At 35.3% G+C, this 56,258-nt stretch carries 68 protein-coding genes and 2 tRNA genes (1 of these 70 running past the window's edge); 47 read left to right on the top strand and 23 right to left on the bottom strand.

Features of this window, described 5'->3' with window-relative positions; translation table 11 throughout:
• Window positions 1-654, bottom strand: the 5' portion of a protein-coding gene (locus tag NMAR_RS07980; protein ID WP_012215873.1) for a tryptophan--tRNA ligase. Its footprint begins 459 nt before the window's first position; only the first 654 of its 1,113 coding nucleotides appear in the window; it begins with the start codon at window positions 652-654; its stop codon lies beyond the left edge, outside the window.
• A gap of 50 nt (window positions 655-704) precedes the next feature.
• On the opposite strand from NMAR_RS07980, the gene pheS reads away from it, so the two are divergent.
• Together pheS and pheT are read left to right on the top strand one after the other, a co-directional pair.
• A complete protein-coding gene (pheS, locus tag NMAR_RS07975; protein WP_148680221.1) occupies window positions 705-2,090 on the top strand; it encodes a phenylalanine--tRNA ligase subunit alpha in 1,386 nt (461 codons plus the stop codon).
• Window positions 2,081-3,724, top strand: coding sequence for a phenylalanine--tRNA ligase subunit beta (gene pheT / locus NMAR_RS07970; RefSeq protein WP_012215871.1), 1,644 nt, complete (start codon window positions 2,081-2,083; stop codon window positions 3,722-3,724). The genes pheS and pheT overlap by 10 nt, the downstream gene beginning before the upstream one ends.
• On the opposite strand, the gene NMAR_RS07965 is transcribed toward pheT, so the two are convergent.
• On the bottom strand, window positions 3,695-3,958 hold the full coding sequence (locus NMAR_RS07965) for a hypothetical protein (RefSeq protein WP_012215870.1): 264 nt from the start codon (window positions 3,956-3,958) through the stop codon (window positions 3,695-3,697). The two genes, pheT and NMAR_RS07965, sit on opposite strands and share 30 nt — an antisense overlap.
• A 245-nt stretch (window positions 3,959-4,203) precedes the next feature.
• Here NMAR_RS07965 and NMAR_RS07955 point away from each other — a divergent pair, with 245 nt between their 5' ends.
• The 3 genes from NMAR_RS07955 to NMAR_RS07945 are packed head-to-tail and all read left to right on the top strand — an operon-like array spanning window position 4,204 to window position 5,491.
• Window positions 4,204-4,623 (top strand): EVE domain-containing protein, encoded by a 420-nt coding sequence (locus NMAR_RS07955; RefSeq protein WP_012215869.1) that lies wholly within the window; start codon window positions 4,204-4,206, stop codon window positions 4,621-4,623.
• 43 nt (window positions 4,624-4,666) lie between these two features.
• Entirely contained in the window at window positions 4,667-4,906 is a 240-nt protein-coding gene (locus tag NMAR_RS07950) for an Lrp/AsnC ligand binding domain-containing protein (protein WP_012215868.1), read from the top strand.
• An 18-nt stretch (window positions 4,907-4,924) separates the two neighbouring features.
• Entirely contained in the window at window positions 4,925-5,491 is a 567-nt protein-coding gene (locus NMAR_RS07945) for a hypothetical protein (protein WP_012215867.1), read from the top strand.
• Between the two features lie 2 nt (window positions 5,492-5,493).
• Here NMAR_RS07945 and NMAR_RS07940 read toward each other — a convergent pair whose 3' ends face one another.
• The gene (locus NMAR_RS07940) at window positions 5,494-6,123 is read right to left on the bottom strand and encodes a hypothetical protein (protein ID WP_012215866.1); all 630 of its coding nucleotides are present in this window, start codon (window positions 6,121-6,123) and stop codon (window positions 5,494-5,496) included.
• Window positions 6,124-6,269: 146 nt separating this feature from the next.
• Here NMAR_RS07940 and NMAR_RS07935 point away from each other — a divergent pair, with 146 nt between their 5' ends.
• Both NMAR_RS07935 and NMAR_RS07930 read left to right on the top strand, forming a co-directional pair.
• Window positions 6,270-8,534: an aconitate hydratase gene (locus NMAR_RS07935; protein WP_012215865.1), complete on the top strand. Its 2,265-nt coding sequence runs from the start codon at window positions 6,270-6,272 to the stop codon at window positions 8,532-8,534.
• A 91-nt stretch (window positions 8,535-8,625) separates the two neighbouring features.
• The gene (locus tag NMAR_RS07930) at window positions 8,626-9,474 is read left to right on the top strand and encodes a CBS domain-containing protein (RefSeq protein ID WP_012215864.1); all 849 of its coding nucleotides are present in this window, start codon (window positions 8,626-8,628) and stop codon (window positions 9,472-9,474) included.
• A 24-nt stretch (window positions 9,475-9,498) separates the two neighbouring features.
• On the opposite strand, the gene NMAR_RS09850 is transcribed toward NMAR_RS07930, so the two are convergent.
• Window positions 9,499-9,652, bottom strand: a tRNA-Trp gene (locus NMAR_RS09850).
• 91 nt (window positions 9,653-9,743) lie between these two features.
• Here NMAR_RS09850 and NMAR_RS07920 point away from each other — a divergent pair.
• Genes NMAR_RS07920 through NMAR_RS07905 form a run of 4 tightly spaced genes read left to right on the top strand, consistent with a single transcriptional unit; the run spans window position 9,744 to window position 14,220 of the window.
• Window positions 9,744-10,277, top strand: coding sequence for a hypothetical protein (locus NMAR_RS07920; RefSeq protein ID WP_012215863.1), 534 nt, complete (start codon window positions 9,744-9,746; stop codon window positions 10,275-10,277).
• A 30-nt stretch (window positions 10,278-10,307) separates the two neighbouring features.
• Window positions 10,308-11,276, top strand: coding sequence for a pyridoxal 5'-phosphate synthase lyase subunit PdxS (pdxS, locus tag NMAR_RS07915; RefSeq protein WP_012215862.1), 969 nt, complete (start codon window positions 10,308-10,310; stop codon window positions 11,274-11,276).
• Window positions 11,273-11,890, top strand: a complete 618-nt coding sequence (gene pdxT, locus NMAR_RS07910) for a pyridoxal 5'-phosphate synthase glutaminase subunit PdxT (protein ID WP_012215861.1) — start codon at window positions 11,273-11,275, stop codon at window positions 11,888-11,890. Before pdxS ends, pdxT begins: the two co-directional genes overlap by 4 nt.
• 14 nt (window positions 11,891-11,904) lie before the next feature.
• Window positions 11,905-14,220 carry a valine--tRNA ligase gene (locus NMAR_RS07905; RefSeq protein WP_012215860.1) on the top strand — a complete coding sequence of 772 codons (2,316 nt, stop codon included), beginning with the start codon at window positions 11,905-11,907 and terminating at the stop codon, window positions 14,218-14,220.
• A gap of 50 nt (window positions 14,221-14,270) precedes the next feature.
• Here NMAR_RS07905 and NMAR_RS07900 read toward each other — a convergent pair whose 3' ends face one another.
• Genes NMAR_RS07900 through NMAR_RS07890 form a run of 3 tightly spaced genes read right to left on the bottom strand, consistent with a single transcriptional unit; the run spans window position 14,271 to window position 18,062 of the window.
• Window positions 14,271-15,200, bottom strand: a complete 930-nt coding sequence (locus tag NMAR_RS07900) for a hypothetical protein (protein WP_012215859.1) — start codon at window positions 15,198-15,200, stop codon at window positions 14,271-14,273.
• Window position 15,201: 1 nt separating this feature from the next.
• Window positions 15,202-17,184: an ORC-CDC6 family AAA ATPase gene (locus NMAR_RS07895; protein WP_012215858.1), complete on the bottom strand. Its 1,983-nt coding sequence runs from the start codon at window positions 17,182-17,184 to the stop codon at window positions 15,202-15,204.
• Window positions 17,185-17,189: 5 nt separating this feature from the next.
• Window positions 17,190-18,062, bottom strand: a complete 873-nt coding sequence (locus tag NMAR_RS07890) for a phosphoribosyltransferase-like protein (protein ID WP_012215857.1) — start codon at window positions 18,060-18,062, stop codon at window positions 17,190-17,192.
• Window positions 18,063-18,138: 76 nt separating this feature from the next.
• Between NMAR_RS07890 and NMAR_RS07885 the strand changes: the two genes are divergently transcribed.
• The 3 genes from NMAR_RS07885 to NMAR_RS07875 all read left to right on the top strand — a co-directional run bounded on the left by NMAR_RS07885 (window position 18,139) and on the right by NMAR_RS07875 (window position 22,207).
• Window positions 18,139-19,221, top strand: a complete 1,083-nt coding sequence (locus NMAR_RS07885) for a DNA cytosine methyltransferase (RefSeq protein WP_012215856.1) — start codon at window positions 18,139-18,141, stop codon at window positions 19,219-19,221.
• A gap of 140 nt (window positions 19,222-19,361) precedes the next feature.
• Window positions 19,362-21,812, top strand: a complete 2,451-nt coding sequence (locus NMAR_RS07880; protein WP_148680218.1) for a HEAT repeat domain-containing protein — start codon at window positions 19,362-19,364, stop codon at window positions 21,810-21,812.
• Complete coding sequence (locus NMAR_RS07875) at window positions 21,809-22,207, top strand: cytidine deaminase family protein (RefSeq protein ID WP_187146535.1); 399 nt, start codon at window positions 21,809-21,811, stop codon at window positions 22,205-22,207. The genes NMAR_RS07880 and NMAR_RS07875 overlap by 4 nt, the downstream gene beginning before the upstream one ends.
• A 28-nt stretch (window positions 22,208-22,235) precedes the next feature.
• On the opposite strand, the gene NMAR_RS07870 is transcribed toward NMAR_RS07875, so the two are convergent.
• The 4 genes from NMAR_RS07870 to NMAR_RS07855 all read right to left on the bottom strand — a co-directional run bounded on the left by NMAR_RS07870 (window position 22,236) and on the right by NMAR_RS07855 (window position 24,879).
• Window positions 22,236-22,781 (bottom strand): hypothetical protein, encoded by a 546-nt coding sequence (locus NMAR_RS07870; RefSeq protein WP_012215853.1) that lies wholly within the window; start codon window positions 22,779-22,781, stop codon window positions 22,236-22,238.
• A gap of 124 nt (window positions 22,782-22,905) precedes the next feature.
• Window positions 22,906-23,724, bottom strand: coding sequence for a 6-pyruvoyl trahydropterin synthase family protein (locus tag NMAR_RS07865; RefSeq protein WP_012215852.1), 819 nt, complete (start codon window positions 23,722-23,724; stop codon window positions 22,906-22,908).
• Window positions 23,725-23,786: 62 nt separating this feature from the next.
• Window positions 23,787-24,065, bottom strand: a complete 279-nt coding sequence (locus NMAR_RS07860; protein WP_148680216.1) for a 4a-hydroxytetrahydrobiopterin dehydratase — start codon at window positions 24,063-24,065, stop codon at window positions 23,787-23,789.
• Between the two features lie 34 nt (window positions 24,066-24,099).
• The gene (locus NMAR_RS07855; protein WP_012215850.1) at window positions 24,100-24,879 is read right to left on the bottom strand and encodes a thermonuclease family protein; all 780 of its coding nucleotides are present in this window, start codon (window positions 24,877-24,879) and stop codon (window positions 24,100-24,102) included.
• A 106-nt stretch (window positions 24,880-24,985) separates the two neighbouring features.
• Here NMAR_RS07855 and NMAR_RS07850 point away from each other — a divergent pair, with 106 nt between their 5' ends.
• Both NMAR_RS07850 and NMAR_RS07845 read left to right on the top strand, forming a co-directional pair.
• Window positions 24,986-25,741 carry an asparagine synthase C-terminal domain-containing protein gene (locus NMAR_RS07850; protein WP_012215849.1) on the top strand — a complete coding sequence of 252 codons (756 nt, stop codon included), beginning with the start codon at window positions 24,986-24,988 and terminating at the stop codon, window positions 25,739-25,741.
• A 103-nt stretch (window positions 25,742-25,844) separates the two neighbouring features.
• On the top strand, window positions 25,845-26,228 hold the full coding sequence (locus NMAR_RS07845) for a hypothetical protein (protein ID WP_148680215.1): 384 nt from the start codon (window positions 25,845-25,847) through the stop codon (window positions 26,226-26,228).
• Between the two features lie 44 nt (window positions 26,229-26,272).
• Here NMAR_RS07845 and NMAR_RS09845 read toward each other — a convergent pair whose 3' ends face one another.
• The gene (locus NMAR_RS09845) at window positions 26,273-26,443 is read right to left on the bottom strand and encodes a hypothetical protein (RefSeq protein WP_187146534.1); all 171 of its coding nucleotides are present in this window, start codon (window positions 26,441-26,443) and stop codon (window positions 26,273-26,275) included.
• A gap of 136 nt (window positions 26,444-26,579) precedes the next feature.
• Between NMAR_RS09845 and NMAR_RS07840 the strand changes: the two genes are divergently transcribed.
• The 10 genes from NMAR_RS07840 (at window position 26,580) to NMAR_RS09840 (ending at window position 34,453) form a co-directional block, all read left to right on the top strand.
• The gene (locus tag NMAR_RS07840; RefSeq protein ID WP_012215847.1) at window positions 26,580-26,972 is read left to right on the top strand and encodes a hypothetical protein; all 393 of its coding nucleotides are present in this window, start codon (window positions 26,580-26,582) and stop codon (window positions 26,970-26,972) included.
• Between the two features lie 128 nt (window positions 26,973-27,100).
• Window positions 27,101-27,484 carry a VOC family protein gene (locus NMAR_RS07835; RefSeq protein ID WP_012215846.1) on the top strand — a complete coding sequence of 128 codons (384 nt, stop codon included), beginning with the start codon at window positions 27,101-27,103 and terminating at the stop codon, window positions 27,482-27,484.
• 96 nt (window positions 27,485-27,580) lie between these two features.
• Window positions 27,581-29,446 (top strand): hypothetical protein, encoded by a 1,866-nt coding sequence (locus tag NMAR_RS07830; RefSeq protein ID WP_012215845.1) that lies wholly within the window; start codon window positions 27,581-27,583, stop codon window positions 29,444-29,446.
• The gene (locus NMAR_RS07825; protein ID WP_148680214.1) at window positions 29,443-30,198 is read left to right on the top strand and encodes a hypothetical protein; all 756 of its coding nucleotides are present in this window, start codon (window positions 29,443-29,445) and stop codon (window positions 30,196-30,198) included. The genes NMAR_RS07830 and NMAR_RS07825 overlap by 4 nt, the downstream gene beginning before the upstream one ends.
• Entirely contained in the window at window positions 30,199-31,197 is a 999-nt protein-coding gene (locus NMAR_RS07820) for a hypothetical protein (RefSeq protein ID WP_012215843.1), read from the top strand.
• Window positions 31,194-31,586: a hypothetical protein gene (locus tag NMAR_RS07815; RefSeq protein WP_012215842.1), complete on the top strand. Its 393-nt coding sequence runs from the start codon at window positions 31,194-31,196 to the stop codon at window positions 31,584-31,586. The genes NMAR_RS07820 and NMAR_RS07815 overlap by 4 nt, the downstream gene beginning before the upstream one ends.
• Before the next feature lie 98 nt (window positions 31,587-31,684).
• Entirely contained in the window at window positions 31,685-31,969 is a 285-nt protein-coding gene (locus NMAR_RS07810) for a hypothetical protein (protein ID WP_012215841.1), read from the top strand.
• Between the two features lie 172 nt (window positions 31,970-32,141).
• Window positions 32,142-33,176 (top strand): class I SAM-dependent methyltransferase, encoded by a 1,035-nt coding sequence (locus NMAR_RS07805; protein ID WP_012215840.1) that lies wholly within the window; start codon window positions 32,142-32,144, stop codon window positions 33,174-33,176.
• Window positions 33,177-33,218: 42 nt separating this feature from the next.
• Window positions 33,219-34,223, top strand: coding sequence for a DM13 domain-containing protein (locus NMAR_RS07800; protein ID WP_012215839.1), 1,005 nt, complete (start codon window positions 33,219-33,221; stop codon window positions 34,221-34,223).
• 86 nt (window positions 34,224-34,309) lie between these two features.
• A complete protein-coding gene (locus NMAR_RS09840) occupies window positions 34,310-34,453 on the top strand; it encodes a hypothetical protein (RefSeq protein WP_187146533.1) in 144 nt (47 codons plus the stop codon).
• A 29-nt stretch (window positions 34,454-34,482) separates the two neighbouring features.
• On the opposite strand, the gene purB is transcribed toward NMAR_RS09840, so the two are convergent.
• Both purB and NMAR_RS07790 read right to left on the bottom strand, forming a co-directional pair.
• Window positions 34,483-35,844, bottom strand: coding sequence for an adenylosuccinate lyase (gene purB / locus NMAR_RS07795; protein WP_012215838.1), 1,362 nt, complete (start codon window positions 35,842-35,844; stop codon window positions 34,483-34,485).
• Window positions 35,845-35,886: 42 nt separating this feature from the next.
• On the bottom strand, window positions 35,887-36,126 hold the full coding sequence (locus tag NMAR_RS07790; RefSeq protein WP_012215837.1) for a hypothetical protein: 240 nt from the start codon (window positions 36,124-36,126) through the stop codon (window positions 35,887-35,889).
• A gap of 73 nt (window positions 36,127-36,199) precedes the next feature.
• On the opposite strand from NMAR_RS07790, the gene NMAR_RS07785 reads away from it, so the two are divergent.
• The 3 genes from NMAR_RS07785 to NMAR_RS07775 are packed head-to-tail and all read left to right on the top strand — an operon-like array spanning window position 36,200 to window position 38,357.
• Window positions 36,200-37,648: an RtcB family protein gene (locus NMAR_RS07785; RefSeq protein ID WP_012215836.1), complete on the top strand. Its 1,449-nt coding sequence runs from the start codon at window positions 36,200-36,202 to the stop codon at window positions 37,646-37,648.
• Window positions 37,645-38,049, top strand: a complete 405-nt coding sequence (locus NMAR_RS07780; protein WP_012215835.1) for a DNA-binding protein — start codon at window positions 37,645-37,647, stop codon at window positions 38,047-38,049. The genes NMAR_RS07785 and NMAR_RS07780 overlap by 4 nt, the downstream gene beginning before the upstream one ends.
• Window positions 38,049-38,357, top strand: coding sequence for a hypothetical protein (locus tag NMAR_RS07775; RefSeq protein ID WP_012215834.1), 309 nt, complete (start codon window positions 38,049-38,051; stop codon window positions 38,355-38,357). Before NMAR_RS07780 ends, NMAR_RS07775 begins: the two co-directional genes overlap by 1 nt.
• Here NMAR_RS07775 and NMAR_RS07770 read toward each other — a convergent pair.
• Entirely contained in the window at window positions 38,354-38,872 is a 519-nt protein-coding gene (locus NMAR_RS07770; RefSeq protein WP_148680213.1) for a 30S ribosomal protein S11, read from the bottom strand. The two genes, NMAR_RS07775 and NMAR_RS07770, sit on opposite strands and share 4 nt — an antisense overlap.
• 116 nt (window positions 38,873-38,988) lie before the next feature.
• Between NMAR_RS07770 and NMAR_RS07765 the strand changes: the two genes are divergently transcribed.
• Window positions 38,989-39,309, top strand: coding sequence for a hypothetical protein (locus NMAR_RS07765; RefSeq protein ID WP_012215832.1), 321 nt, complete (start codon window positions 38,989-38,991; stop codon window positions 39,307-39,309).
• Here the strand turns inward: NMAR_RS07765 and thiL are convergent, their stop codons facing one another.
• Both thiL and NMAR_RS07755 read right to left on the bottom strand, forming a co-directional pair.
• Window positions 39,310-40,242 carry a thiamine-phosphate kinase gene (thiL, locus tag NMAR_RS07760; protein ID WP_012215831.1) on the bottom strand — a complete coding sequence of 311 codons (933 nt, stop codon included), beginning with the start codon at window positions 40,240-40,242 and terminating at the stop codon, window positions 39,310-39,312.
• On the bottom strand, window positions 40,226-41,524 hold the full coding sequence (locus NMAR_RS07755) for a phosphomannomutase (RefSeq protein ID WP_012215830.1): 1,299 nt from the start codon (window positions 41,522-41,524) through the stop codon (window positions 40,226-40,228). The genes thiL and NMAR_RS07755 overlap by 17 nt, the downstream gene beginning before the upstream one ends.
• A 53-nt stretch (window positions 41,525-41,577) precedes the next feature.
• Here NMAR_RS07755 and NMAR_RS07750 point away from each other — a divergent pair.
• Window positions 41,578-41,651, top strand: a tRNA-Thr gene (locus tag NMAR_RS07750).
• Window positions 41,652-41,842: 191 nt separating this feature from the next.
• On the opposite strand, the gene NMAR_RS07745 is transcribed toward NMAR_RS07750, so the two are convergent.
• Complete coding sequence (locus NMAR_RS07745; RefSeq protein WP_148680212.1) at window positions 41,843-42,028, bottom strand: hypothetical protein; 186 nt, start codon at window positions 42,026-42,028, stop codon at window positions 41,843-41,845.
• Window positions 42,029-42,090: 62 nt separating this feature from the next.
• Here NMAR_RS07745 and NMAR_RS07740 point away from each other — a divergent pair, with 62 nt between their 5' ends.
• Complete coding sequence (locus NMAR_RS07740) at window positions 42,091-42,300, top strand: hypothetical protein (RefSeq protein ID WP_148680211.1); 210 nt, start codon at window positions 42,091-42,093, stop codon at window positions 42,298-42,300.
• Between the two features lie 3 nt (window positions 42,301-42,303).
• On the opposite strand, the gene NMAR_RS07735 is transcribed toward NMAR_RS07740, so the two are convergent.
• Window positions 42,304-42,585: a transcriptional regulator gene (locus NMAR_RS07735; protein ID WP_012215829.1), complete on the bottom strand. Its 282-nt coding sequence runs from the start codon at window positions 42,583-42,585 to the stop codon at window positions 42,304-42,306.
• Between the two features lie 83 nt (window positions 42,586-42,668).
• On the opposite strand from NMAR_RS07735, the gene NMAR_RS07730 reads away from it, so the two are divergent.
• Window positions 42,669-43,247 (top strand): hypothetical protein, encoded by a 579-nt coding sequence (locus NMAR_RS07730; RefSeq protein WP_012215828.1) that lies wholly within the window; start codon window positions 42,669-42,671, stop codon window positions 43,245-43,247.
• On the opposite strand, the gene NMAR_RS09835 is transcribed toward NMAR_RS07730, so the two are convergent.
• Window positions 43,244-43,411, bottom strand: a complete 168-nt coding sequence (locus tag NMAR_RS09835) for a hypothetical protein (RefSeq protein ID WP_187146532.1) — start codon at window positions 43,409-43,411, stop codon at window positions 43,244-43,246. The two genes, NMAR_RS07730 and NMAR_RS09835, sit on opposite strands and share 4 nt — an antisense overlap.
• Window positions 43,412-43,568: 157 nt before the next feature.
• Window positions 43,569-45,320 (bottom strand): AIPR family protein, encoded by a 1,752-nt coding sequence (locus NMAR_RS07725; protein WP_012215827.1) that lies wholly within the window; start codon window positions 45,318-45,320, stop codon window positions 43,569-43,571.
• Window positions 45,321-45,395: 75 nt separating this feature from the next.
• Between NMAR_RS07725 and NMAR_RS07720 the strand changes: the two genes are divergently transcribed.
• The 5 genes from NMAR_RS07720 to NMAR_RS07700 all read left to right on the top strand — a co-directional run bounded on the left by NMAR_RS07720 (window position 45,396) and on the right by NMAR_RS07700 (window position 48,997).
• Window positions 45,396-45,854, top strand: coding sequence for a cupredoxin domain-containing protein (locus NMAR_RS07720; protein WP_012215826.1), 459 nt, complete (start codon window positions 45,396-45,398; stop codon window positions 45,852-45,854).
• Between the two features lie 128 nt (window positions 45,855-45,982).
• Window positions 45,983-46,342, top strand: a complete 360-nt coding sequence (locus NMAR_RS07715; protein WP_148680210.1) for a hypothetical protein — start codon at window positions 45,983-45,985, stop codon at window positions 46,340-46,342.
• Between the two features lie 66 nt (window positions 46,343-46,408).
• Window positions 46,409-46,642 (top strand): hypothetical protein, encoded by a 234-nt coding sequence (locus tag NMAR_RS07710; RefSeq protein WP_148680209.1) that lies wholly within the window; start codon window positions 46,409-46,411, stop codon window positions 46,640-46,642.
• Window positions 46,643-46,644: 2 nt separating this feature from the next.
• Complete coding sequence (locus NMAR_RS07705; protein ID WP_012215824.1) at window positions 46,645-47,646, top strand: hypothetical protein; 1,002 nt, start codon at window positions 46,645-46,647, stop codon at window positions 47,644-47,646.
• 67 nt (window positions 47,647-47,713) lie between these two features.
• Entirely contained in the window at window positions 47,714-48,997 is a 1,284-nt protein-coding gene (locus NMAR_RS07700; protein WP_012215823.1) for a sensor histidine kinase, read from the top strand.
• Window positions 48,998-49,015: 18 nt separating this feature from the next.
• On the opposite strand, the gene NMAR_RS07695 is transcribed toward NMAR_RS07700, so the two are convergent.
• Complete coding sequence (locus tag NMAR_RS07695) at window positions 49,016-49,222, bottom strand: hypothetical protein (protein ID WP_148680208.1); 207 nt, start codon at window positions 49,220-49,222, stop codon at window positions 49,016-49,018.
• Window positions 49,223-49,318: 96 nt separating this feature from the next.
• On the opposite strand from NMAR_RS07695, the gene NMAR_RS07690 reads away from it, so the two are divergent.
• From NMAR_RS07690 to NMAR_RS07660, 7 genes are read left to right on the top strand one after another with little or no spacing between them, the layout of a single operon-like run.
• Complete coding sequence (locus NMAR_RS07690; RefSeq protein WP_012215822.1) at window positions 49,319-49,729, top strand: VOC family protein; 411 nt, start codon at window positions 49,319-49,321, stop codon at window positions 49,727-49,729.
• Between the two features lie 16 nt (window positions 49,730-49,745).
• A complete protein-coding gene (locus NMAR_RS07685) occupies window positions 49,746-50,315 on the top strand; it encodes a redoxin family protein (protein ID WP_012215821.1) in 570 nt (189 codons plus the stop codon).
• A complete protein-coding gene (locus NMAR_RS07680; RefSeq protein WP_012215820.1) occupies window positions 50,305-51,240 on the top strand; it encodes a hypothetical protein in 936 nt (311 codons plus the stop codon). The genes NMAR_RS07685 and NMAR_RS07680 overlap by 11 nt, the downstream gene beginning before the upstream one ends.
• Complete coding sequence (locus NMAR_RS07675) at window positions 51,237-53,027, top strand: PEFG-CTERM sorting domain-containing protein (protein ID WP_012215819.1); 1,791 nt, start codon at window positions 51,237-51,239, stop codon at window positions 53,025-53,027. The genes NMAR_RS07680 and NMAR_RS07675 overlap by 4 nt, the downstream gene beginning before the upstream one ends.
• Window positions 53,024-53,986 carry a hypothetical protein gene (locus NMAR_RS07670; protein ID WP_012215818.1) on the top strand — a complete coding sequence of 321 codons (963 nt, stop codon included), beginning with the start codon at window positions 53,024-53,026 and terminating at the stop codon, window positions 53,984-53,986. The genes NMAR_RS07675 and NMAR_RS07670 overlap by 4 nt, the downstream gene beginning before the upstream one ends.
• The gene (locus tag NMAR_RS07665; RefSeq protein WP_148680207.1) at window positions 53,976-54,488 is read left to right on the top strand and encodes a hypothetical protein; all 513 of its coding nucleotides are present in this window, start codon (window positions 53,976-53,978) and stop codon (window positions 54,486-54,488) included. The genes NMAR_RS07670 and NMAR_RS07665 overlap by 11 nt, the downstream gene beginning before the upstream one ends.
• 56 nt (window positions 54,489-54,544) lie before the next feature.
• Entirely contained in the window at window positions 54,545-54,733 is a 189-nt protein-coding gene (locus NMAR_RS07660; protein ID WP_148680206.1) for a hypothetical protein, read from the top strand.
• Between the two features lie 2 nt (window positions 54,734-54,735).
• Here NMAR_RS07660 and NMAR_RS07655 read toward each other — a convergent pair whose 3' ends face one another.
• The gene (locus NMAR_RS07655; protein WP_048071117.1) at window positions 54,736-54,957 is read right to left on the bottom strand and encodes a histone family protein; all 222 of its coding nucleotides are present in this window, start codon (window positions 54,955-54,957) and stop codon (window positions 54,736-54,738) included.
• Window positions 54,958-55,053: 96 nt separating this feature from the next.
• On the opposite strand from NMAR_RS07655, the gene NMAR_RS07650 reads away from it, so the two are divergent.
• Window positions 55,054-55,809, top strand: a complete 756-nt coding sequence (locus NMAR_RS07650) for a TatD family hydrolase (RefSeq protein ID WP_187146531.1) — start codon at window positions 55,054-55,056, stop codon at window positions 55,807-55,809.
• 30 nt (window positions 55,810-55,839) lie between these two features.
• Entirely contained in the window at window positions 55,840-56,229 is a 390-nt protein-coding gene (locus tag NMAR_RS07645) for a hypothetical protein (RefSeq protein ID WP_012215813.1), read from the top strand.
• The last annotated feature ends 29 nt before the right edge of the window (window positions 56,230-56,258 follow it).

Raw genomic sequence — 56,258 nt, 5'->3', positions numbered from 1 at the left:
TTGGTCAACTCCTAGTGGAATCAGCACTGGCTTGTCTTCTATGAAACATGGAGCAGACTGGAGTGATGTGTAAAATATCATTCCGAGGTTGGTTTCATTTGTAAATCCAAATGTTGCTTTAGTATTTGAGAAATTGATCTTCTTTGCAACTTGAGCTGCAATTGGATAAAGCGTTTGGATGTTTCTTGTGTTGATGATGATCTTTGTTTTTTCTGGTTTGAAACCTAGTGCAATAAAGTCAAGAGCATTTTCATATGCAAAGTTTTTTGTCTCCTCCAAAGTTAGATTTGGTTTTGAGAAAAATTTCTCATCATCTGTTAATTGAAAATACATGTTTACATCAAATTTTTCTTGGAGCCATTTTGCAAAGACCCATGGAACCAGGTGGCCAATGTGGGTGTGGCCTGATGGACCTCGTCCTGTGTATAGGAAGAACTTGTTGCCTTTCTCATAATCATCTAAAATTCTGTTCATCTCTCTGTGAGAGAAAAAGATTCCACGTCTGAGCATGAAATGATCCTCTCCAGTAATTTTTTGGATTCGTGCTAGCAGTTCTGGAGAAATCTTTTGAGTGCCAAATTGCTTGATTAACTTGTCATAATCGATATCTCCTTCTACGTGCCAAGGAGTCACAACAAAATCGTCAGCTGACATTCAAATTGACTTAGGTTAAGGTTTAAAAAGTCTTTTTCGAAGTTTTGGTGTTGTCACAGGTCTTCCATGATATTGAAAAAAAAATTATCACATCACTAAAAGACAACCCAAAGCAAACTCCTGAAAATCTTGAAAAATCTACAAAACTTTCCCCTGATCAAATCCGACGCGGAATTGAATGGCTCAAACTAAAAGAACTTGCAAATGTTGATGAATCAAAATCAAGTATCATTACTTTGGGCAAGAACGGAAAAGAGTCACTTGAGAAGGGATTACCTGAAAGAAGATTCTTGGATTTACTAAAGACCAAATCAAAATTATCTGATTTACAAAAGGAACTGGGTCCAGTGTTTGGGCCTGCCATGGGACTGGCAAGAAAAAACAACTGGGTAGATGCTGCAGGAGATACAATCACTCTAAAGAATCCTCCCGATGTTTTACCTGGAGAAAAGTCTCTCAAACAAATTGGAGACTCTAAACTATCAGCCGATGAACTAGATTCAGACGACTTGGCTGGATTGCTCAAACGTCCAGACTTTGTTGTAGAAGAAGTTGTAAAGACAAAACAAATCTCTCTAACTGATTCAGCAAAATCAATCAATCTTGATGCATCCTCTGGAGGCATTGATGTGGAGGCAAAGGTACCTGAAGTCTTTGTTGCAAGGACTCATCCACTAAAAGATACTATTGATGAAATTCGAGAAATCTTTGTCACTTTGGGATTTTCTGAAATTTATGGAAACATGACACAATCAAGCTTTTGGAACTTTGATGCATTATTTACTCCACAAGACCATCCTGCAAGAGAACTACAAGATACATTTTATCTTGATGGAATATCTGCAAAAAAGATTGCAACACCTGATCAAATACGCAAAGTTTCAGACTCTCACAAAAAAAATTGGAGATACCAATGGGACATTAACGAAGCACGAAAGATTGTATTGCGTACTCACACCACATGTGTTACAATCAAACATCTTGCTGAAACAAAACCTGATGAGGCTCGAGTATTCTCTTTGGGCCGTGTATTTAGAAATGAAAAAGTAAGCTACAAGCATCTTGTAGAGTTTAATCAAATTGAAGGTGTAGTTGTTGGAAAGGATGCTAACTTGAGAAACTTGATGGGAATTCAGCGAGAATTTTACAAGAGAATTGGAATTACAAAGATAAAGTTCTGGCCAACATTCTTCCCATACACTGAACCATCACTTCAAACTATGGTGTACAATGAAAGACTAGGAAAATGGGTTGAGCTATTTGGAATGGGAATATTCAGACCTGAAGTAACAAAGCCACTAGGAATCACAAAGCCTGTCTTGGCATGGGGTGGAGGAATTGAGAGAATTGCCATGCTAAAGTATGGTCTAGATGATGTTAGAGAATTTTACAACAATAATCTGAGTTGGTTGAGGAGTGCAACAAAATGCCAGTAGTAGAGTTATCCTATTCTAGTCTTCAGAAACTAATTGGAAAGGCTTCGAAAAAACAGATTGCAGATTTTTTGCCTTTTCTGGGATTAGACATTGAATCTGAAGACAAGGATCTTGTCAGAATAGAGTACAGTCCAAACAGACCTGACTATTCTACTGACTTTGGAATTGCACTTGGCATGCAAGGACTATTGGGAATCAAGACTGGTGCAATCAAACTAAAAATCAAAAAATCAAAACAATACTCTGTATCTGTAAAGCCAGATGTTGTCAAAGTAAGACCATTTGTGACTGGAATTGTTGCAAAAAACGGCAAAATTGATGATAAAACAATCAAGCAACTCATGGCAATGCAAGAGGACCTTCACTTTGGTATTGGAAGAAAGAGAAAAAAATCCTCAATTGGAATTCATGATTTAGATAAAATTCAATTCCCTCTAGTATACACCACTACTGATAGAAAACACAAGTTCATTCCACTAAACTCTGAGAAAGAACTATCCATTACTGAAATACTAGATACTACAGAAGTTGGAAAAGACTATGGCAGCTTGCTTACAAATTTCTCAAAGATGCCAGTAATTATTGATGCAAATCAAAACACTGTATCCTTTCCACCAATAATCAATGCTGCTGTAACTACAGTAACTACAAAGACAAAGAATCTATTTGTTGAAGTAACTGGAATAAACAAAGATGATGCTGAAGACATGTTATCTGTTGTTGCAACAATTTTGCAAAGTGCAGGATTCTCTTTGGAGACTGTAACAATCTCTGGTGCAAAAAACACTACTCCAAAACTTGCTGAAAGAAAGATGACTGTCAGTCCATCACTAATCAATCAAACACTTGGACTGGATCTTAAGACTCCAAAAATCATCTCATCTTTGAAAAAATCGAGGCTAGATGCTGTATCCAAAGGCAAGAATATTGTCTGTACAATTCCTGCATATCGTTTTGATATCTTTGGTCCAATGGACTTGGTAGAAGAAGTTGCACTAGGATATGGAATTCAAAATCTAGAACCAACACTTTCTCCATCACAAACACTTGGACAAACAAACCCTGTCTCCCTAGAACTAAAGTCACTTAATCAAACAATGATTGGATTAGGATATCTCGAAGCACTCAACTCTAGCTTGACTAGCAAAAGAGTTCTTTATGAAATGGCAAATAGAGAACCTAAAACAATCATCTCTGTACTTGATTCAAAAAGTCAAGAGCACACAATCTTACGTGATTCAATTTTGCCTGGATTACTAGAGAATCTCTCAAAGAACATTCACGAATCATATCCTCAGAAATTATTTGAGACTGGAACTGTATTTTCTGCAGGCAATCCAATTTCTGAAACCATTAATCTATCAGGAATTAGTGCACACCAGGACGCAAACTTTACTGAAATCAAATCTGTCTTGCAATCAGCTCTCAAAACTGGTTTTGATTTAGAGATTCAAACTAAAACCACTCAACATCCAACATTTGAAAAAGGACATTGTGCAGATGTGATAATTAACGGAAAACCAGTTGGTGTCATTGGAGAAATTAATTCTAAAATCATTGAAAATTATAAAATCCGTGTACCCGTAGTTGGTTTTGAAATATCTCTATCTGAGTCTATTCTCAAATCTCTTTAGAAAAGAAACAACTAGCAATCCAATTCCTCCAACAAACAATCCTGCCCCAACAGTAATTTCAATTTGCAATCTTTGGTAAATTGAAAAGCTCTCCATGTCTTTTAGAAAATTTATTTCAGATTCACCAGAATTTTCCAGATACTGAATCTGTGGATAATCAAAAATTATGATCAAAATCCCTAAAATCAAAACGATAATTCCAATGAAAAACAGTGTCTGGTTTTTGATCTCCATCAATGGTTTTTAGTAGGATAGGCTCTATAATTAATCGCCCAAGAGCAGGCACGCAGACGGATTAGGATGATGTCGATCGTAATGATACCAATGATTTCTAATTCACCCAGGCGTGCTACATTATGGGCAGCCCCGGTTTCAGAACCCAAGGAGGTTATGGCTAAAATACCAATGAGCTTGTGCGAGTCAGAACCGGGGAACATTTCATAAACCATAAAACATCCTTTGATTCTACGAAATTTGAAATGGCAAACTATTGGTTGGCAAAACAAGAACCTAGTGGACCTAGAGGTTACAACTTTGAGCAACTAAAAAAAGACAAGACAACAGTTTGGGATGGAGTACACAACAATCTAGCACTCAAACACATGAGAGAGATGAAACCCGGAGATCTTGTGTTGTTTTACCATACTGGTGACGAAAGACAAGCAGTTGGAATTATGCAAGTTACATCAAAACCATATTCCAATCCAAAAGAAGACGTTGAGCGATTCATCGTAGTTGATGTAAAATACAAAAAAGCACTAAAACGTCCAGTAACTCTTGATGAAATGAAACAGAATAAAAAATTCAAAGACTGGGAACTAATTCGAATCTCAAGATTATCTGTAATGCCTGTTCCAAAACCAATCTGGGATGAAATTCTAAAGATTTCTCAAGCATGAATCTAATCGGTTTATTGATATAGTCGAAATTTGTACTGGAGTCATGGCAACAGCTTATGTGTTAATCAACTGTGAACTAGGTTCAGAAGAGGCAATTATTACTCAACTAAAGGGCCTAGAAGGTGTCAAAGAAGTTCATGGAACTTTTGGTGCATATGATATTTTGGCCAAGATCGAGTCTGATACTGTTGAAAAACTTAGAGAGACAATTACTTGGAAGATCAGAAAAATTGAAAAGATTCGTTCAACTCTAACCCTGATGGGTATTGAAGGTCAAACATAAACACCCTTTTTTCTTATTATGATTTTACACTTTATCTTTTTAGAAAAAGAAGAGGAGCGTGCCAAGCGTCAGTTTGAGTACGAATATGTCAAAAAGATGGCTCAATTCTTCAAGGTATGGATTAAAGAAAAGTTTGGCAAAGACTATGAGATTCAATGCGATGAGATGATAACAAAACCCACAAACATCTTCCAAAGAATAGACACGCATACTCTAATTCGTGATCATGAGCAAAGAGGAAAAGACATCTATCATTTCTATCTGACTCACTTTAGACCATTATGGACTGACTCTACCTGTGATGGGTATCATGCAGAAAACTTTGGAATGGTCCTTTGGCAAAAACCAAAAGAAGAAAACGACGAGCTGTACTTGGCAGAAAAAAACTGTACAGCAGTATCAAACGTAATAATTAATGAACAGCTTCGACAGATGGGACGCAAAAAACACACAAGAGAAGTCAATGACATCTGGACTAAACATCTCTTTGAGCAGTTAGAGTTTGAACAGTATGGTGAGGATTTCAAAAGGACTGATGGAAAACCAACCTTTCTAACTATGGATACTAGAGAACTGAATTTGTAAAATTAACACTTTGTAACAGAGTAAATATTATTTTCAAAGTTTGCTGTCTTGAAATTTAATTGATTTTCAGCATCATCTTTTCTTGACTTGCTTAGAGTTTCTAATTCCACTAGTGCATCGCCTCTGAATCCTACTGAAGAAGCATAAATTGCATCAGTTAGCATTGTTCCGTGATCACCACTCTTGATGTCATCAACAATCTCATAGAACTTTGTTGTGTCTTTCTTGTTGACTGGATGTCCTGTTGCTTTGTTGTGTGCAACTGCAATGTACATTCCATTGTTTTTGACTGCAACTGGCATCTTGTGATTCTTTTTCTTGCCTGGAATTGTTTCATTGACTAGGACTTCGCATTTGTGGTACATGCTAGAGACATATGCATAGAATCTGTATTGAGCATATTTTCCTGCCTTGTCTTCTTCACACTCTACAAACACTTTATGGAGTAACTCTAATGCTTCATCATTCATACTTTGTAATCTGTCATCAATTCTTCCTCTCTCTAGTAATTCTGATTTGCATTCTTTTGCAATTAGAACCAGGATAAAATCAGGTAAATTGTAATTTTTCAAAGCTGCAACAAATGCGCCAGCTTGTGACATGCCAAATTTTGGAAATCCTTTATTGACCATTTTTACACCTCAAAAATCTACTCCCCAACTCTGTAATAGAAACCTGCTTTTGGCTTATAATTGTTAAGAATTTTCATGCCTATTCTGTTGTTTTTTGAAAATTTTGAATTGTAAATATTAAATTCGGGCTGCATTTTTTGCATACTGTGAACATTGACTCTACTCCCGAACTTGTTTCAGGTGTTTATGCTAAATTAAAAGAAAATATTGCAAAATTTCGAAACGTTACTGGTAGACCACTAACACTTACTGAAAAGATTCTATCAGGACATCTAAACCAAATTGATGATACTAACTTTACTGGTGGAAAAGATTACGTCTTTCTCAAACCAGACAGAGTTGCACTACAAGATGTAACTGGACAGATGGTAATGTTGCAGTTCATGCAAGCTGGACTAAAACAAACCGCACTGCCAACAACAGTTCACTGTGATCACTTGATTCGAGCTGAAGTTCAAGGTGATGTTGATATGAAAGTTTCACTTGATGAGAACAGCGAAGTCTTCAAGTTTTTGCAATCAGCTGCTGCCAAATATGGTTGTGGCTTTTGGAAGCCAGGTGCTGGTATCATTCACCAAGTAGTTCTTGAGAACTATGCATTTCCTGGTGGATTGATGATTGGAACAGATTCCCACACACCAAACGCAGGCGGTCTTGGAATGATTGCAATCGGTGTTGGTGGTCTTGATGCAGCAGAAACCATGGCTGGAATGCCTTGGGAGTTACTATATCCTAAAAGAATTGGCGTTAAACTAACAGGTGAGTTAAACGGATGGACTGCACCTAAAGATATCATTCTCAAAGTAGCTGATGAGCTTACAGTCTCAGGTGGAACCAACTCTATTGTGGAATACTTTGGTCCTGGAACAAAATCAATTAGCTGTACTGGTAAAGCCACCATTACTAACATGGGAGCTGAAATTGGTGCAACATGTTCTGTATTCCCATATGATGAGAGAATGGAGACTTATCTCAAATATACAAACAGGGGCGACATTGCAGAACTTGCAAACCAAAACAAGGAATCTTTGGTAGCTGATCCTGAAGTAGAATCAAATCCTGAAAAGTTCTTTGATAAAGTAATTGAAATTAATCTCTCAACTCTAGAGCCACACATTGTTGGACCACACACTCCAGACTTGGCACGCTCCATCTCTGAATTATCTGATGATGTAAAATCAAAAGATTATGTTGATCCAATCTCTGTTGCACTAATTGGCAGTTGTACAAACTCTTCATATGAAGACATGTCAAGAGCTGCAAGTTTAGCTGAGCAAGCAAAAGCAAAGGGCATCAAAGCAAAGATTCCACTACTGGTTACTCCGGGTTCAGAACAAATTCGTGGAACAATTGAACGCGATGGACAGATGGATTCACTCAAAGACATTGGTGCAACTGTTCTTGCAAATGCATGTGGTCCTTGCATTGGTCAGTGGAACAGACCTGAATTAGACAAGGATGAGCAAAACACTATAGTTACAACCTTTAATCGAAACTTCCCTGGAAGAAACGACGGACACAGAAGCACATTGAATTTCATTGGCAGTCCTGAAATGATTATTGCATTATCATTAGGTGGAAGATTATCATTCAATCCACTAGTTGATGAATTGACTGCAGCTGATGGAACAAAGTTCAAACTAGAGCCTCCAAAACCTGCTCCTGAAGTTCCTGAAGAAGGATTCATGAGACCTGAAGGAATCTTTGTTGCACCACCAGAAAACTCTGATGATGTTGAAGTAATCATTGATCCTAACAGTAAACGACTCCAAAGACTAGAACCATTCCCAGTATGGGATGGAAAAGACTTTGAAGAGGTTCCAATCATGGTCAAAGCTAAAGGCAAGTGTACAACTGATCATATCTCACCAGCTGGTGCATGGTTGTCTTTGCGTGGTCACTTGGATAATCTCAGTGACAACATGTTGCTTGGTGCAGTTAACGCATACAATGATGAGGTTGGAAAGGGCAAGAATGTTCTAAATGGTGAACTGGAATCATTTTCCCAGATTGCAAGACAGTACAAAGAAAAACAGATGCGTTGGGTAATCATCGGCGATAACAACTATGGTGAGGGAAGCAGCAGAGAACATGCTGCAATGACTCCAAGATATCTAGGGTGTGCTGCAGTAATTACAAAGAGTCTTGCAAGAATTCATGAGACTAATCTAAAGAAACAAGGATTGTTGGCATTGACATTTACAAATCCTGATGATTATGAGAAAATCTTGGAAGATGACAAGATCAGTCTAGTTGATTTGAATAATCTGCAACCTGGGCAACAGGTAAAGTGTATCATTACACATGCAGATGGAAACAAGGAAGAAATCATGTTGAATCACTCTTACAATAAATCACAAATCGAATGGTTCAAAGCTGGTTCTGCACTAAACGTTTTGAGAAATAAATAATTTCAAAATCTCATTTTTCAATAAACACTAGTTATTTTCAATGTTGACAATATGAAATATCATAAAATACTATACTCGATTTGCTTGTGATATGAAACACGCATCAGACTATAAACACGCTCCAAGAACCATGAAACTTGAATCCACTCTGGCTGATGCACTAAAGAAGATCCTTGATGAGAAAAAGAGCAGAATTCTAGTCACTGAAAATGACAAAGTTACAGGAATTGTGACTGAAAAGGACTTGGGAATCTTTCTTCTTACTGATGATACTGAGAGAAACCTAAGTGATATTCCATTATCTACAATTGTTCAAAAAATAATTTCAGTTGATGAGCATACCAGCATGATTGAATGCGCTGAAATTATGCTTACAAAATCAATCGGTTCACTTGTAATCACATCTAATGACGAGGTTGTTGGAATCATTACAAAGACTGATCTAGTTAGATATTTTACAAAGATGCATCCAGACGAAAAACTGGTTGGAGAATACATGTCTCCATACTATGCATGGCAATATTCTGACACTCCATTATACAAAATCGTTCTAAAGATGATAGATGAAAAAATATCTCGAATCATCATTCGTAACCGTAAAGATGTTCCAGTAGGTATCATTACATTTCGAGACTTGTTTGCACTGGCACTAAAACAAGGAAACTTTGAGGATGTGCTTGATAATACAGATCCTGTAATCTCTGTAATCTTCCCAAGAAAGGGCTTCATCTCTGAATCTGGATTTGGTGCAAGTGTAAATGTTGAAGATATCATGAGCAAAGACATTGTTTCTGTAAACTATGATGATGATTTGGCAAATACGGGTAATCTTCTCTTAGAGAAAAATATCAACGGCGTAGGTGTCTTGTCTCAGCATGGAAACATTGTTGGAATCTTGAGCAAGACTGACATTGTAAAAGCAATTGCATTTTTGAAATAATTTACAAGTATAATTTTTAGGACGTGGGGCCGATCGGAATCGAACCGACGACCTACGGGTCACTACAGCTCCAAACTTACATCATCCGTGAGTCAGTTTAGCTTAGTTTACCTCTGGAGCCCTTAGCGGTGATCTTTTTCGTAGACACTGTCGCCCTACCAGGCTAGGCTACGACCCCACAAACAAGAATGAAATGGACTTGAATTTTAAGTTACTTTTAACCAAGATTTATTTGCAATAATCATCAATTCTGAACAGTTGAGAAAGTTATGGTAAGAAAAGCGATGCTTGCACTAGGAGCAATTCCTGTTGTAATTGCTTTGTTGATTTCAGTTCCACTACTAACAAAAAATGAAATTCCAATTTCAGCTGCAAACTCTTTTGATAAACTAGACATTGAATACACAAAACACCAGCTAAGGACAGTTGAATATGGAGTAACTGAACGTACTGGTGCAGAAAAGACAGAGATTTTGCTTATCAAAAATGACGGTGAGCTAAAGTATTCAGTAACTGAGCTGGGATATCTTCAACCAGACATTCGGTCGCAGTTAGATGAAAAGAAACTAAACAAGATTAAAGCATTGATAAAGGAAACTGGCTTTATGGAGATTCCAGTTGACTCTTTTCCAATTTTAGAGGATGTAAAAGAATTTCAAAAATCCAACGTGAAAATTACTTTGAATGGTCGCAACCAGGAGATTCATTGGCCAGAACAAAATGCAACTAGTGGTTTTATTCCTCCAATCATTACCATGGTTGAAACTGAACTAGACGCGATAATTTCCGACATTCGTGAATAGGTACAAATAGCCTGTAGCGAAAATTATTGTATGCTTCCATTATCTGGGGAACGTAAAGACGCAAAGGGAATAATTTCTGAAAAATTAGACTCTGGCGATGTTATTCGTGGCTCTTCAACTCTGAAACGTGGATTTGCCCACATGCTAAAAAATGGAGTTGTAATGGATGTCACAAATGTAGAGCAAGCCAAGATTGCTGAAGAAGCAGGCGCAGTCTCTGTTATGGTATTGGACAAACTTCCATCAGACGTTCGAAAGGCAGGTGGTGTTGCAAGAACTGCAAGTATTAGAATTATTGAAGAGATTATGGATTCAGTTACAATTCCTGTAATGGCAAAATGTAGAATTGGTCATGTCAATGAAGCTCTTGTGTTACAAGAGACTGATGTTGACATGATTGATGAATCTGAAGTGTTGACTCCAGCTGATGAGCTACGTCACATTTGGAAATGGGACATGACAACACCTGTTGTTAATGGTGCTAGATCATTGGCTGAAGCTTTGAGAAGAATTGAAGAAGGAGCTGCAATGATTAGAACAAAAGGAGAACCAGGAACTGGCAATGTTGCTGAAGCCATCACTCATATCAAAAAAGTAAATGATGAATTAAGAACAATAAAGTCAATGTATGATTCAGGGGACAATCAAGATCTAGTTAGAATGGCAAGAGAATTCAAAGTATCTTATGATATTGTAGAGCAAACTGCAAAACTAGGAAGATTGCCTGTTGTTAATTTTGCAGCAGGTGGAATTGCAACACCAGCTGATGCAGCATATCTGATGTCATTAGGATGTGATGGAATCTTTGTTGGTTCTGGAATTTTTGCAGCTGATGATGCAGCAGAGCGTGCAAGAGCAATTGTTTTAGCTACAACATTTTGGAATGAGGCAGACAAGGTCAAAGAAGCTCAAAAGATGATTGATGAGCGACAATCAATGTTAGGATTAGATGTTAAAACTCTAGAGTTACGTATGCAAGATAGAGGCGGTTCCGCATGAGCGCAAAGATTGGAATTTTAGCCATTCAGGGTGATGTTGCAGAAAATGTTTCATCATTGGTAGCATCAATTGCTGATTTGAATCAGGATGCAACTGTTCATGTTGTAAAGACTCCTGAGGAGATTTCTGCAATGGATGGATTGGTCATTCCTGGCGGTGAGAGCACTACCATTGGACAATTGTCTTTGGTTAATGGCTCTCAAAAAGTAATCAAGCAAAAGGTAGAATCTGGAATGCCAGTACTAGGAATCTGTGCTGGAATGGTGCTACTTGCAAGCAATGCAACTGATAGAGTTGTTGGAAAAACAGAGCAACCGCTATTTGATTTTCTAGATATCGAACTTGAAAGAAATTCCTTTGGTAGACAACGTGAATCATTTGAGGCAAATGTCTCTATGGACTCAATTGGAATCTCAAACTATAATGGAGTATTCATTCGAGCTCCAGCTATCTCATCCACATCAGATGACATTGAAGTTTTAGCAAAACTAAATGAGAAAATTGTTGCAATCAAGAAAGGAAACATCATTGGAACATCTTTCCATCCAGAACTAACTGATGATTTAGCAGTTCACAAATATTTTGTAAATCTAGTTAAAGAAACAAAACAATAATTTCAAAATTAAAAATGGACCCAAAAATTACAGAGAAAGCTTGGAATCCAGAGTTAGAGGCACAGGTCTTAAAGAAATGGCAGGATTCAGACCTTTACAAATTCACTCCAACTGATGATAATTACACCATAGATACGCCTCCACCATACCCATCAGGCAGGCCATGGCACATTGGAGCTGCTGCTCACTATTCTCAGATAGACATGATTGCAAGAACTGCTCGCATGAATGGCAAGAACGTCTACTTTCCAATTGGAATTGACAGAAATGGTTTGCCTGTAGAGTTCTACACTGAGAAAAAACACAACATCAGAATGAGGGAAACTGACAGAGGAGAATTCTTGGATTTGTGCCGAGAAGCACTAGATGACTTGGAAGAAGAGATGGTGTTGATTATGACAAACCTTGGTTTGAGTGGTGACTTGAAGAATCATTACAGAACAGATTCAGAAGAATATCGTGCATTAACACAATCAACATTCATCAAACTATGGAAAGAAGGAAAGATTGTTCTAGCTACTCGACCTAACAACTATGATTGGGTATCTGGCACTACAATTGCTGATGCTGAAATTGCATACCAAGATTTGATGACAAAGCTAGTTCACATGAAATTCAAGATTAAAGATATGGATAAGGAAATCATCATTGCAAGTACAAGACCAGAACTACTATGTGCATGTCGTACCATTATTGTAAACCCTGAAGATGAAAGATATGCTCCATTTGTTGGAAGTAAAGTAGTTGTACCAATTACAGGGGCGGAAGTTGAAATCAAGACTCACCATTCAGCTCAGCAAGACTTTGGTTCAGGAGCTGTAATGGTTTGTAGTTATGGTGATCAAAATGACGTTGCATTGTTTAGAGAGATGGGACTAGAAGAGATTGTTGCAATTGGTTTGGATGGAAGGATGACTGAAGCTGCAGGAGAATATGCAGGACTCAAACCAAAACAAGCTAGAGAAAAAATTATTGCAGATTTAGAATCAAAAGGATTTGTAGAAAAAATCGAAGAGATTAATCATAGAACACCAATTTCAGAGCGAAGTAAGATTCCAATTGAGATTATACCCATGGAGGAGTACTATCTCAAACAGAAAGATTCCATTGAAAAAATGCGAAAATTAGGCTCAGAAATCACGTTTTACCCCTCTATGCACAAGCAGATTTTGATGAATTGGCTTGATTCCATATCCATTGACTGGCCAATCTCAAGACGAAGATACTATGGAACAGAGATTCCAATTTGGTATTGTTCTAGTTGTAATGAACCGCACGTCCCTGAACCAGGAAAGTACTATCAACCATGGAAGGAGAAGTGTCCAATTGAAAAGTGTACAAAGTGCGGTAATGGTGAATTTACTGGGGAGGATAGAACATTTGATACATGGATGGATTCTAGTGTATCGCCATTGTTTGTTACAAAGTATGATAAGGATTCAGAATTCTTTGAGAAAACTTATCCAACATCACTTAGACCTCAAGCAAAAGATATTGTAAGGACTTGGTTGTATTACACACTTTTGCGTTGTGATATGTTAACTGGTAAAAAACCATGGACTGAAGCTTGGATTATGGGTTATGGTTTAGATGAGAAAGGAATGAAGATGAGTAAAAGTAAAGGAAATGCAATTGATCCATTACCAGTAATAGAGAAATTTGGAGCTGACACATTTCGATTCTGGAGTGCAAGTGAGATTAATCATGGTTATGACTTTAGATGCAATGAGCAAAAGATAGAGTCTACAAAGAAATTCTTGAGCAAACTATGGAATGTCTCAAGATTCTTGTCAAGCTTTCCTGTAATCAAAGAAGGAAAACCAACTACCGTTGACAAGTGGATTTTGTCTGAATTGAACAATTTGATTAAAGATTGCAAGAAAGGATATGATGAATACAACTTCTTTGTTCCAGCAATTGCAATCAGGGAATTTACTTGGAATTTGTTTGCAGCTCATTACATCGAAATGGTCAAAAAACGAGCCTACGGAGAAGGATTTTCTGAAGAGGAACGAGATGCAGCCATTTACACACTACACAAAGTACTCTCCACAGTCTTGAAATTATTGGCACCAATTACACCATTTATCACAGAGCATTTGTGGCAGACACTATACTCTGAGACTAGTATTCATACTGAAAGACAAGCTGAATCTGAAAAGGTAGAAGATTATTCCAAAACCACTGAAGAAGTTGTACAGTTTAACTCTAAAGTATGGAATGAGAAAAAGGCAAAAGAATTGTCATTAAAGGACTCTATTGCAGTTGAAGTTCCTGAAAGTTTGTCAGAGTTTAAGAAAGATTTGCAATCAATGCACAATCTTGAGTGATTCTTGAAACTTGAACCATTGTTACATCAAAGAGACTTGTAGTTACGGACTCAAAGAACTAATTGATAGATCCAAGTTTTACCAATTTTTTCTGCAGGTGCATTTTTGGAAATATATGAATTGGGATAAGGAAAAACTACGCGAACCGATTCATTTTTGAGACAATAAAGACAAGCCCCTAAAGACATAGGTTTTGTTCCTATAGGAGCCATGATTAAATTATGTTTCTTGTGGCTAGACGGAAGATTATTGAGAATTTTTAATGTTTCAAAAGGATTGTGTGCTGATGCTAAAAGAGTATTATTTTTACATGATGGACTAGTTAACAGTTCTTTGTTTTCAAGAATACTAGTATCTTTGAATTCTAACGAATAACTTGGAAATCCATTTAGCGCCAATGTTTTGTCGGGCTCAATAGAGTCTAAGACTTTGTATGAACGGTGTCCTTCAAAACCTATTAAAATCAAAAGTATTTTTTTCCCATTTGGGTTTGTTCTTCCAGTATATGCAGGAAATTGTTTTACATTTCTAATTCCCTCGGAAAAAATAAATTTATTTGAAGTTTTTTTATATGTTTCAGGTTCTGTGTATACTAAATCAATTTTTGATAACATTTTTTTAAATTTGAGTGTTTTTAGAAGATGGAAAAAATATGGTACATCAGTACCAGTAATATCAATACACACCTTATCATTAATTTTGAAATGTAGATTGTGTAATAAGTCAAAAATAGATTTAATGCCCATAAGAACATGTCTGTAAGGACAAGTGATCACATATCTTGATCCAATTGTTCTGATTTTAGGTGTTTGAGTGTCTTCAAACTGTAATTCAATTAAATTTTTAATTTTGATTTTTGATTTTTTAAAAATATTTAGTACGTTTGATGATCTCTTTTCTGAATTTTTTGTATAAATAAAATAATCATATTCTAACGGTTTTACTTGGATTAATGAATCAAGTTCTTGGATATTTTTCATTTTAATCTAAAAAATCAATAATTTTGGGTTGTCCTTGGTCTCTGACTTTCCTAGCCTTTCTAACTTCTTTTTCTCTACTAACTAATTCACGAATAGTTTTTTGTTCTTGTTCATTCCCAAATGTTAGAATGTGTATTTCAGATGGAGTGATTAATGTTCTACCTCGTCTACGATATGAAATTGAATATTTTGGACAGAACATTCTATTAATATGAAAATCAGTTAGATGTGCTTGTAATTTTGCTTTTGGCTTCATAGAAATAGTTCGTTGTAAAATTGACCATTGTTCTGCAGTGTCAATAACACTTCTAGTTTTCAAATCAAGATTTTCATATTCAATTGTAAAGTATGTGGGTTCAGGTTCAGAAATTAGAGGATCTTTATGTAATCCACGTAAAATTGAACCAATGTTATCAACTAATCTAGCAACAAACACCCCATAGCCTTTAGGAATCACTGCAATTTCTTCATAATATTTCTGTGACATTAATTTTGCAGCATCATTTTGTAATTCGTGAGATATTGGTTTACCAGATAACAAATTCTTTTGTTCGGCAAATATTGCAAAATGAAATGCATGAAAACATAATTCTAGGAAAGTCCTTATGATACCAGAAGAAAGACTCACATAAGTATCAAATCCAGAATATTGTTTCTCCCTAGGTCTGTAGTCAGATATCAATTGAAACAATAAAGCAACTTTGTTTTTGTCATAGAGATTTTTGTATTGTTTATGATAACTTGATTTTGAGTTTCTAGAAACAAAATGGTTCATCATTAGTTTGATTTTAGATATTGGATAGTTTCGATTTAATAACATCATATTCAGTTTTTCAATTAATGGCCTTCCTTCACATTTTAAGTCAGATATTGTTTTTTCACTAATTGAAGTTTTTTTGTGTTTTTCAATTTTGTAGAAATGTTTTCGTTTGTCTTTGCTAGAGTTAACAATCCTATTGGCTTCTTGTTCAGGTGAAAGGCTATAGCCCAGGATTTTTTTAATATCGGTTAGATTCTTTGATTTAAATTCAGGAATGTGACGTAAGCGTTTTTCAGCAATTTTAATAAGAATTTTTTTGTATTCTAATGACGAGACATTTAGAATATTTTCAAAGATTATTTTTCTATAATCAGCAGGTTCTCTAAGATATTCCTCAGTTGTTAATGTATCGTAAGTTTTCACACCCTTTAAACGAGAACCAATTTTGAAACTTACATTGAATTTCCTATGTTTGATCAGAGTATTGAAAAGTAATTGTTGATCATATGTGAGATTTTCATACTCATCAAACAAATAAAGAATTTTTATGTTTTTGAGTTCTTGAATAGTTTTTGTGATTTCATTTTGTAGATCGAAAATTAGTCTACCTCTAGGAATTATATTTTTAATATCAATTTCTTTTCCATCTATTGCAGATTTATCTCGTGCTTTCTCTAAGGAATACTGAATAGTTCCTAATTTTTTCCTAATTTTTGAGATGGTAGACAAAGATGTGATTTTTTTGCCAAAAATTAATTCAGAGATATTAGCACATAGGGTTTTTTCATTAAATTTTGAAGTGATGGATTTGTTTTCTAGAAGTTTTTCAACAATCCAAAGGAAATTTTGTGATAGTACAAGTTCAATAAAAAATCGAAATGCTTCAAGACATTTTCGATCATCTGGTCCTGCATTAAATGCGTCCAGTTGTGGACCATCAAATCTATGATAAATTCCTATGAAATTATTTTTTGTTAAGAAATTTTTCATGTCAGTATTTTTTTTAAGAAATTCTTTTTGTTGTAGATCAAATGACATGTATTTTAAAACGGTAGTTTTTCCAGTACCCCTTCCACCAAATAAAAACAATGGAGTGAGACCAGTTAATTTGATTCCCTCAAGCTGTTTGTTGAAAATACCCTCAGGTTTAATCCAAAAATCTAAGATTTCATCATCATCTAGATTATTTGCATTTACTTCTTCAAAGGGATTTCTAATTTGCATGCTCTTTACACCACAGCTCCAAAACGTGGGAATATTGGATCCCAGTTATTTTTATTTTCCCATATTATTGGTAACGTATTATCAGGTATATTATGATGGAAGCCTATTAACATTTGAGAATTTGCAAAACCTAGAGGGTTATTGGCATATAGTCTCTTCCCATATTTTTCACAAATTTTTTGTACTTTTTGCCTCTTTTTTTTGTCAGGGAAATAAATAGATGATTTTGAAAATAATTTGTATCTATCATCTAATTTTACCACTGGAAGAACTTTGATCTTAGTTTTTGTCTCAATATACTCAATACCCTTTTCATTTCCAACCAATACCAAATAGAGAAATTTCGTATTTGTTAGATGTTTTCTTTCCTTTATTACTCGTAGATTCCAGAAGTCGCTGGCCTGTCTTCCACTACCAGCAATATCGTCAAGAAAAATAACAAACGGTGCATTTTTTGGAACATCTTTTACAGTGTTACAAAAAATTCTGGGGGGTAATTTGTTTAAAACTCTAAAATCATATAAAAGATGAACTCCACTTTTACTGGGATTTTCCCATGTCCCAACGAAATAACAGTTGTTTTTCACAAATTCATTCAAATCACTAATTTCAATTTTTTGATTTAGGTGAATCAAACTCAAATAGCTTTTCAAGAGTTCAAAAGAGGACGTGAGAAGAGAAGAAATTTCTTTTTCATTGTAATAAGTAAATTTAGATAACAATTCCAACATTTCTAATTTATCAGATTTAGTATCAAAGTTTTCTAGCCATTGTTCAATCATAAAGGGATCTAATTTATTCTCCCAAACCAATTCATTGAGATCCATTATTTTTTCATAGATTGTATGGAATTTTGGGTCATTAAAAAATAAGGCCATGTAATTATGAAAATAACATGGTATGACATAAATCTTGCAGGACTTGATTTTTATCCAGATTTAATTTATTAAAAATATGAGGAAAGAAGAAATTGGCGTTATCGATCTATTTGCAGGTTCAGGTGGATTAAGTTTAGGATTTAAGAATGCAGGGTTCAAAGTCATTGCAGCAGTGGAATTTGATAAGAGTGCTGCTGAAACATATTCAAAAAATTTCAAGGAGACTAAATTAATTGTAGATGATATAAAAAACATAAAATCAAACGAACTAAAAAAAATCACATCAAAAGAGAGATTTTGTGTAATAGGAGGACCTCCTTGTCAACCTTATTCAAATGCAAATAAACAAAATAATGGCAAAAATCATCCCTTTGCAAATGCTATAAATCATTATTTCAGAATAATATCTGAATTAAAACCTCAGGCATTTTTATTTGAAAATGTTACCAATTTTAGAAATCTCCCAGGTTGGAAAAAATTCCTCAATGATTTTAAAAAATTAGGATACATTCTGAGCGTATCTGTGATTGATTGTGAAAAAGCAGGACTTCCACAAAAACGAAAACGACTCTTTGTAACAGGTTTTTTGAATGGACATGAATGTAATTTGAATTTGATCAAAATTCCTGTTTCATGCGATAATCTTTTTGATGTCATTTCAGGATTACCTTCTATAAAACAAGGTACATCTGGAAACGAAATTATGAAACATCCTAAAAAATTTAATTCCCCATATGGAAAAAAATTAGGAGGAAACATCAATAACTTGTACAATCATTGGTGTACGAAACACGGAGAAGATGTAATCAATACAATTTCTGAAATTAACGAAGGAAGAAGTTTACTTGATTCATGGAAAACACTATCTAAAAAAACAAAATCTAGATTCAAAAATAAAAATTCTCTTCATGGTAATATCTATAGACGTTTATCTTATCAACATACAACTCCTACAATTGTTCATGCAAGACGAGCTATGTTGTTACATCCTAAAGAAAATAGAATAATATCTGTAAGAGAGGCAGCTAGAATACAGAGTTTTCCAGACTCATTCAGATTTTTTGGCACAAATAATTCACAATATCAGCAAATTGCAGATGCAGTTCCTCCTTTGGTGGCAGAATCATTAGCACATGAAATAAGAAAAAATCTCAAATAATACGATTGGAGTTTCTGATAGATCTTGAGAGAATTTTGTGTTGTTAATAGAGTACATATCTATATTTCAGATATCAGGAAATCATTCATGAAATATTATTGTATGAATGATTTTATTGTAGGATTATGAATGAAGAAAACATGTCTTCTGAGATAGGATTAGGACTATCCCTTGCAGAAATGATATTCAAGTTTGCTCAAAAATCATTCAAGTGGAATTGGAATGAATATCGTACAGAAATTATTGATGAATTTGGCGCCAAATATCCAGAAAGTAGAGATATACTAATTGATGTTTTGTCAAAACAAGAATTTTCAGACAATTTCAAAAAATTATCTGAAGGATCTGTTCAAGACTTCCTGAACCTGCTTAAAGGACTAGAAAATGCATTTCAAGATACAGAATACAAATTTGATTCAGAAAAACTGTTAACAGAAATAAAACAAAAAATTGAGATGGAAGGAGCTGAAACATCTTTTCAGAAAATTATGACAGCATATAATCAAAAAATTCTGAATATTGCCACAAAGTTAGATAGTAAAATGGATAAAGCAATTGGAATACTTAAAGAAGTTCATGAACAAACTGTTACAAAAGATTCTGGAGACCAAGATCAACAATTTCAGCAAGGAAATCTAAACCTTTTATCATATCTTAAAGAACTTACTACAAAACTTGAAGCTAAACCCCCACCAGAACATAAGTTTGGGATTACATTTTCTGATGAAAACGGAGAAAAATTTCCAATAACTGAATTACATTCAATCATAAAATCAAAAAGAAAAGTAATCCTAAAAGGCGCTGCAGGAAGCGGAAAGAGTAACACAGTTACAGAGTTTCTCAAATCTATTGTTAAAGAAAAGGTTCTTCCTGTTTTTATCCCCATTAATGGAAGTGAAACAGAATTTTTTAAAGAATTGGAGGATGCGAGAGATGAAAGTGCTGAGTCACGCATAGACAAACTGCTGAAAATGTCTAGTGTGGAAATTACAGTGGAACGTCTCAAAAGTTTTGAGGGAGATGTCATAATAGTGATTGATGGCATAAATGAATTCAAATCAGGCGATTTTGGTGAATTAACAGAAAAAATAATTCAAGATGTAGGAGAATATGTAAGACAAACTTCTCCTCACACATATGTTCTGCTAACGGACAGGATGGATGTACGTGGTGCACTTACAGGATGGAACAAAATTACATTGAATCCTTTGAGTGAAGAAGAGATAAGAAAAAATCTAGACATTACTATTGGTAAAGAACAATATGAGTTGAATGATGTAAGCATGAGTTTGTTATCCAGACCATTCTTTCTCAATATTGCCATGGAGAGATGTTCAGCTTCTATGACTTCTGAATCTTCCGTACTAAATGATTTCTTCAAAGAGAGATTGAAGATGAATGAGGAGGAAATGAAGAAATTAGCAAAAGCGTCATTTTTTGCATATCAAGAAGGTTCGGTATCATTTGAGTTGAAAAACTTTGTAGAGATTACAGGACAAGAGACATTTGATAAACTGTTAGGTGGAGGTGCGGCATTTACGACAAGTGACACCCATGCAACATTTAGTCATCAATTATTACATGATTTTCTTGTATCCGAATATTTGGCATCACACCCAGAGAATTGGGATGTAGATGAATTTGACATAGCTACTTTGGAGTCCAGTTCACTAGAATCTATCCATCTGGTAATGCAACAGATCGAAAATAAAGAACTTGCTGACAGATTTTTGTTGGAGGTATATGATTGGAATTGGAAAGCTGCAATTGCATCCATCATATTAAATTCCAAGTTAGGAATTAACAATCATTCTGAAGATATAGTTACTGCAATGTTAGTATTGGTTGCACAAAAACAATTTGATAATGGTTATGAAACTTCTGAATCTGCAAAAAATCACTTGGGAGATTATGAGAAAACCTTTGGTGAACAATTGACTAAAGCAAATAATCTTAAAGAATTAATAGATATGATAAGTGTCATGAAATCTGAATCAGATTTGTTTGATGAATGGAAACAATTGTTTACCATTAAACGTGATTCAGAAATCAATGATGAAACTCTCAAGTTGTTAAAATCTGACAATTCTTTGATTGGTTGGACTGCATCAAATGTTTTACGTGAATGCAATCTAAGTGAGGAAAACCAAAAAGATCTAAGAGACATGTATGATTATTCTGATGCAGATGTTCCAAATCAGAACACCCGTAGATGGAGGATTATTCATCCACTTGGAAAGTGCCCCTCAGAGGAAAATAAAAAACTACTATTCATTGCTCTAGAAACAGACCCCTATCATTGGGTACGATATGGTGCTGCTCGTGCATTGGTGGAAATGGCTGCAATCACTGAAGATGCGGATATGCGTAAAGATATCCTAGACAAATTAGGAAATATGGCTTCGAAATTAAGGAAAAACATTCTTGATGAAATTGGAAAGACAGTCTTTTACAGAAATGCATATGGGCAATGGGATGAGTCTGTGATTCCCTTGCTCGAAAAGGTAAAGGAATCAAAATCAGATCATGTGCATGATGAAGATTGGGAAGAACGATTATCAAAATACAAAAAGGGTGAATGGAAAAGTTGAGTGTCTTGGTCGAAGAATCTATTTGGAATCAGATGTCTGAAATTGCTTGGAACTCTCATTCCAATGCACGAGTTCTTGGAAAGACGCAGGTTGGTGCAGCAGTGGTTTCCGGAGAAGGGAAAATTTTTTCCGGATGCAACATAGAACACAAATTCCGTTCACACGACATACATGCAGAGGTTTCAGCAATATCATCTTTGGTATCAAGCGGCTGCACAAAGTTAACGGCGATTCTTGTGGTGGCACAAAGGACACAATTCACACCTTGTGGTAGCTGCATGGACTGGATTTTTGAACTTGGAGGTTCAGAATGTGTTGTAGGTTATCAGAACGAAAAAGGTGGCGACATCAAAAAGTTTCTTGCAAGGGATCTTATGCCTCACTATCCCATCTGATGTTGTTTTTTACATTAAAGATAAATGATCAAATCTTTCCACGTTTCTCAATCTTACCATCATGAATTAATTTACGAACCTTTTCAGTAATCTCTTCACTAGTATACCAAGCTGCATTTGCATCAAGTAATCTATACTTTGAATTGTTCTCTTTTGCCCATTTATTGATCCAAGCTACTGATCTATCTCTCAACCAATCTTGAGTATACACTGATTTTGAAACAAAGTTTGTCATTTTGATATCAATATCCAAAATCATTCTTTCAATAGATAACTTTACTGTGGTTTCTGTAGTCTTTTCCAACTCTTGAAACAATCTGGTTCTCTGAGACTCTAATCTGTGAACCTGTTTCATATGCCATGCTTCAATATCATAACTCTCCCATTCTTTTGAAAGAATTCCATACCAATAATGGATGTCCCCATTAACGGTGTTACGATTAACATTCATCATTTCAGAAATTTTTACTGCAGAATAACCTAAATCAAAATGTAAACGAAATACCTCATTTTGTCGCTTAATTTTCTTATTTTTTGGGTATGGTCCTCCCTTTTTTTCTAAAACCTGTGCCATAATTCCCTTAAGGTATATGGTGCTATTACGATCTTTACGTGGTAAATTGTTGATTCGGGGTCAACACAAAATCAACTCATTTTAGAAAAAAACTGCATAGTTTTGCATAGTTTAGGCTTAATTCTTAATCTTTTGAGATGTTTGATATAATGTGGGAACCCTTGTTGTATCCCTCGTAAATGTAAACGCCAACAGCTTCAACGTTTGATGGCATCTTAGGTGCTAGTAATTTGATAAGCTCACTTGATAAATTCTCTACAGTAGCTTCTCCTTCTAAAAGATATGTTGTATGTTTTGGAACTTGTAACTCAAACATTCCTTTAGGTCCTTCAAATTTTATTACATAATGAGAATCATCTTCAGATTTCATGTACTTTCTATTAATGAAAAACTTGTGATCAAATGCAGTCAATACATCTTTGACAATTCTTTTTGCTTCTCCAAAGTCTACAAGTAGATTGTCTTTCATCTGTCCAACCAATTCCACCATTACAGATGATGTATGTCCATGTAGAATCGAACATTTCTCAACTAGTGGCAAGATGTGTGCATAATCAAATGCAAATGATCCATCATCCAAAAAGATAGAACCTGTTTGTGGTGATTTATCATAAAATACAATATCTTGCAACTCTTTTAGCTGTGCAGCATACTTTCCGTGTCCAATTGCCATTACTTTTTGATCAGGAAAGTCTTCTTTGATCTGTTTGTACTTTGCAATGTCCTCTTCATTGTCAATTACTTCAATTAGTCCCTTGTCAGTTTTGAAATCAACTGTAACTTCAGTTCCACTTTTCAATGTAACTTTGTGATTGTACTGGTATTCGTCTTCAAGAAAGTCTAGCATTTGTGCTACTGTCAACTCTGTTCTAGTCTTCATTAGATTTCCTTTCTTGTCGATATACTTGAAATCTGAATCAAGCATTACGGGATTTGTTGTCATGTGAAATCATCTGCCCTAGAGTCATTATATAAATTCTGAAAATTTTGTGCCTAAAATCACCCTCAAAGTAGGGAATTTAGGATTCGAGCCAGATTGATGTCATTTTTTGTAATGCCGCCAGCATCGTGAGTCATCAAATCTATTACGAGTCTATTATACACGTTAAACCACTCTGGATGATGATTCATCTTTTCAATCTCCATTGCAGCTCTGGTCATAAACCCAAATGCCTGATTGAAACTCTCAAATTCAATTTCTTTGTGTAGTTTCTCATTTACAACACTCCATCCTGGTAGATTCTTGAGCTCCTCTGTAATCTCTTCAGGTGATAATCTCATGATGTTTAGTATATTGTATCTAAATTAATAGGTACTATCAGGATTCACATCCAATGCCATCCTTATCCCCATCAAATCTATGTGGATCCGGTTGCAATACTGTGAAATCTTTCTGAGAGATATCGCCACAATCTAAATCAGGTGGTGAAGATGGAATGCAAAAGTCAGGATAAGATGAATCACAGTCTTGAATTTGTTGAGTTGTTATTTCATCTTCTGAATCACCACATCCATGTTTTGTTGCCCAATAATGAGTAGCAAATTCACTTTGATCACAAAATGCTTCATAAAGATCTCCAATACCTGAATCAAGTATTTCTTGATTTAGATTCATACCATTACAGTAAATCACTCCTAACATTCTGCCATACTTGTCTGAAAGTTGATCGTCATCCTGATCAACTATAACTTGAGATCCAACTGGACAAACTTGTTCGAGAAATTGTTTTGCTTGTCCGCCATCGTATTTTAATTCAGGAGCATCAACTAGTGCAAATCGTATAGACTTTCCATCGACTTTAACAGTGTCTCCATCAATTATCTGCGTAATTTTACCAGAAAAACACAAAGCATCTCCTGAACATTCTGTGGATTTTACTACTATTTGCTTTTCTACAGGAACACTTTCTACTATTTTATTTTCTACAGGTTCATTTTTTACTTCAATTTCATTTTCTACAGGAACACTTTCTACTTCTATTTTATTTTCTACAGAATCAAGTTTTTGTTCTTGCTGTTCTATTGACCCAACTGCAAATATTGTGACAATTACAACTACAGCTGCTATTCCTAAATTGCGAAGTAACTTTGTATTCATTCTACACAATCTCCTAAATTCTTAACAGTTAAAATTCTAATTGTTGTGCCTAAAAAGCTGATTTAGAGGTTGATTCATTACCCTTTATAGAAACTAGAGAGATACCATGGATGCAAAATATCAAGAACTATTTGATAACATCAAAACTGCAATTACTCAAACAGTTACAGATAAAAAAATTGGAATTGCATATTCAGGTGGTGTTGATAGCACACTAATCTCCAAAATCTGCAAAGACATGGATTATGACATTACACTACTTACAATTGGATTTGCTGAATCCCATGATATCTTGTTTGCAAAAGAAGTCAATGAACAACTGAATTACCCTCATCATATCTTAGAAATTGAACCTGAAACATTTCCATCAATATCATCAGGCATTCACGATAAAATCAAAACTGACAATTTGTCTTGGAATGAAAACTGTATTGCATTTCATTACGTATCAAAGCTTGCAAAGAGTCTAGGGATTTGTACAGTAGTTACTGCAAACGGAATTGATGAGCTATTCTGTGGATATAATGCGTACAGGGAGGCGTTTTCAGGTGGCGAATCCAAAATCCAAGAGGTAATGGAGGACAAACTTGACAATGAACTCAAAATGATGAAGGCAGTAAACATGATTGCATCTGAATTTGGAGTACAAATTCTACAGCCATTACTCTCACCAGATTTTATCACATATGCAAAGACTGTACCAATTTCAGACAAGATTACAGATTCTGAAGACATCTATCGCAAACACATGATAAGAAAACTTGCAAGTAAAGTCGGCGTTCCTGAAGTTTCATGTAACAAACGAAAGAAAGCGTTACAGTACGGCTCCAAGATTCACAAGACTTTGCTGAAAACTAGATGAATTACTTTCATGCCAAAATGATAAGCTCTCAAGGATTCAAACTAAATTCTTAAACAAAGCTTGTCAACGAAGTTTTTATACAATTTCATACATTATGAAATTGATGACTGCAGAATCTGAACTACTAGCAAAAGAGATCTTTGATGCTGATCCACAAATCGTTCATCTAGGTCTAATAGATTTGGAAGGAAATGTCTTACTAGATCAATCATCAGCTGCATCTGAACCTACAGAACCTGATGAGGATAGAATCGCATTTTATCATCAACTTGATGTGAGGAGACATGCAAGAGAACATTTGGATGAAGCATATGGACAAACTGATTATGTCCACATTATTCGAGAAAAAATGCAACAAGTAATTCTATACTTGCCAAAGATTACAGTTTATCTTACTTTGGAAAAATCAATGACTCCTGATGAAGTAAAAGCAGCTACTCAAAAAATCAAATTCCTTGATAGTGATATCATGAAGAGCGGAGTTTAATCCTAGTACTAGAAGAAAAAACAAAGTATTGTATGACTGAAGCTTTATTTTCCTAAAAATCCCTGTAACTTCCTTATGGTTGCTTCAGAATCTTGAATGTCTATCTCTAAAACTAATCCATTTCTCCATCCTAGTTTTTCAACGCATTCATGAGGAATCTCAATTTCAAAGCGGTCTCCCTGTTTGGTCAATCTTGTTGTTTTTAACAATGACATGTTTTGATTGGGAATTTATGTTATCTAAGAATGAGTTTTTAAAAACTTAAAATCCTTTTAAAATTTTCAAAATAATCTGTCAAATTTTCATATGTTTAGTCATTAAGGTTATTTTCAATTATCCTAACTAAATTTAATGTCTGTAACACAAAATGTCAATGAGAACGAAGAGAAGCTTTTGAACATGATATTAGGAGAAATTCCTAGCTCTAGAGTTGCAATAATCTGTGATCATGAAGGAAACATTCTATGGAATAGCATTCGTGATAATACAACCAGTTACCTTACAGTAGATGAAACAAAAGAGTCTCTAAAACGTTCAATTGAAAGCTGGGAAAAACGTGATGTGCTTTCTGAAAAAATTGGAAAGGGAAAATACGCTATTGTGGCGTATGACAAAATCAAACGAATTACCGTCCCACTTCCAAACAATCATTTGCTTTTTGTAAGTTTGGAAGGCGAAGAGTTTGGCAACATCCAAAATATCATGACTATTGTCAATTGGGTTGAAGAAAACATGCCTCTTTGACCTTTTTTTATTTTACACCATTGTTATGCCTAAATGCGTTTTATTTTGACTACAAAACAGTAGATGAGTCTTAAGGGATTCAAATCTCTTGGAAAAAAGGTTATCAACTATCAGCATTTTGTTCTGTCATGAACAAAGTTGTACATTTTGAGATTCCTTTTGATGATGAATCTCGAGCACAAAAGTTCTACCAAGATGTTTTTGGTTGGCAAATAACCAAATTTCCTGAAATGGATTACTATCTTGCCACTACTACTCCAAGTGATGAGAACATGAAACCAAAGGAACCTGGTGCCATCAATGGTGGTCTACTAAAAAAAGATCCTACGGGAGAACACCCTGTAATTGTAATTGATGTTCCATCCGTAGATGAACACATTTCAAAAGTAGAGTCTGCTGGAGGTAAAACAATAATGCCAAAAATACAAGTTGGAGATTTTGGTTTGTATGCTAGAGTTGCTGATACTGAAGGAAACGTAATAGGAATTTGGCAAACTCTCAAAGCATGCTGATCCTACTTTTTTTGTTTCCATAAACGGTTCAAACCTTATGGGATTCAAATCTAAGCTTAGAATACTTTATGAACATCTGACCTGAAAACAAGTAAAATGAAATTTTTCTTGGTTGTAATTTTTAGTATTATCATAATTACTGTCTCTCCTGCTTTTGCTGCTATCTCTCTTGACAAATCCCCATACACGTGGACTGATAAAATCAACATTAGAATCACAGAGCATGGAGTTGATTCAGATGGTGCATCAGTTAGAGTCTATACTGAAGATCATGAGATAAGAAACTACAAGCTAGCAAAGGCTGGAAACGGATTGTACACTGGAGAGATAATCTTGACTGGATTTTTGCATGATGTAAATGGCGATGGAAAGTATGACACAAATCCTCGCACAACGGGAACTGGACCTAACAATGGATTTCTTGAGAGCAGCAGAGATGATGAATTTACAATTCTAGTAAGATTTGCAGATGGTGATGAGATAAAAAAATCTGTAAAAATTAACTGGAATGTCGGTACTATGGATTATACTAGAATGTTTAATGGATATGGAGAATCATTTCTCATAACAGTCAATGATCCTGACATGAATCTTAATCCTGATACTCTGGATACACTTTCTATTCAGGTATTTTCTGATTCTGATAAAGCAGGACTAGTTATTGATGCAAAAGAACTACATGACAGTCCTGGAACTTTTGTAGCCTATTTCTCTACTTCACAAGATGATTCAAGTGGACGTAGTTTGTATGCACTACCTGATGATGTTATCTATGTACAGTATGATGACCATACACTTCCAAAACCCTATTCTGTCAATGATGATTTAGCTGTATCTGTAGAGTTGCATCCATTTCCATTTGAACAACTAGATGCTAAAAATATAGAGTGGAGTCAGGCAAATTACAGTACAAAAAATGGTACAAGCTCTGCTAAAATTATTGTAACTGATCATGAGCAAAACAAGTTTGCAAACAGCATTGACACTGTTAAAGCCAAAATCCTCTCTGATAGCTCCCTTGAAGGAATAACAATTGATCTTTATGAAACAAGTAAAGATTCAGGAGTCTTTGAGCGTACATTTGCATTTAGTGACAAACGTTCTGGACCCAATATTCTGTATGGAAATCAAGGAGATACAATGACTGCACTGTATGATCCTCAACAATCAATTGATTCGAAAAATTTTCTGACTGCAACTACACTATTGGGCTCTACTGGCCCTCCATTGGAGCGTGCACCAGTAAGTGCTCCAAGAATATCTGATCTGAAACACAACACCATTGTTTATCCTGTAGTTGGAGAGCAGGTGCTACTTACCTCTGATATTGCAAATCAACAAGACCGTGAACAACGATTTGTCTGGATTGCACAAATTATTGACAGTGACAAAAAAACTCAAGCATTGTCTTGGATTGATGGAACCCTAAACCCTCTGTCCTCTTTTAGCCCAGCTACCTCGTGGATTCCAAATGTTGCAGGAGACTACAGGGTTGTATTCTTTGTGTGGCAGAGCATTGAAAATCCTACTGCCTTGTCTCCTCCAATAGAATTTGATTTTACTGTACTAGATGAGGATCCTACAAGACATCACTATGAAGAACTTACTCCTGATGACTTGGAAGCAAGGCAAAACATGATTGAAGAATTGAGAACTGTTCCTGGAGAAAATAGTATGGATCATCTATCTGATGACGCTCGTGATTTTGTGATATCTGAAGTACTCAAAAATAACAAAGTCTCATCAATACTTGATGGCTATACATATGATGTTGAATGTTGTTCGTTTTCAGTTGACAGAAAAAATCCACCACTAAATCAACATGTTGGACTGAAATTCAATGTTGAAGAAAAATATCTCTTTGTCACTGTAACTTTTGATTTGAAACAAGAAAAAATTACCGCAATTCTTAAGGGTTCTAGTGATGGATTTTCAATAATACCTGTTGATGATAAAAAATGAAAACTCGACTTTTGATAATAATTTCTGTTATTGTTGCAATTGCTTTAATAATTTCATTGTCTCCATACATTACTCCTTACTTCATAATTCAGGACAGAATGATTCATTGCCAAGAATTGTTTGAAACAGCACACCTGCAAAGAATGCATATTCAAGTGTTTCAAGAAAAATATCTGCCAGAATTAGTATATTGCAGTGAAAAAGGTTTCTTATCCTCTGATGAAATTCAATACATTGATCATTATCATGATTTTCTAGAATTTACTTGTGATGATTTGAAGACAATAAAACCCGCATTTACTTCTGAAATTCAACAATATGGATACTCTATAGCATTAGATAGATGTACAGATGTAGATGTTATCCAAAATAACTATGGCAGTTTCCCTCTAGACATAATTGAAAATACTCAAGTTGAACCTGAGCCTGAATGTAAACCTGAACCAAGACCTGAGAATGAAGGAGGATTATGGATGTTTGATTATGAAAAATGTGAATGGAATAAAAAACAATGGTGGATGAGTGATCAACTAGAGAAAATTATTCAAGATTGTCTAGATCCCGAAAACAAAATTGGTGATAAGGGTATGAGTAATGGAACTACTAAACTCAAAACAACCACTTGCACTTGGCAACATGGGGGATTTTACAATCAGGTTTACGTTGAAGAATGGGCTGATCCAGTCCCACTAATTCAGGATAATAAAATAATAGGACCTGACGGTCAAATATTCAAAATACTTGAGGATTAAATGAAAACTAGATTTTTAATAATAATTGGAGTAATTATGATGACTACAATTCCATTTGTTACATTTGCTGCACTTGATAGATATGAAAATTATTTGGAACAATTAGAGTATGAAAGACAGAGAATAGAGAATGAACCAAAGCCCGGAGAACGTTCGTACATTGAACCAGAATTAAAAGCAAAACTTGAGGGTATAGAACTTGATCTTAGGAAAAAAGTCAGACAATTGCATGAGGATTTGCCACCAAGTTCGTATGCAGTAAATCTGAATCACCAAACCAAGGAAATTGAGGCTGTGATTGAAAATAAAGAATTGATCCCAATAATCAAAGAATTTACAAAAAAATATCCTGATGATGTTGCAATTATTGTAGAGTATGGAAAAATAAGTATTGATGGTTTTAACTTTAGACCAAATGATGATGTAGATGTAAAGTCTAAAGAGTATATTGCAAATTGTGATGAAACAATACACAAGGAAAAACTGCCAGATCTAATCATAGAAAACTCTACTCACAACTATGATATGCAGTATTGTAAATGGGAGTTAAAGTATCCTGATTTGACATTAATTTCTGATAAAAATCTCCTAAACAACTATCCTTATTGTGCAGAACTCTTTGATACTTTGTTTGAATATTACCAATCAATTCGTGATCCTTGTGGCATGCAAAGGTACAATGAGGATGGTACGCCAAGAGGTATATGTGAACCAGCACCTGCTGGTGCAGGCGTACCATATGATCTCAACATGATAAAGAGTGGATGTGCATTTTCATTTGAGGAATGGGCATATCAAACAAATCATAACGATGATGTGTTTTACCTGTTTGATAGAGCAGAAATTAATACTAAAATTCATGACAATCTAGATGAGTATGTTCCAGTGATAGACAAATTGTGTAATGACAATGATTACCTTAATGTAAAACCAAACATAAAATTCAGAAACAACACTCACTGGATTGACACTGATCACTGTACATTGAATAGAAAATGAAAACCAAACCCTTGATAATCATTGGAGTAATTGGGGTTGTCTTGTCATTTTTTGTGATAACTGGATTTCTCGTGTTTGTTATGGGTCCACTTACCCACCAACAGATTGATGAATATCAGTCAAATGAATTGGTGCAGCAGTTTCGTGAGACTTATCCTCTAAGTGGAATAACTTCCATGTCTGGAACTTTGTTTGAAAAAGAAATCAGCTTTACATACTCCAAGAATGCAAGATATGTTTCATTGACATTCTCAGATAGTTTGGATGGTCAACAAATTACTTACAAATGCGAGAGAATAATATCCTCTCAGGAACCTGTAGAAATATTCTACTTTGAGGAACCTACTATTCAAACAATCAAGGATAATGTATGCGGGGAATATGATTGAAAATGAAAACTAATTTTGTTCCCAAAAATGGTTCAAACCTTATGGGAATCAGATCTTTTCTTCTTTATTGTTAAATATGATAATTTGAAATTTTTCTTGTGACTAGAACAAATAGCAAGAAATCTGTCGCACTGACTGCTATAATGGCACTTGTTGTCATGATGGCATTAGGAATCACTGACGTGTTTGGTGATCATGAGGCAGATGTACTAGTTCACGAGTTTGGAGAGCTTCTTGAAGGTGTTGAAGCAGAGATTCTAAAAATCCCAAATGATACAGGATCTCCAATAAACACATCTGATACGATGCAAACTGAAATGATTTTGTCCCAGATTGCATATCTTGAAGCCTTTGACGAAGTAATTCGTTCACAAATTCTCTAAAGTACTCGTAGTTTTTCCCTAGTGGAAACTAAATTTTGAGTACTTGTTTTTACATATTTTATTTGTACAAGTACTCTAACCCTCATTTTTTTCTGATAATTGGTTCAAGTTTTATGAGATTCAAACCCAAGGATTCAAAACAATAATTATCCTGAATATTTCTAATTGATTCATGCCTTCATTTGAAGATGAAATGCTTGATGTTATGAACAAAGCAGCAATAGCATTATTACTATCTGTTGGCCATAGAACCAAACTCTTTGATGCAATGTCAAAACTTGAACCCTCTACTAGTCAAGAGATTGCAACTGCCGCAAATCTCAATGAAAGATATGTTCGAGAATGGCTAGGAGGTCTTGTTACTTCAAAAATTATTGATTATGATCCTGAATCTCAAAAATATTCACTATCAAAAGAAAAGGCAGAGTTTCTGACAAGAGATGGAGAATACAACTTCGCATCATCAATGCAATGGATTCCTGCATTGGCATATGTTGAGGATCATATTGTTGATTGCTTTGAGAAAGGCGGTGGTGTTTCTTATGAAATGTTTAATCGATTTCATACTGTAATGGCTGAAGAAAGTCAGCAGACAGTTTTGCCAGCACTAGTAAAAGAAATCTTACCATTAATTCCAACCTATGAGAAATTACATTCTGGTCTCAAAGTCCTAGATGTTGGTTGTGGAAGTGGTAGAGCAATCAATCTGATGGCAAAATCATTTCCAAATTCTCACTTTACTGGTTATGATTTTTCATCCGAAGCAATTCAAAATGCCAAAAATGAGGCACAAAAACTTGGATTATCTAATGTGACCTTTGAAAAACAAGATGCAGCAAACTTTGATAGTGAAAATTCTTTTGATGTAATTACTGCATTTGATGCAATTCATGATCAAGCAAATCCTGATAAAGTTTTAGAAAACATCAAAAAAGCACTAAAACCTGATGGAATATTTATGATGCAAGATATTCGTGCTTCATCAAAATTAGAAAATAACATGAATCATTCATTGGCACCTTACCTTTACACAGTTTCGTGCTTGCATTGCATGACTGTATCTTTGGCATTAGAAGGAAAAGGTCTTGGTGCTATGTGGGGCAAAGAATTAGCAACTCAAATGCTCAATGAAGCAGGATTTTCCAGTGTGGATGTAAAAGAACTTCCACATGATCCAATCAACTATTACTATATTGCAAAACCATAATTTGTAATTTAATTGAAATACTAGTTTTTTTCAAAAAACAATATGATCAAAAGTGTACTATTCCTTGTAGTTGTTTTATTTTCTTCAAATGTTATGATTCTAGATTCCTATCAAACCCACATATCTAGTCCAATAATTACATCAGAGAAATTCAACTACAAACAAGGAGAAGACATTGTAATTTCAGGATGGGTAAATTACAATGATGAAGCAACATCAGATGTACTGTTACGAGTAACTGCAGCAACTCCTAACGGAATAAAAATTTTTGATGACTACACAACAAGTAATGCTGATGGAGAATTTTCTATATCGATTCCAATACCTGTTGATGCAGAAACAGGAAACTATTTTCTTCAAGTAATCAGCCAGTGCAGAGAAATTCATAGACAAGTATGCACACATCAATACGAATCACTATCAATTAGTGTTGAAGGTGTGCCAAATCAAATTCCAGAATGGATAAAAAACAATGTTGAATGGTGGGCTGATGGCATTATTGGTGACCAAGAATTTGTGCGTGGAATAGAGTTTCTCATCAATCAAGGCATTCTAGTTGTGCCTCCAACTGTAATTTCTGATGAACAATCAGATGAAATTCCTGATTGGATCAAAAATAACGGAAAATGGTGGACTGAGGGAATAATCTCTGATGATGAATTTCTAAATAATATTCAATTTTTGATTGCAAACGGAATACTGTCTGTACCATCTGCTGTTTTAGAACCTCAAACTTTTTCAGGCCAATTTCATGATGCTGATTTTATACATAGAGTCTCTGGTACTGCAAGCATAGAATTCACACCTGATCAAGGAGGAACTCTGCACTTTGATGAAACCTTTGACACAACACATGGTCCTGATTTGTACGTGTATCTTGCAACTGACAAATCTGCAAATGATTTTGTTAGTGTTGGACAAATACAGTCATTTGGTGGAGAGCAATCATACATCATTCCCTCTGATGTAGATTTGACAAAATACGATAATGTTTTGATTTGGTGTCAAGCATTTAGTACTTTATTTGGACATGCTGAACTGGAATGAAAATTTGCATAATAGAATATAATCATATTGTATCATTTCCATTTTTGGCAGGATCTCCTTAATTATAACAAACTTGAAAAATACGCATGGCAAAAAGAATCACAATAATGCTTAATGATGAATTCGATAAGAAAATTAGAATGATTCAAGCAAAACAGATCATAAAAACCGAAAAATCAGTAAGCTTCTCTAATGTGTTAAATGAAGTTTTACGAAAAGGTCTCAAGTAAATTTTGAACCTGTTATAATGGGTTCAAGTCTAGATGAATTTCTTTACTGTCTTTTGAACAGACTGGTTTACGTTACTGATAATTTTAGGTGATGCACCCAAGTGTTTTTCAGGTGAGAATATTGCATCAATCTCTTTGTCAGTTAGCTTTGATGTGAATGCCTTGTCATTTTTGATTGCATCTTTGTAGAGCATTCCCTTGTCATTTGCCAAAAATGCAACTCGCTGCACGTCTCTGTATGCAACAAATCTTGGAACACCTTTCTTGATTAGTGCTTCTAAAACAAATTCAGCAAAGATTTGTCCCTTTGTGATGTAGAGATTATCAACAATTCTCTTTTCATTTACCAATAGATTTGAAACAATTCTAGTCATGGTTTCAAGCATCTCATCTACAAGAATTGATACTGTAGGAATTACAAATCGCTCATTAGCTGAATTTGATAAATCACGCTCGTGCCAAAGTGGAATGTTCTCAAATGATAGAGCAACTTGGCTTCTAACTAGCTTGGATAATGATGATACACGCTCACTTTTGATTGGATTTCTCTTTACGGGAACTGCACTGCTTCCCATCTGACCTTTCTTGAATTGCTCAGCTACCTCACCAATCTCTGTTCTCTGCAAATTTCTAATCTCTATTGCAATTTTCTCTAATGTTGCACCAATCAAAGCTAACTCAAAGACGTATTCTGCATATCTCTCCCTTGGAACAACTTGAGTTGTAACTTCAGCTGGGAACAATTTCAATCTCTTTGCAGCTCGTCTCTGGACTTCAAGTGATTTTGCACCCATTAGCGAACCTGTTCCAACAACACCTAGTGTCTTGCAAATCAAAATTCTTTTCTTGATTTCTTCAATTCTCTCAACGTGCTTTGCCATCTCGGCTGCCCAATTTGCAAATTTTAATCCAAATGAAATGATACTGGCATGCTGTCCGTGTGTTCTACCAACTGCTGGAACCTTGGAGTGCTTTACTGCTTTTTTTGCTAAAATGGATGCAATCTTTGCAACTTTTGGTTCAATGATTAATAATGCATCGCGCATCTGCATAGAGTTACTCGTATCAACCAAGTCATTGCTTGTCAATCCATAGTGAATCCATGGTCTTGCATCTTTGGTACACTTTTCACTTAGTGATTCAACAAGTGCTGCTGTATCGTGATCACTTTTAGCTTCAAGTTGCTTGATTCTCTTTGCAGTAATTTTACCTGAATTTGCAGTTTTGAAAATTTTTCTTCCAACTGTTTTTGGAATCATTCCAATTTCACTTTGTGAAATTGCAGCTGCTCCTTCAATTTGTAATTGATAGTCGACTTTATTCTGTTCACTAAAAATTTCCATCATTTCTTTAGTGCCATAACGGCCACTATCAATAGGTAGAATTGCCAATGATTCAGATTGAATCTATTGGAAAATAAATCTACTCCTAGTCTAGTATCGTGATTTGTTTATTGTGGCAATCTTTCTTTGAGATCTAGGCTCCTTTGTCTTGGCCTTTGACTTGCTCACTTTGCCTTCTTTTTTGATGCTTTTCCCACTTCTTCTTGCTGCCCTTGATGCTTTTGCTCTAGTTTTTTGTTCGTCTTTTTGTTTCTCTTTCTCTTCTTCAGTTAGTTTTCGTCTTACCATATTTTCTAAATGTAATTTATCATAGTTAAGTCCTATCATCATTTTCCGTTTTGAATTTTTCAAGAATCATATTTTACTGAAGATTAAAATTGCAACTTGTAGATTTTCAAATTGTATGGGTGACATTACTCCAAAGAAAATTGGTGAGAATCAATACCAAATTGATGCTGATTCTAATTTAGGAATGAAAGTTCCAGTAAAGATTTACGCAAATCAAGGATTACTTGACAAAATGCTTACAGATAGAACTATCATGCAAGCAAGAAATGTCTCATCTATTCCTGGAATCGTAGGACACAGTGTAGTTTTACCTGATGGACATGAAGGGTATGGTTTTCCAGTAGGTGGAGTTGCTGCTATGGATGCTGAAGAAGGAATGATCAGTCCTGGTGGTGTCGGTTATGACATTAACTGTGGAGTGAGATTGCTCCGCTCTAATCTAACTGAAGAAGTAGTTCGCTCAAAACTAAAGGACTTGGTAACTGATTTGTTTAGTTCAATTCCTTCAGGAGTTGGCTCTAAAGGTGCAGTAAAACTTAGTCACTCAGAACTAGACGAGGTTCTAGTTAATGGTGTAAACTGGGCAATTGATCATGGTTATGGTTCTACAAATGATTCAGATGTTTGTGAAGAGAATGGTCAGATAAAAAATGCAGACCCTAACAAAGTTTCAGATAAAGCAAGAAAGAGAGGAGCTCCACAACTTGGAAGTTTAGGCTCTGGAAATCACTTTTTAGAAATTCAAAAGGTTGCAGAAGTTCATGATGAAGAAGCAGCTGAAAAGATGGGAATCAAAGAAGGAACAATTACAGTTCTAGTTCATTGTGGTTCAAGAGGATTTGGTCACCAAGTTTGTAGTGATTATTTGAGAGTATCAGAACAAGCAATGTCAAAGTATGACATCACTCTACCAGACAGAGAACTTGCATGTGTTCCAAATACTTCTGAAGAAGGAGAGTCTTACAGAAAAGCAATGTTTGCAGCTTTAAACTTTGCATGGAGTAACAGACAGATGATCACTCATTGGACAAGAAAATCTTTTGAACGCGTATTCAACCAATCTGAATCTGATCTTGACATGAAACTAGTGTACGACGTTGCACACAATATAGCTAAAGTTGAAAAACACAAAGTAAACGGAGAAGAAAGAAAACTAGTTGTCCACAGAAAAGGTGCAACTAGAGCATTTCCTGCAAACAGAGATGAGGTTCCAACAAAATATCGTCATTTGGGGCAACCCGTATTGGTTCCAGGTTCAATGGGTACTGCAAGCTGGATACTTTTAGGACAACCAAATTCTATGGACTTGAGCTTTGGTTCTACTGCACATGGTGCAGGAAGAACAATGTCACGTTCCAAAGCAAGACGAAATTACACTGAAGATGATGTTAAAAAATCCCTAAATGACAAGGGCATATTTATCAAGGCATTAACCCGAGATGGAGTTGTGGAAGAGACACCTCAAGCCTACAAGGACGTTAATTCTGTAGTTGATGTATCTCACAATCTAGGAATTGCCACCAAAGTAGCAAAATTGGTGCCTATAGGTGTGATTAAAGGTTGAGCGACGATTCAGAACTAGAGCGACTAAAGGCAAAGAGACTAGCAGAGATGCAAAAAAACATCAACACTAGACAGGATTCAGAAAAAACTCCAGAGCAAACACAAGAAAAACCACCTGAAAACCCACGAGATATCCTAGTCAAAGTTTTGGGATTCAGAGGACTAGAAGTGTTACAAAATGCAGAATCTCAATTTCCAAATGAAACTGCAATGATTGTACAAAAATTATCCGAACTAATCAAATCTGGAGAACTAAATGAGACAATTGATGGTGGTAAACTCATGACACTGTTTAGAGCAGTTGGACTACACATCCGAATGGAAACTAAAATCAATGTTGAACAAGATGGAAAATTTGTTTCATTAACTGACAAACTCACCAAACAATCAAAGGATGAATAATGGCAATAACTCTAGAAATTTCTACAAAAAATTATTCTGATGATGCATTTAACATCAAAAGAGCTCTCTCCCACATGGAAACATTAACTGGTGCATACAACGGATACATGTTCAGTGAACCAAAAGAAAATTTTGGTTGGACTTTTTTTCAAATTGCATTCAAATCAGATTTACATGACGGCATTACAACAAAATTTGCTGATATGTTAACAAGATACAGATCAAAACCTGAAGAAAAGTTTGCAGAATTTATGCGAGATTATTTTGCTTCTAAAAATTGTGAAGTTAAAGTTAGAGTAGTTGCCTAGACTCTTCTTCCTCTCTTTCCACCCTTCTTTCTAGTGGTGTCATGAGGAATAGGTGTAACATCATCAATTCTTCCAATCTTAAATCCACCTCTTGCTAATGCTCTGATTGCAGCTTGTGCACCTGGACCTGGAACTCTAGAACCAACTCCACCAACTGCGCGAACTCTGATGTGAAATCCTGTGAATCCTTTTGTCTTTGCAGATTCTACAACTTGATTTGCAGCTTTCATTGCAGCAAATGGTGATGATTCGTATCTGTCTGCATTGACATGAATTCCACCTGAACTGATAGAAACAGTTTCTCCACCAGTAAGATCGGTCATGTGAATGATTGTGTTATTGTAACTACTGTAAATGTGAGCGATACCCCATTTTTCTGGGCCCTCTTTCTTTGCCTCTGGTTGGGCTTTTTCTACTACTGCCTCGGATTTTGCTTCCTCGACAGGTGCCTCAGTCTCTTGGGCTGGTGCCTCTTCGACTGGTGCTTCCTCAACTTTGGCTTCAGTTTCTGACAATGACTACTCACACCTAAAGGGGTTTAAAAAACATTGATTTTGGAATTTTGCTTTGATTTTGCCACTTGGCCCAAAATCGACTATTATTCTTATACTGAAAAACTCTGAATTTCCGTATGGGAAACATTTGGTTTCTGGCAATCGGTGTGGCAGTAGCTGCTGCCTTGTTTGGTTCAATGGCAATGCAATCAATGGCACCGATCAATGAAGTGATTTTATCTCCCCAAGAAAAAAAATGCCAACAAATTGCAAATGAAGGATACAAGATGCATGCACTATACCCTGAAGCACAACCTGATGATTTGCCTGAAGATGATAAAAAGAGATTACTCTACCTTGATGACTTGTGGATGACTGAATGTGTTGCAGTGTTACCTGCTGAATCTGTTTTTGAAATAGTAAACAATGTAGAGCGAGACGTATCACACGACGAATAATTATCTAAAGTGTTTCCAACCTTTGTCTTTGAGAGGAATGTCTTTGTTGTCTCTTTGTAATATTACACCTTTTCCTGTAGTTACGTAACCAATTTCAATTATTGGTGTTCTGAGTGATTTTGCATTTTTTAGAATTGTTTTCTTGTGTTTTGGATTAATGGTAAACACAAACTCGTACTCTTCTCCTCCATGAAAGACTAGATTATCTTGGTTTGACTTTGCAAATTCTCCTAGATCTTTTTTGTGCGGAGAGTTGTTTATGACAAATTTCTTTTTTGATTGCTTTGCCATCTCATTTAGTGTAGTGGATAGTCCATCGCTGGAATCCATTGATGATGTAAAGTATCTCTTGTTCTTTACTCCAAAATCTACTCTTGGCTTTGGATGAGTCACTGCTTTGATTGCTTTTGCAACAAACTCTCTCTTTCCTTTCTTTTTGTAGAGTAGTATGCTCAAACCTGCACCAGTATAGCCAAATGGACCTGTTGCAAAGATCAAATCTTTGCTCTCGGAACCATTTCTAGGTACAATTTTCTCAGCGCTCCCAAACAGGCATACATTGAACACAATCTCCTTTCCAGCATTTGTGTCGCCTCCTAGAATGGAGATTCCAAACTCACTGCATGCCTTTCTGAATCCAGTGGCTGCTTCTTCCACTTTTGAGCGTGAAATATTTGAGGGAAAGTTAATTGAGATTATGCCATATTGTGGCTTTACTCCTTTGGCAGCAAAGTCACTTACACATGCCACCACACTCTTTCTTGCAGCTTCACCCAGTTTCATTTTGGGAGGGATGTCTGTGCTTTGAACAAGTGTGTCAGTTTTGGCTATGATGTTTTGCTTTAGCTTGAAAATCTCTACGTCTTCAGAATTTTTGTTACCTAGTTTCCTTTGAAAGATTTTGATAATTTCAGACTCATCTAACTTGCTCATAACTTTGATTCACCAACTCTATTGTATCTTTTACAATTTGTTTGCACTTGTTCTCATCATTTGATTCAGCTGAAACCCTAATGATATCTTCAGTGTTTGATTTTCTTACCAACACCCAACTGTTCTCATCAATGATCCCTTTAACACCATCAAGTGTAATTGTTTCAGAATAGTTTTTCTCAAATGTTGTTTGCACTTTTTCTATTACTTTGTCGTGCAACTGTGCATCAATTGCAGTCTTGTCTCTTATTTGGAAATAACTTTCCATAAAGTCTAGTATCTCATTGTACTTTGCAGTTCCAAGCATTGATGAAATCAAACCACTAGTTAGAATTCCTTCTCTACAATAATTAAACTCAGGCAAAATAAAACCACCACTACTTCCTTCTCCACCAGCTTGTGCATTGTCTTTTATCATCTGTTCAATGACGTTTGCTTCACCAACTTTGGTTCGCTGTACAGTTCCACCGTTTTCTTTGATGAACTTTTCAACTGAAACACTAGTGTCAATGCTTAGAACAAATTTCTTGTAACCAAGATCTAACGACTTTGCAACACCCAATCCCAATGTTACATCTGGTGTCTGTTTCTTTCCATTTCTTACAACAACTAGTCTATCTCCATCCAAGTCAAATGCAAAACCAACATCTTTTCCTGATGATGCTGAAACCAAATCTGATAAACTGTCTGCAGTAGGATCAGGGCCTCTAGTAGAACCTTCAAGGTTTTCATTAATGGTATGGACCTTACATCCAATTGATTCTAGCAACTCAGGCGCAAATCCCTTTGCCGCACCGCCTCCAATATCTACCACAACTTCGGGGTTGTTCTCCAAACTTCCTATGATTTTTCTTGCATCCTCAATGTATGATGATGAAATGTCTTGCTCTGCTCCAATCTTTGTCTTTGGAATCTCTTGTTTTTCTATAATTTTTGGAAGTTCTTTTTCATTGATTCCTCTTCCTTCAATGATGAACTTCAAACCATTCCATTGAATTGGATTGTGAGATGATGATACAACAATTCCTGCACCATACTTTCTTGCTTCTCTAAAAACTACTGGTGTTGGAACTGTCTCTAAATTAAAAACATCAATTCCGTTTTGCATTAAAGCTGCACTTGCAGCATCTTTCATCATGGAACCTGTGGGTCTGGTATCTTTTCCGATTGCGCATTTTCCAGACTGCACTAATGATGAAAAGTTGTTACAAAACTCTAGTACGTCTTTAAGATAAAGATCTTCACCAAATATTCCTCTAATTCCAGAAATTGTTTTCTTCAATCAATCCAACTCAGGAAGGCTTTTTATTAACTCTGATGGATTTCTCCTGACGTGCCTTGGTAGCTCAGCCTGGTAGAGCGAACGCCTCGTAAGCGTTAGGTCGCGGGTTCAGATCCCGTCCGAGGCTCTAATTTAATTTCAAAAAATTTTGTAAATAATTAATTTGATTCATCAAGGGATTCAATGTCTACTTCTAGTTCTTTCCCTAAACCAATCCACCATTGTTTAGATTCTTCTGTCATATTCCCCTCGTAATTATCCTAAAACTATCCTTTATAGATCTGTCGGTTGATCAAATATTGATCATTTCCTAACTTTTTATTCAGATTCTTCTTCTCTCTTTCTTTTGAATTTCCTGTACATGATTATTGTCAGTGCAGCTCCGGCACATCCCCAAAACAATGGTGATAATCCAGGTTCAACTGTAGGCTGAAAAGCTCCAACAAAGCTTGCAAACATGATAGCTATCAAAACTAATCCGCCTAACTCTAGCATTTTTGCCATTTTTTCTCTGCGCTTTGTGATTATATCAAAAAGATATATGGTTTTGTAAATTACCTCAAAACATGGACAAGTATCTCACTGTACTATTGATGTTCATGATTGTAACTATTGCAATAGCATTCTTTGATCCTACCACTGGAGATATGAGATTCATTCCACATCTATTCTATAGTGGAATTGCAGGAATAATCATTATCTTCGTTTACAGTTCCTACAAGGAAAAGAAAGCACGAAGAGAAGCAAATGCTAAACGAAAAAGATCTAAAAAGTAGCTTTTAGAGTTCTAGACCAAATGATTCAGCAATACTTGAAAAGTTTGCATAAGATTCCAAATATTGTCTTCCTTTTGGTGTAATTACAAAAGTGTTCTTTCCGTCATATTCGATTTTGTTGATTAGGCCTGCTCCAGTCAAGTTATCCAAGAATTTGGATAGTCTGGAATGTGATAAATTGGCCTTTGTTAATAGTGAGGTTGTCTTGATGCCTTCCTGTCCAGACTGTTCAGTAACAGTCAGTAAATCAGCTACAATTTGCATGCTAGTTCTATAGGAAACCATACGTAGTAACTCTCAAACTCTGATATAAGGGTATTACCACCAATTCAGATCAGATAAATAATCTCCCGCATGATTTGCCAACAATGTCTGCAATTCCGTGGTTTGATGACTTTGAAGGGGTAGCTTACAGGTATTATGATCTTCGCATGAATGTTGTTCCGCTAGTTTCAGACAGAAAAAAATCTGCTTCTTTGTGGCATGACACCATTCACTTCTGGGTTGATCCCTCAATTAAGATCAGATTTGTCGAGATTGGTGACAAATACTGGTTTATCATGGGCGCTGACTCTCAAAAGCCTGACACGAATCTTTCTTTCTACAAAGTATTGCAAAAGTCCGAACACTATGAGCGATTCAAGAAAGGTCATGGTGGTGAAGCATATCTTAGATTGGGAACATATGCACACAAGTCACTTGATGATGTCAAAAAGGATGCATTGTGTAATTGCGGTCATGAGGCAAGAGATCATGATGAAAATGACAATGATGAATGTCTCTACAACGATTGTGATTGCAAAGAGTTTTCAACTTTTCAAGTAAACTTGTTAAAACGTAAAAAAACAATTACTGACATTCAATTTCTTAAAGAAGAAGATGTAAAAGATGATCCGCTTGTCTGGAATTGTTTTAATGCAAATGATTTTTCAGAATCAGAAACTTAATCCAAGTGTTTGTTTACTCTAACGTGATCTCCAGGATAATATTCATGAAGATGTTTTGAATAACAGTCACCGCAAAGCATTCCATCAATTCCCCATTCTTTCATTGGATTGAATGGATTTTTGATTTCTCCACTGCAAATTGCGCATTTACCTTTTGAACCCAAAGTGTTTTCTGCTCTTTTTAATCAATATAAAAAACATTCCCGCATGCAGATGAAAATTATGTTAAATACAACCTGTTTTTAGGAAATTCAGGTACTAGTCTGACCAATGTAAACCTCCTGCAAGATTTTTACTTGGTTGGGCTATTGCCTACTAGAATCACAACAAACTGTTTGTGAGTTTCTTTAGTGCCAAGATTTCATCTTCTTCTTGTCTTATCTTCTTGTCAATTACCCGAAGCATCGTGTCATTCCATACGTGTTGAGAGAAAAAGTTGTGCTTTGTGTTTGCCATTTCGATTTCATCATCAACTACTGTATCCTCAAGGAATTTGGTAACAATGACGTCAGCTAGCTTTAAAATTCGAGAATTTAGTTTGAAACTGCGAAAAACTGGCTCTATCTTCCTGATATCTCCCTTAAAATCGCCCTTTGATTCGAGAATTTTTTTGTGTAGAATTCTAAAGTATACTGCAACATAGAACAGAGTTGCATATCTCTTTGTCTTGTGACCTCCTTTCTTTCCATACTTTAGTGATTTTTTTGCATATTCTTTTACCAAGTATGGATACAACAAAATTCTGTAATCATCCTTTAGATTGTCATTAAAGATATCATCATACTTGCTTCCTCTTGGAAGAAACTGAGCTGGTGAACTATAAGCTTCAGTTGGTCTTTGTTCAATTCCTGCAACAAGACATTGAATTGCATCTTTTGCAACGATTACTTTTTTGTGATTGTCTGGAAGATAGTTGTTGTATGTAGAGTCTCCTGCATAGTCACACTGTTTTGATTTTGATTTTGTATCAAAAGAGCCTGCTTGAATTTCATAAAAGTATCCACAGCTTTTTAATTGTGATTTAATTGACTTGTGAAAGTCCATCAAAGAAACCAAGTCTTTTCCTCTGACAGAGTTTTGCGAGTTTCTATACTTTGTAATGTTGTTTTGTTCTTGTTCATCATCAGCTTTGATTATTGTAACTGTCATGGAGCCATCCATGTTCTTTGTTCTCTTTGAATGATCTAGTATAGAGTTTGATGTCTGTGCACCATTGACAATTTGCGGTGCATGAAGCTCTATCATGTTCTCGCCCAATTCTGAGAAATCGCTTACTACAATTGTAATTCCGTTATTGTAAAAGAAGAACTTGTTAGGGTTACTCTGCAATGTGTCTCGTAATCCCTTGTTTACCGTAGTCTTGAACTGCATCCATTGTCTGATGTTTGATTCAAAGACATAGTCTCTGTTCTTGCTAACAAACTCTGTTAATTCACGTAATTTCAAAATTCCTAGAATAGTATTCTCGTGTCTGAGCATCTTTTCTAGTCGTATTGATGACTTTTTGCCTGCAGCTGGTTTCTTTATTCTGTCCCAGAGTTTTTGAATGATCTTCTCCTCATCAATTACTTCAACAAATTCATCATGATAGTCTACTTTTTGGTCAGTAACATAACAGCACTTTACTTTGAGATTCTTTTCTTTGATTTTTGTAACAAGCTGAGCCAATTCTGGTCTCATCTTTGTAACGTCTTTTGCAAGCAGTCTCTTTGCATCTTCTTTGAACTTTGCAATTGCTTCAAGTGAATGAGATGTCCCGTATTTTGATTGAAATAATCTAATCGTGTTATCTGAAAAGTCTACTGGCAAGTATGCATCAATTCCTAGATCGTTTGCACCATCTACAATTGCATCAGCAGCATCATCTTCTGTTGCCTCAAATACTCTTGTCAGTATCCAATGAAGAAAGTTGTTTCCCTTCTCAACGTCGCTCTTTGAATTCTCAGCATACTCGTGTATGCTTCCTCTGATATTTTCAGCAAATCCTTCAAGAGGTGGGCTGGAATTTTTTTGAACTAGCAGTGTGTGAGAGCCAGGTATGTACTCTAGTAAACCGTTTCCGTTTTGAGACAATTTACTTTTCTAGTATGTTATATATTTAGAGAATTTGGTAATTATGTAATAACTTAGTTTTGGGTGTGAAATGATTTGATAAAAAAAATTGCTGCAGCAAGCATAGTTGGTATAGTAATCATTGTGTCCCTTGCTGTTGCTTTTTCAACTGAGATGGAACCACAGCCAGAACCGCAACCTGAATCAAACGCTGTCTCCTCTCATTCCATGCAAGGAGTCATACAACCTGATGTTATGACTGGAGGCGATGTTATCATGCCAACCAAAGTCTCACGACCTGGATGTGAAGAAACTGACAGATGCTACATTCCATCTGTAATTACAATTAGTGCAGGAGAATCTGTAACGTGGGTAAATGAGGATTCAGCATTTCACAGTGTAACTTCTGGATTCTATGATGCACCACAAGATCTTTTTGATAGCGGACACATGGATCCATTTGATTCCTATACGCTAACCTTTGATGAGCCAGGAACTATTGATTACTATTGCACCTTGCATCCTTGGATGGAAGGACAAGTTATTGTAGAATAAAGGTACCCGAGGGAGTCGAACCCCCTTGTATAGGCTTTGCAGGCCCACGCATAACCGTTCTGCCAGAGTACCGTTTTGAAAAACACAAAATGAACAATTAAACTCTTGTGATGATGTTAAACTATATTGTGAATACCTTGAATTTGGTGTTAATTGGAATTGTTGTAGTTCTTGGTGTGGCTTTGATGATTACTCTGATTCAAAACCAATCTCTTTCTAATGAGTTGCAATTAGATGATACACTACGAACAGCAGAACTAATTGATACGTTCAAAGGAAAATATTCAGACCGTGAGATTTCTGAATTCTATGATTCAAAAGGAATTCCATACAAATATTCTGCAAAAAACGGTGACACATATGTTGATTTGATTTTGGAAAAAGATCGTATTGTTCTGAAGGCATGGAGTGGTGATGGTGATACGCTTTGTGTAGTTTCAAATCCTCTCCCTCGAGACATTTTAGATAACTGCCCACTCAAATGGTAATTAAATCCCTGCAAGTTGAGCAAATATTCGAAGTACTTATGAACTTCGTAATTTCAGCTAAAAACATTGCAAGTATATTTTCGTAAAGAAATTCAGGCTTTTGAATATGTCTCATTTTCTGAATTAAAATTTAACAGCAGTTCTGACTTTTGCTGTGAAAAATTATCAAAATATGTCTCATCAGTAAAATCCTGGAATGGAAAGATTGGAAAATATTCTATAGTTGAAAATGAGAACTATGTTCCAATTGATTTTTGTCCTTTTTGTGGCGAAAAAATTGAATATATTTCTGTGACCTGAAAATGAAAACCAAACTTTTAGTAATTTTTGGACTCGTTTTACTATTACATCCAGCAATTGCATCTTCTCAAGTGTTTGGACAAATACAGATGATTGAAATCGGGTTTGATGAAACAATTGATTTTGATGGCATCCAAATCCATTTTTCTGATGTTGATACCTCTCGTTGTCCTGTTGATGGAGAATGTTCACGTGAACAAGTGACTGTAATAATCGAAATGGATCGTGGTACACTTTACACCACTAGCTACATGACTCTTGAAAAATCAACATCATACGTAAAACAATATGAAATTAGAGTGATGGATATACAACCATGGCCACCACACACAGAAAAATCTGAATATGTTGCAATTTTGGAAATTGCTCCGACTCCTACTCCTGAAGATGAACTTGCATGTGGTAAAGGAAACTATCTGATAGATGGTGTATGTCATCCTGGAAAACAAACTGGACTTACAGATGAACAACAACTAGTTTCTAGTCTGCTCTACATTTTGTTGATAAGCATTGGAGCTGGAATTAATATTGGTTTGATTATGCTAGTTACTTCAAATAAACGAAAAACAAAGAACGACAATCAAAATCCACACTCTCTATCAAGTGGGAATTTTATCAAAGAAAAACATTTGAGAATTTCTGCAATATCTGTTGTAATTGCATTCCCCATACTCATAATGTTGTATGGTATGGTGACCTGTAATGATACTAGATGTGATCCTGCAAGTCTTTTTGATATCGTAAAAATTTACTTTTATGGATTTTCAGGATATTTCCTTTCTGTTGGACTGCTCGGAATTCCTATTGGTCTTGTAGCACTAGCTTCGGGAAATCTAACGATGGGGTATATTGCAATTAATGTACTACCTTGGATAATTTTGACATTGACTAATCGTTATGCTGACAAAATGTCTATCTTGAGAATTTTGTATTGGTGGATAATTATGAATTCTGTTGCATTTTTGACATTTATGCAAGCTCCTTTCCCTATTTCTCCACTATAAACTAGAAAATCAATCCAAACCTTATTGAGAAAATAATGGTTAATTACTTTCATACTTCATCCAACTTGTGAATATTACAAAAAAGATTGTTGTTGGAGGAGCGATAATTGTAATATTGGCCATAATCACCAGTGGAATTTTTTCCATTTTGGTATCTGAAGAAATTAGTAATATGACCATTCATGAAGCAGAACGAGCTAATGCAGCGTACATCAAATCTATTGCATCTCAGGAACTTACAATGAACGACTTTGAAGCAATTAATTTTGATGAAAGAAAAACAACATTTGAGAATTATTTCCAGAGTGTAGAAAATGACAATACACTCAGAATTAAGGTATGGTCAAAAGATGGCACTATAGTATACTCTGATGACAGTTCAATTGTAGGTGAAAATTTTGCAGATAATATTCGATTCCAAAACTCAATCAACGGGCAACTAGTATCAGAAATCAAAGATCCAGTAGATCCTGAAAATATTGCTGAAACTGGATATGGACAATTAATGGAAATTTACGTCCCCATTTACTTGAATCAATCTGAACCTGTAGGCGTAATAGAACTTTATTTCTCAATGGATTCAATTAATCAAGCTATCAACAAAGCAAGTTCTCTAGTTTATACAATTATACTAATTCTAATTGGATTACTTTCACTTGCAATACTTGTTTTTTCTATAATTGTAGCAAAATCCTCTAAACAAAACATTGAACAAGAAAAATTTGCTGTACTTGGTGAGCTCACAGCAAGATTGTCACATGATCTTAGAAATCCTCTTTCAATAATTGCAGCTGGAGTTTCATTAATTTCAAAACAAACACAAGAAGAAAAAACTGCTCAAACTTGTGAAAAAATCGATCATTCAGTAAAGCGAATGACCCATCAGATTGATGATGTTATGACTTTTGTTAAAAAACGAGAAAAAAATATCCGAAAAACTACTTTGAATGAACTATTGGATTCTTCACTTGAAGAACTAATAATTCCTGAAAATATTTCCATTGAAAGACCCTCTGAAAATCCTTCTATTACTTGTGATAAAGATCAAATTGTCTTAGTATTCAACAACATCCTTCTTAATGCAATTCAGAAATTAGGTTCTGGAGGAAAAATTACTATTTTGTATAGCGAAAACAACAATGACCATGACATCACTATTCAGGATTCTGGAGAACCCATACCCGAAACAAATCTGAAAAAAATATTTGATCCATTATTTACCACAAAACAACAAGGTACAGGACTAGGTCTGTATAGTTGTAAAACAATAATTGAATCCCATAATGGAAGTATTACTGCAAATAACAATCCTACAAGAATTACAATTTCTCTTCCAAAAGAAGACAAGTGATCTTACTAAGATTTGTTTTTACATTCGAACTACTTCTGCATCTCGTCTAGTTCTGTTTGAGCGATTTGAATAACGAGTACGGGTATTGCAGCAGGGACATCTGAGGAATCTTTCTTTGAAATAGTAATCACAGTTATTGCAATAACATCCTCCTTTTTCATAGGCTGTAGGCTTTGCTTCTTTCTCAAATGTGTGACATTTGTTTTTGCATGCAGTTAAACCCATTTTCTCTTAGTTAATACTCATACTATATGAAGGTATAATGTTACTAGAAAGTGTCAAGGATACGAATACTTTATGAGTCTCAATTATTGATTTTTTATGATGATTGATGAAATTGAAGGTATGACTGTAATGGTCTCTGATCAACAAAAAGCCTTGGATTTCTACACTGAGAAACTAGGATTTGAATCAAAATTAGATACAGATGTTGCAGGATTTCGATGGATAGTGGTAGGACCACCAAACTCTAAAACCGTACTGAGCTTGGCAGATCCTGTCAATGTTGAGAAATGGTCTGAAAAAAAATCAACAAAACTAGATTTGAAAATTGGTACTCCAACTGGGATTTGGTTTTTCACAAAAAACATTGATGAGACATATCATGAACTTCAATCAAAGGGAGTTGAAATTACAAAACCTGAAAAACAAGTTTGGGGAGGAATAATGTGTACTGTTTATGACCAAGACAAGAATAGTTTTGGTCTTGTAGGTGATTCTGAACAACATTAATAATTTTATTTTAAAAATGAACGACAAACTTACTAAACTTCCACACGATCTTCCCATACCAAAAAATGATGGTAAGGCCTCTCATCTCTTAGGAAGACAAATTCCAAACCTCATTTTACCTTCAACTAAAAACAGTTTTTTTGATTTATCTGCAATTGAGAAAAAATATGGAATCTTGTATTTTTTCCCAATGATGAATATGCCGGAAAAAGACTTGCCCCAAGGATGGAATGATATTCCAGGTGCACGTGGATGCACACCTCAAAATATTTCGGTTACCAAACATATCATTGAACTTGAAAAACATGATGCCATGCCAATTGGAATTTCTTCACAACCAATTGCAGATCTAGAGCAGTTGTCTACATTAAGGAATTTTTCACAAATTCTGGTATCTGATAACAAACTCGAATTTCAAAAGAAACTCAATGTTCCTGTCTTTGCAGTTGATGGAAATACATTGTATAAACGACTTACACTAATTGTAAAAAATTCTAAAATCATAAAGGTGTTTTATCCTGTTTTTCCTCCTGATGAACACATTTTTGAGATATTGAAATGGTTGGAGAAAGAAAATGAAAACTAGCCTTTTGATAATTGCTGGACTGTTGACTCTTGGTGGCTCTCTAGTTTTACCAACAATGTCATATGCATTTGCAGCATGTGCTGCAGCACCATTTGGTGAATCTATGCCTTGTTTTGACAGTTTCCATGTATTTCATGAACCTCTCACCGAAGAATTGATTATGGATTCGATTTACAGAAATCTTGAAACGAATTATCAAGGCTGGATTCAAACTGATAGGAACTGGGCAAATAATGATGTGGGTTATGAACATCCAACAATAATTTGTACTGCATTTGATTGGAAAGGTCAGACCCATTACCGAATGTTGCAATGGAAAGATGACTATAGGCTTTCAAGTTTAGAAGATTATAGAAATGATTCAATGTGTGACAAGTGGTTTCCTCCAATGTCCTTAGATGCATCAAATCCTAGTTTTGATTGCAAAGAAGCAGTGAAAAATCAAATCCCTACTGACTGGAAATACAATTGTTATGATGAACCAATGGGAAATCCGCTAAGAGACATCAGTCTGTCCGAATCTGATGATCCTCAAAGACTAGAATTCATCTTGGAGCATTGTGAAAAACATGGCCCACTTGATTATGTTGGAAAATTAAGATATCTTAATGACACTCATTTGATAGATCTTGATACTTGTCAATGGGATACTAGAACCAACAGTGGAATAAGTTTGGATAGAACTGTTTACACCGTACCATTTTCTGGCGAACAATCAGAACAACCAAAGGCACTTTGTGAAGATGAAAATACTGTTCTAGTTGATGGAGTGTGTGTACCAAAACCAAAACCTTCTGATTTTAGAGATTTGCAAACAGGTGAAACCATCTCAAATCCTGAAGTGATTGTAATAATCCAGAGTCTGGGTGCCGTGTTGATAGTTTTATTCATTGTAATTTATGCAATAAAGAAGAGGAGAAAATGAAAACTAGATTTCTCATAATAATTACTGTATTTACTCTTGTACTAATTCCAATAACAACAGAATCTTTTGCTGAAGAATTGTGGCTTGATGCAGATTTTGATATTTTTAACGAACAACTACAAGATGATAGAAAATTTCGTATGGGTGAGACTGTACATGTTGTAGGCACTTCATCCTTTTACAACGAAGAGACAGATGAGCATTTTCCTGCATCTGACACTGAATTTCATGTGATGATCAAAAATACTCAAAATGATATAATTCAAGAATCTAATTATTTCTCAGACAGTGAAGGAAAAATAGCATTTTCATTTGAAATTTTGAATGATTTCTCTATAGGTGAATATACGATTGAGATGATAGTGGATAAAAGAAAACATCTTGATTTGTCTTTTTTTGTTGGACATTTGGTTGGTGATGTTGTAAAAATTGATGAAGAGTTTGATCTTTGGATGGAAGATTCTGAGATTGTATCATCTAATACAGCTCATCTAAACGGAATTTTATGTTCTGATTTTCTCAAAGAATCAAATGACAACGAATCTATTTACTTGCATCCATATGATGAAGAAATTTTAGAAGTAGAATCTGTAGAAATTAGAGCATTTTACACAAATCCTGATGGGGAAGAATTTATGACCTCATCTAATCCCGAAAAGAAATCATGTACAAACTTTACCGCCAACTTATCTGCTCATGTTCCTGGAGAATGGTCAGTTTATGTCAAGGCATTTTGGATGGAAAATGAAATCTTGTATGAGAGTACTAGTCATTCTATCACATATCTTGTAAAAGAATCTCTTTTTCAAGGAACAGTAGAGAAAATCCCAAAACCTAATCGTATGCAAAGCATGTATCTTTTGGATTGGAGTAATGATGGCAAATCTATATTGTTTTCATATTACTTGCAAAAAACTGAAGATTCCATCACACCCTATCTTGGTATACTTTCCACTGATGATTATGAAATTACAACTTTGAATATTCCAACGCTTTTGGAAACTGATGAAAAGATTCGTGCTGCAAAATTCTCTCCTGATGGAAAATACATTCATTTTGTAGCCAATGAGGGAAATTTGTTCCAATATGATATTGAAACATCACATGTTTTGAAACTCACGAATTTTTCTGAATGGGTAAATTTTGATTATTACCACTATTATGAAGAAGACCCTGAAAAATACTCTATAGTAATATCGTTGGATAGAGAATCATATTATGATGATCCGTCTGAACAGGGCTCCATATTGTTGGATATTGGAAATGGAGAAGAAAACAGCGTAGATAATGCACATGAATTGATTTCTGGCGATGAATTACATCATTTTGATATCAGTCCTGATGGAAAAAAGATCCTATTCCACAAGACCATTGAATCTAGCTATGGATGGGCAGATAGAGTTTTGGCATATTATACTCCAGAAGGTAATGTAGTAGAAATCCCAAATAGTCAAGTAAAATGTGGTCATCCTTCAAAATGGACTCCTGATGGTGAGATGATAGTTTATGGTGTATCTTCTTGCGGACGTGGGGCTCCTGGAGGAACACTTCATATCATTAGTACAGATGGCTCATATCATGAAATAATTTTGGGATATAACAACGACAGACCTGATACCTTTGTGATTAGTCCTGATGGTTTATCACTAGTGTATCTCAGAGAGAATAATTTTGAAATAATGACATTTGCAAAAGCAGTTCCTGAATTCCAAACTGTAATGATGTTTGTCTTACTATTGTCCATGTTGCCTATCGTTCTTTTGCGAAAACAGTTGATGTTAAAATGAGACTTGAAGTTGGAATAATTGTAGTTGTTGGAATTTTTGTGTCTATTTCATTGGGATTGATCATATCAAACCCTGATGCAACTCCAAAATCAGTATCATTTGCAAAGTATTCTGATGAACTATACCAAATCAACCAATTATCAAACAAATACTATGTAATGGAAGATATGCAAAAATTTGAAGAGTCAAAAAAACAGATGCAAGAAATCCTAAGAGAAATCTTTTATGACTATCTAGAATTAGAAATTTCAAACGTAGAGTTGATTGAGGGGCAGTATCCATTTCGTGATTCTTCGGCGTGGGTAGAAAAATTTGATTTAGATCCAGATTCAGTATGCAATTTTGAGAAACAGATACCTCTTCACATGCAATTAATCACTCAAACTGAAAACTATGAACGATTTGCAAAAAAATACTCTCACTACAACCTCACATTATCAATACTTGATGAACGAAGTTACATGTCTAATGTTCACTATGGACTAATTGCAGAAAATGACAAAAACCAATCTGCATCAACTTATTTTCATATTGATTCATGCAACAACGAGAGAACCGATAAAGAATTGCTTTTCTTGAGTTGTTTTGATGAGAATACCCACTATCGATATGCCACATTCAACTATGATGATATAGTTTCTAGTTATTCAAACAGTCATTTTTGTAAGGCAGAATTAGATCCTTGGCGTCAATCTGTTTACGAATATGGCCAAAAACTAACTGAAGAACGTAGAGCATTTGAAATGGAACATATGATGAATATAGAAAATCATGAAGAACAACTGGAAGTTTTTGCAGAAATGAATAAGCAAGGTGATTTGGGAAACATTGTTTGGAGTATTGTTCATGGAAAGTTTGATGATCAAAAGACTCAGGATATGATTAAACAATATGAAAAACAGCATGGCAGCCTTCCTGATGAATTGTTGGAGTTAATTGAAAACAGAAATGAAAATTAAAATCACAATAATTAGTGGAATTATACTTGCAGCTATATTGTTTGCAGGATTTTCTTCATCATTCATGTTTCCAAGTCCCACTTGTCCGGCAGGAACTATTCTAAAAAATGATGTTTGTGTAATTGATGATCCTGCTACTGGACTTCTAGTTGAAAAAAACGAACAATGCGATATCCCATATGATGAAAATTTCCTAAAAAGAAGAGCAATAAATGCATCCATTGCAGCGGAATTTTCCATCTATTCTACTGTAACTATTGATACATACAGTGTTGAAAACGATACCCATTCACTAATCTTGAAACCTGTACCAACTTCATATGGCTATATCACAATGTGTAACCCATTACCTGTTTTAGAACAAAGATTTGATACAAAACTAGATTCATTGGCAATTCTTGTTGATGGTGTGGAGATTCCTTATGAAATGAGAAACAATGTGCTTAGAATAGATGTGAACAATAATGCTATAATTGAAATTGTTGGATTTTCAAAGATTTGAAAATGATTGCTGTGATTTTGGGAATTCCTTAAATGTTAAAACGTCCTACAATACCCATGGATTCAAGAATTGCACTATTTACAATACTAGCAATTGCTGCAGTATTTGCAATGGCAGTCCCTATGGATTCTGTTTATGCACAAACAACTGATATCCTTCCTGATGGCGAAGGCAAGGATGGCGAAGGAAAATCCTGCCCATTCAAAAACAAGACTGCATCAGTTAACACTGGTTTGAATATCTAGACTTAGAATTTGTTAAATGGTTTTGAGGCCAATTTTACGTCTTCTCCCTTTACAGTCTTTCTGCCTGCATGAGAAGCCATATCTACTGCACTCTTTGCAATGCCGTTTGCCACCTCTTCGATAACTCTTCTTAGTTCATCAGCAGATTCGTCACTGACTCTTTCAGCACCTGCTTTTTTTAGAATTCTGTACATTGCAGATAGTCCCAATTCTGATGATTTCATGGATTGTGTTTTCATTTTTTGTGAAAAAAGATAATGAGTGAAAAAATATCACTAAGGAATCGATTTATACAGACTATTTTAAGAATTGATCAAGAAATGACTTGGTCCTTTGATTCTCATATTCATCTCTCTGATCCTCAATATGTCCCTGACATGGATTTTATTTTACAGGAAATGAATTCCTTGAAGATCAAAGCATGTTGTGTATCAATGGATGTGCAAAATTCTCAAGAAACATTGGAGCTTGCAAAAAAAAGTGAACTTGTTTTACCATTTATTGGAATTCATCCCGAGTGTGCAAATGACGAACTAGAAAAAGTTGTAACTATGATTGATGAGAATCATGAAACTATTACAGGAGTTGGAGAGATTGGATTGGATCCAACCTATACTAATAACGATGAAGACACTAAAAGACAAACTATAGTCTTTGAAACTTTGTTATCTTGTGCTGAGAAATACAACAAACCAGTGTCAATTCATTCAAGGAAGAGCTTGGATGATGTATTTCAAGTCATGACCTCATATGATACCAAACATGCTTTGCTTCACTGGTTTGATGGAAGCAAAAAACAACTTGCAAAGGCCATGGATATGGGATTCTATGTCTCATTTGGTCCTGTAATGGTCTATGCTAATGACAAACAGGTATTGTTGTCAAAATGTGATGAATCAAAAATTCTAGTTGAAACTGATGGTCCTGTTAGATTCTCTAGATGCTTTGAGATGAAATCAGCCGATATTGGCTTTATTCCAAGTGTAATCTTTTGTGCCTCAAAAGTTCTAGGCAAATCATTTGATGAGACTGTATCACTGCTAGAAAAAAATTCCAACGCATATCTTGGAATATAGGTATAAAATACCCCCTTCGTTAGACGATTCGTGGATAGAATAAAGCGACTTTCATACGAAGTTTTAGAGACTCACAAGTCAAAGTTCGGTGAAGATTTTGCTGATAACAAAAAAATTCTAAATGAAGTATCCATAGTCCGCTCAAAGGGACTCAAAAATGAGATTGCAGGTTACATTACAAACTATATCAAAAAAGAGATTCGAGAAGAAAAGGCAAAAAAAGCACAAGCTGAAGCTTCCAAATCCCTAGAGCAAGAAGCTCAAGTAGAACCTGAACCAGTAGAAGCAACTGAAAACACAGAAGCACCTGCTGCAGAAGAAACTCCTGAAACTGAAGCCCCCGCAGTAGAAGCAACTGAAAACACAGAAGCACCTGCTGCAGAAACAACTCCTGAAACCCCAGAAGAAAAATCTGAATAATACACTAAGTATTAATTTCAAACTTTTAA

The organism is Nitrosopumilus maritimus SCM1 (assembly GCF_000018465.1).
Classification (GTDB): domain Archaea; phylum Thermoproteota; class Nitrososphaeria; order Nitrososphaerales; family Nitrosopumilaceae; genus Nitrosopumilus; species Nitrosopumilus maritimus.
The sequence above is the reverse complement of the archived record's forward strand: the minus strand, read 5'-3'. Positions and strand labels throughout refer to the sequence as shown.

Excerpts from the sequence above, each read along its gene's own strand:
- NMAR_RS07735 (WP_012215829.1), bottom strand. The coding sequence starts at position 42,585 with ATGGTTTCCTATAGAACTAGCATGCAAATTGTAGCTGATTTACTGACT.
- NMAR_RS07965 (WP_012215870.1), bottom strand. The coding sequence starts at position 3,958 with ATGGAGATCAAAAACCAGACACTGTTTTTCATTGGAATTATCGTTTTG.
- NMAR_RS07805 (WP_012215840.1), top strand. The coding sequence starts at position 32,142 with ATGCCTTCATTTGAAGATGAAATGCTTGATGTTATGAACAAAGCAGCA.
- NMAR_RS07790 (WP_012215837.1), bottom strand. The coding sequence starts at position 36,126 with ATGATGATAGGACTTAACTATGATAAATTACATTTAGAAAATATGGTA.
- NMAR_RS07940 (WP_012215866.1), bottom strand. The coding sequence starts at position 6,123 with ATGGTCAATAAAGGATTTCCAAAATTTGGCATGTCACAAGCTGGCGCA.
- NMAR_RS07845 (WP_148680215.1), top strand. The coding sequence starts at position 25,845 with ATGACTGCAGAATCTGAACTACTAGCAAAAGAGATCTTTGATGCTGAT.
- NMAR_RS07680 (WP_012215820.1), top strand. The coding sequence starts at position 50,305 with ATGAAAACTAGCCTTTTGATAATTGCTGGACTGTTGACTCTTGGTGGC.
- pdxT (WP_012215861.1), top strand. The coding sequence starts at position 11,273 with ATGAGCGCAAAGATTGGAATTTTAGCCATTCAGGGTGATGTTGCAGAA.
- NMAR_RS07675 (WP_012215819.1), top strand. The coding sequence starts at position 51,237 with ATGAAAACTAGATTTCTCATAATAATTACTGTATTTACTCTTGTACTA.
- NMAR_RS07800 (WP_012215839.1), top strand. The coding sequence starts at position 33,219 with ATGATCAAAAGTGTACTATTCCTTGTAGTTGTTTTATTTTCTTCAAAT.
- NMAR_RS07955 (WP_012215869.1), top strand. The coding sequence starts at position 4,204 with ATGGCAAACTATTGGTTGGCAAAACAAGAACCTAGTGGACCTAGAGGT.
- NMAR_RS07885 (WP_012215856.1), top strand. The coding sequence starts at position 18,139 with ATGAGGAAAGAAGAAATTGGCGTTATCGATCTATTTGCAGGTTCAGGT.
- pdxS (WP_012215862.1), top strand. The coding sequence starts at position 10,308 with ATGCTTCCATTATCTGGGGAACGTAAAGACGCAAAGGGAATAATTTCT.
- NMAR_RS07685 (WP_012215821.1), top strand. The coding sequence starts at position 49,746 with ATGAACGACAAACTTACTAAACTTCCACACGATCTTCCCATACCAAAA.
- NMAR_RS07825 (WP_148680214.1), top strand. The coding sequence starts at position 29,443 with ATGAAAACTCGACTTTTGATAATAATTTCTGTTATTGTTGCAATTGCT.
- NMAR_RS07930 (WP_012215864.1), top strand. The coding sequence starts at position 8,626 with ATGAAACACGCATCAGACTATAAACACGCTCCAAGAACCATGAAACTT.
- NMAR_RS07650 (WP_187146531.1), top strand. The coding sequence starts at position 55,054 with ATGACTTGGTCCTTTGATTCTCATATTCATCTCTCTGATCCTCAATAT.
- NMAR_RS07815 (WP_012215842.1), top strand. The coding sequence starts at position 31,194 with ATGAAAACCAAACCCTTGATAATCATTGGAGTAATTGGGGTTGTCTTG.
- NMAR_RS09840 (WP_187146533.1), top strand. The coding sequence starts at position 34,310 with ATGGCAAAAAGAATCACAATAATGCTTAATGATGAATTCGATAAGAAA.
- NMAR_RS07830 (WP_012215845.1), top strand. The coding sequence starts at position 27,581 with ATGAAATTTTTCTTGGTTGTAATTTTTAGTATTATCATAATTACTGTC.
- NMAR_RS07785 (WP_012215836.1), top strand. The coding sequence starts at position 36,200 with ATGGGTGACATTACTCCAAAGAAAATTGGTGAGAATCAATACCAAATT.
- NMAR_RS07865 (WP_012215852.1), bottom strand. The coding sequence starts at position 23,724 with ATGACAACAAATCCCGTAATGCTTGATTCAGATTTCAAGTATATCGAC.
- NMAR_RS07775 (WP_012215834.1), top strand. The coding sequence starts at position 38,049 with ATGGCAATAACTCTAGAAATTTCTACAAAAAATTATTCTGATGATGCA.
- NMAR_RS07835 (WP_012215846.1), top strand. The coding sequence starts at position 27,101 with ATGAACAAAGTTGTACATTTTGAGATTCCTTTTGATGATGAATCTCGA.
- NMAR_RS07765 (WP_012215832.1), top strand. The coding sequence starts at position 38,989 with ATGGGAAACATTTGGTTTCTGGCAATCGGTGTGGCAGTAGCTGCTGCC.
- NMAR_RS07855 (WP_012215850.1), bottom strand. The coding sequence starts at position 24,879 with ATGAATACAAAGTTACTTCGCAATTTAGGAATAGCAGCTGTAGTTGTA.
- NMAR_RS07945 (WP_012215867.1), top strand. The coding sequence starts at position 4,925 with ATGATTTTACACTTTATCTTTTTAGAAAAAGAAGAGGAGCGTGCCAAG.
- NMAR_RS07730 (WP_012215828.1), top strand. The coding sequence starts at position 42,669 with ATGTCTGCAATTCCGTGGTTTGATGACTTTGAAGGGGTAGCTTACAGG.
- NMAR_RS07880 (WP_148680218.1), top strand. The coding sequence starts at position 19,362 with ATGTCTTCTGAGATAGGATTAGGACTATCCCTTGCAGAAATGATATTC.
- thiL (WP_012215831.1), bottom strand. The coding sequence starts at position 40,242 with ATGAGCAAGTTAGATGAGTCTGAAATTATCAAAATCTTTCAAAGGAAA.
- NMAR_RS07655 (WP_048071117.1), bottom strand. The coding sequence starts at position 54,957 with ATGAAATCATCAGAATTGGGACTATCTGCAATGTACAGAATTCTAAAA.
- NMAR_RS07820 (WP_012215843.1), top strand. The coding sequence starts at position 30,199 with ATGAAAACTAGATTTTTAATAATAATTGGAGTAATTATGATGACTACA.
- NMAR_RS07870 (WP_012215853.1), bottom strand. The coding sequence starts at position 22,781 with ATGGCACAGGTTTTAGAAAAAAAGGGAGGACCATACCCAAAAAATAAG.
- NMAR_RS07690 (WP_012215822.1), top strand. The coding sequence starts at position 49,319 with ATGATGATTGATGAAATTGAAGGTATGACTGTAATGGTCTCTGATCAA.
- NMAR_RS07670 (WP_012215818.1), top strand. The coding sequence starts at position 53,024 with ATGAGACTTGAAGTTGGAATAATTGTAGTTGTTGGAATTTTTGTGTCT.
- NMAR_RS07900 (WP_012215859.1), bottom strand. The coding sequence starts at position 15,200 with ATGAAAAATATCCAAGAACTTGATTCATTAATCCAAGTAAAACCGTTA.
- NMAR_RS07950 (WP_012215868.1), top strand. The coding sequence starts at position 4,667 with ATGGCAACAGCTTATGTGTTAATCAACTGTGAACTAGGTTCAGAAGAG.
- NMAR_RS09845 (WP_187146534.1), bottom strand. The coding sequence starts at position 26,443 with ATGTCATTGTTAAAAACAACAAGATTGACCAAACAGGGAGACCGCTTT.
- NMAR_RS07695 (WP_148680208.1), bottom strand. The coding sequence starts at position 49,222 with ATGGGTTTAACTGCATGCAAAAACAAATGTCACACATTTGAGAAAGAA.
- NMAR_RS07905 (WP_012215860.1), top strand. The coding sequence starts at position 11,905 with ATGGACCCAAAAATTACAGAGAAAGCTTGGAATCCAGAGTTAGAGGCA.
- NMAR_RS07740 (WP_148680211.1), top strand. The coding sequence starts at position 42,091 with ATGGACAAGTATCTCACTGTACTATTGATGTTCATGATTGTAACTATT.
- NMAR_RS07850 (WP_012215849.1), top strand. The coding sequence starts at position 24,986 with ATGGATGCAAAATATCAAGAACTATTTGATAACATCAAAACTGCAATT.
- NMAR_RS07665 (WP_148680207.1), top strand. The coding sequence starts at position 53,976 with ATGAAAATTAAAATCACAATAATTAGTGGAATTATACTTGCAGCTATA.
- NMAR_RS07705 (WP_012215824.1), top strand. The coding sequence starts at position 46,645 with ATGAAAACCAAACTTTTAGTAATTTTTGGACTCGTTTTACTATTACAT.
- NMAR_RS07660 (WP_148680206.1), top strand. The coding sequence starts at position 54,545 with ATGGATTCAAGAATTGCACTATTTACAATACTAGCAATTGCTGCAGTA.
- pheT (WP_012215871.1), top strand. The coding sequence starts at position 2,081 with ATGCCAGTAGTAGAGTTATCCTATTCTAGTCTTCAGAAACTAATTGGA.
- NMAR_RS07895 (WP_012215858.1), bottom strand. The coding sequence starts at position 17,184 with ATGCAAATTAGAAATCCCTTTGAAGAAGTAAATGCAAATAATCTAGAT.
- NMAR_RS07920 (WP_012215863.1), top strand. The coding sequence starts at position 9,744 with ATGGTAAGAAAAGCGATGCTTGCACTAGGAGCAATTCCTGTTGTAATT.
- NMAR_RS07745 (WP_148680212.1), bottom strand. The coding sequence starts at position 42,028 with ATGGCAAAAATGCTAGAGTTAGGCGGATTAGTTTTGATAGCTATCATG.
- NMAR_RS07890 (WP_012215857.1), bottom strand. The coding sequence starts at position 18,062 with ATGGCCTTATTTTTTAATGACCCAAAATTCCATACAATCTATGAAAAA.
- NMAR_RS07840 (WP_012215847.1), top strand. The coding sequence starts at position 26,580 with ATGTCTGTAACACAAAATGTCAATGAGAACGAAGAGAAGCTTTTGAAC.